The sequence below is a fragment of the Chryseobacterium sp. GW823-FHT05E08 genome, assembly GCF_058795655.1.
Genome location: NZ_JBXAHY010000001.1, coordinates 57,672 through 115,342 on the forward strand (window position 1 = coordinate 57,672; position 57,671 = coordinate 115,342).

Annotated in this window: 56 protein-coding genes and 1 tRNA gene (2 of these 57 cut by a window edge); 44 read left to right on the forward strand and 13 right to left on the reverse strand. The window is 33.8% G+C overall.

From position 1 onward, the window contains the following. Nucleotides 1-1,361: the 5' portion of an AAA family ATPase gene (locus AC1Q7L_RS00245; protein ID WP_073174652.1), read on the reverse strand. 463 nt of this gene lie to the left of the window's left edge; 1,361 of the gene's 1,824 nt are visible here — the first part of the coding sequence; the start codon lies at nt 1,359-1,361; its stop codon lies beyond the left edge, outside the window. A 217-nt stretch (nt 1,362-1,578) separates the two neighbouring features. On the opposite strand from AC1Q7L_RS00245, the gene AC1Q7L_RS00250 reads away from it, so the two are divergent. The 10 genes from AC1Q7L_RS00250 (at nt 1,579) to AC1Q7L_RS00295 (ending at nt 11,559) form a co-directional block, all read left to right on the forward strand. Next, nucleotides 1,579-1,884, forward strand: coding sequence for a DUF4134 domain-containing protein (locus AC1Q7L_RS00250; protein WP_073174651.1), 306 nt, complete (start codon nt 1,579-1,581; stop codon nt 1,882-1,884). Nucleotides 1,885-1,894: 10 nt separating this feature from the next. Continuing rightward, complete coding sequence (locus AC1Q7L_RS00255) at nt 1,895-2,227, forward strand: DUF4133 domain-containing protein (RefSeq protein ID WP_073174890.1); 333 nt, start codon at nt 1,895-1,897, stop codon at nt 2,225-2,227. Beyond that, a complete protein-coding gene (locus AC1Q7L_RS00260) occupies nt 2,224-4,731 on the forward strand; it encodes a TraG family conjugative transposon ATPase (protein WP_073174650.1) in 2,508 nt (835 codons plus the stop codon). Before AC1Q7L_RS00255 ends, AC1Q7L_RS00260 begins: the two co-directional genes overlap by 4 nt. A gap of 19 nt (nt 4,732-4,750) precedes the next feature. Next, complete coding sequence (locus AC1Q7L_RS00265; protein ID WP_073174649.1) at nt 4,751-5,383, forward strand: DUF4141 domain-containing protein; 633 nt, start codon at nt 4,751-4,753, stop codon at nt 5,381-5,383. A gap of 1 nt (nt 5,384) precedes the next feature. Beyond that, entirely contained in the window at nt 5,385-6,377 is a 993-nt protein-coding gene (gene traJ, locus AC1Q7L_RS00270; protein ID WP_073174648.1) for a conjugative transposon protein TraJ, read from the forward strand. 12 nt (nt 6,378-6,389) lie between these two features. Next, complete coding sequence (traK, locus tag AC1Q7L_RS00275; protein ID WP_073174647.1) at nt 6,390-7,013, forward strand: conjugative transposon protein TraK; 624 nt, start codon at nt 6,390-6,392, stop codon at nt 7,011-7,013. Nucleotides 7,014-7,023: 10 nt separating this feature from the next. Beyond that, the gene (locus AC1Q7L_RS00280; RefSeq protein WP_073174646.1) at nt 7,024-7,293 is read left to right on the forward strand and encodes a hypothetical protein; all 270 of its coding nucleotides are present in this window, start codon (nt 7,024-7,026) and stop codon (nt 7,291-7,293) included. 4 nt (nt 7,294-7,297) lie between these two features. After that, nucleotides 7,298-8,599, forward strand: coding sequence for a conjugative transposon protein TraM (gene traM / locus AC1Q7L_RS00285; protein ID WP_073174645.1), 1,302 nt, complete (start codon nt 7,298-7,300; stop codon nt 8,597-8,599). Between the two features lie 15 nt (nt 8,600-8,614). After that, a complete protein-coding gene (gene traN / locus AC1Q7L_RS00290; RefSeq protein WP_492305892.1) occupies nt 8,615-9,502 on the forward strand; it encodes a conjugative transposon protein TraN in 888 nt (295 codons plus the stop codon). A 299-nt stretch (nt 9,503-9,801) separates the two neighbouring features. Continuing rightward, nucleotides 9,802-11,559 carry an amidohydrolase family protein gene (locus tag AC1Q7L_RS00295; RefSeq protein WP_073174643.1) on the forward strand — a complete coding sequence of 586 codons (1,758 nt, stop codon included), beginning with the start codon at nt 9,802-9,804 and terminating at the stop codon, nt 11,557-11,559. Nucleotides 11,560-11,802: 243 nt separating this feature from the next. On the opposite strand, the gene AC1Q7L_RS00300 is transcribed toward AC1Q7L_RS00295, so the two are convergent. Further along, nucleotides 11,803-12,180 (reverse strand): JAB domain-containing protein, encoded by a 378-nt coding sequence (locus AC1Q7L_RS00300; RefSeq protein ID WP_223878209.1) that lies wholly within the window; start codon nt 12,178-12,180, stop codon nt 11,803-11,805. Between the two features lie 521 nt (nt 12,181-12,701). On the opposite strand from AC1Q7L_RS00300, the gene AC1Q7L_RS00305 reads away from it, so the two are divergent. Both AC1Q7L_RS00305 and AC1Q7L_RS00310 read left to right on the forward strand, forming a co-directional pair. After that, entirely contained in the window at nt 12,702-13,745 is a 1,044-nt protein-coding gene (locus tag AC1Q7L_RS00305; protein WP_073174642.1) for a PDDEXK nuclease domain-containing protein, read from the forward strand. 41 nt (nt 13,746-13,786) lie between these two features. Beyond that, on the forward strand, nt 13,787-14,404 hold the full coding sequence (locus tag AC1Q7L_RS00310) for a hypothetical protein (protein WP_073174641.1): 618 nt from the start codon (nt 13,787-13,789) through the stop codon (nt 14,402-14,404). Nucleotides 14,405-14,416: 12 nt separating this feature from the next. Here the strand turns inward: AC1Q7L_RS00310 and AC1Q7L_RS00315 are convergent, their stop codons facing one another. The 4 genes from AC1Q7L_RS00315 to AC1Q7L_RS00330 all read right to left on the reverse strand — a co-directional run bounded on the left by AC1Q7L_RS00315 (nt 14,417) and on the right by AC1Q7L_RS00330 (nt 17,008). Beyond that, nucleotides 14,417-14,863 carry a type II CBASS E2 protein gene (locus AC1Q7L_RS00315; RefSeq protein WP_073174640.1) on the reverse strand — a complete coding sequence of 149 codons (447 nt, stop codon included), beginning with the start codon at nt 14,861-14,863 and terminating at the stop codon, nt 14,417-14,419. After that, the gene (locus tag AC1Q7L_RS00320; protein ID WP_073174639.1) at nt 14,829-16,004 is read right to left on the reverse strand and encodes a nucleotidyltransferase domain-containing protein; all 1,176 of its coding nucleotides are present in this window, start codon (nt 16,002-16,004) and stop codon (nt 14,829-14,831) included. The genes AC1Q7L_RS00315 and AC1Q7L_RS00320 overlap by 35 nt, the downstream gene beginning before the upstream one ends. A 1-nt stretch (nt 16,005) precedes the next feature. Further along, nucleotides 16,006-16,761, reverse strand: a complete 756-nt coding sequence (locus AC1Q7L_RS00325; RefSeq protein WP_073174638.1) for an SMODS-associated NUDIX domain-containing protein — start codon at nt 16,759-16,761, stop codon at nt 16,006-16,008. Between the two features lie 70 nt (nt 16,762-16,831). Continuing rightward, complete coding sequence (locus tag AC1Q7L_RS00330) at nt 16,832-17,008, reverse strand: hypothetical protein (RefSeq protein ID WP_175550398.1); 177 nt, start codon at nt 17,006-17,008, stop codon at nt 16,832-16,834. A gap of 141 nt (nt 17,009-17,149) precedes the next feature. Between AC1Q7L_RS00330 and AC1Q7L_RS00335 the strand changes: the two genes are divergently transcribed. The 5 genes from AC1Q7L_RS00335 to AC1Q7L_RS00355 all read left to right on the forward strand — a co-directional run bounded on the left by AC1Q7L_RS00335 (nt 17,150) and on the right by AC1Q7L_RS00355 (nt 20,922). After that, a complete protein-coding gene (locus AC1Q7L_RS00335) occupies nt 17,150-17,797 on the forward strand; it encodes a sigma-70 family RNA polymerase sigma factor (RefSeq protein ID WP_073174637.1) in 648 nt (215 codons plus the stop codon). Next, the gene (locus tag AC1Q7L_RS00340; protein WP_073174636.1) at nt 17,787-18,092 is read left to right on the forward strand and encodes a hypothetical protein; all 306 of its coding nucleotides are present in this window, start codon (nt 17,787-17,789) and stop codon (nt 18,090-18,092) included. Before AC1Q7L_RS00335 ends, AC1Q7L_RS00340 begins: the two co-directional genes overlap by 11 nt. Next, nucleotides 18,082-18,753: an ImmA/IrrE family metallo-endopeptidase gene (locus AC1Q7L_RS00345; RefSeq protein WP_492305891.1), complete on the forward strand. Its 672-nt coding sequence runs from the start codon at nt 18,082-18,084 to the stop codon at nt 18,751-18,753. Before AC1Q7L_RS00340 ends, AC1Q7L_RS00345 begins: the two co-directional genes overlap by 11 nt. Nucleotides 18,754-19,042: 289 nt before the next feature. Then, a complete protein-coding gene (locus tag AC1Q7L_RS00350) occupies nt 19,043-19,258 on the forward strand; it encodes a hypothetical protein (protein ID WP_073174634.1) in 216 nt (71 codons plus the stop codon). Nucleotides 19,259-19,359: 101 nt separating this feature from the next. Continuing rightward, nucleotides 19,360-20,922 carry a recombinase family protein gene (locus tag AC1Q7L_RS00355; protein WP_073174633.1) on the forward strand — a complete coding sequence of 521 codons (1,563 nt, stop codon included), beginning with the start codon at nt 19,360-19,362 and terminating at the stop codon, nt 20,920-20,922. Here AC1Q7L_RS00355 and AC1Q7L_RS00360 read toward each other — a convergent pair. Then, nucleotides 20,888-20,961, reverse strand: a tRNA-Arg gene (locus AC1Q7L_RS00360). The two genes, AC1Q7L_RS00355 and AC1Q7L_RS00360, sit on opposite strands and share 35 nt — an antisense overlap. Nucleotides 20,962-21,020: 59 nt before the next feature. On the opposite strand from AC1Q7L_RS00360, the gene AC1Q7L_RS00365 reads away from it, so the two are divergent. The 3 genes from AC1Q7L_RS00365 to AC1Q7L_RS00375 are packed head-to-tail and all read left to right on the forward strand — an operon-like array spanning nt 21,021 to nt 24,798. Beyond that, nucleotides 21,021-22,067 (forward strand): ABC transporter substrate-binding protein, encoded by a 1,047-nt coding sequence (locus tag AC1Q7L_RS00365; RefSeq protein ID WP_492305890.1) that lies wholly within the window; start codon nt 21,021-21,023, stop codon nt 22,065-22,067. 42 nt (nt 22,068-22,109) lie between these two features. Then, nucleotides 22,110-22,754: a monofunctional biosynthetic peptidoglycan transglycosylase gene (gene mtgA / locus AC1Q7L_RS00370; RefSeq protein ID WP_492305889.1), complete on the forward strand. Its 645-nt coding sequence runs from the start codon at nt 22,110-22,112 to the stop codon at nt 22,752-22,754. 13 nt (nt 22,755-22,767) lie between these two features. Beyond that, complete coding sequence (locus AC1Q7L_RS00375) at nt 22,768-24,798, forward strand: recombinase (RefSeq protein ID WP_492305888.1); 2,031 nt, start codon at nt 22,768-22,770, stop codon at nt 24,796-24,798. On the opposite strand, the gene AC1Q7L_RS00380 is transcribed toward AC1Q7L_RS00375, so the two are convergent. The 4 genes from AC1Q7L_RS00380 to AC1Q7L_RS00395 all read right to left on the reverse strand — a co-directional run bounded on the left by AC1Q7L_RS00380 (nt 24,776) and on the right by AC1Q7L_RS00395 (nt 27,490). Next, the gene (locus tag AC1Q7L_RS00380) at nt 24,776-25,072 is read right to left on the reverse strand and encodes a hypothetical protein (protein ID WP_492305887.1); all 297 of its coding nucleotides are present in this window, start codon (nt 25,070-25,072) and stop codon (nt 24,776-24,778) included. The genes AC1Q7L_RS00375 and AC1Q7L_RS00380 overlap by 23 nt on opposite strands. Further along, the gene (locus tag AC1Q7L_RS00385; protein ID WP_492305886.1) at nt 25,059-25,460 is read right to left on the reverse strand and encodes a hypothetical protein; all 402 of its coding nucleotides are present in this window, start codon (nt 25,458-25,460) and stop codon (nt 25,059-25,061) included. The genes AC1Q7L_RS00380 and AC1Q7L_RS00385 overlap by 14 nt, the downstream gene beginning before the upstream one ends. Nucleotides 25,461-25,651: 191 nt before the next feature. Next, nucleotides 25,652-26,731 (reverse strand): DNA replication/repair protein RecF, encoded by a 1,080-nt coding sequence (gene recF, locus AC1Q7L_RS00390; protein ID WP_492305885.1) that lies wholly within the window; start codon nt 26,729-26,731, stop codon nt 25,652-25,654. Nucleotides 26,732-26,734: 3 nt separating this feature from the next. Continuing rightward, the gene (locus AC1Q7L_RS00395) at nt 26,735-27,490 is read right to left on the reverse strand and encodes a UbiA prenyltransferase family protein (RefSeq protein WP_492305884.1); all 756 of its coding nucleotides are present in this window, start codon (nt 27,488-27,490) and stop codon (nt 26,735-26,737) included. Between the two features lie 19 nt (nt 27,491-27,509). Here AC1Q7L_RS00395 and AC1Q7L_RS00400 point away from each other — a divergent pair, with 19 nt between their 5' ends. The 19 genes from AC1Q7L_RS00400 (at nt 27,510) to AC1Q7L_RS00490 (ending at nt 47,024) form a co-directional block, all read left to right on the forward strand. Beyond that, nucleotides 27,510-33,407 (forward strand): alpha-2-macroglobulin family protein, encoded by a 5,898-nt coding sequence (locus tag AC1Q7L_RS00400; protein ID WP_492305883.1) that lies wholly within the window; start codon nt 27,510-27,512, stop codon nt 33,405-33,407. A 44-nt stretch (nt 33,408-33,451) separates the two neighbouring features. Next, nucleotides 33,452-33,940, forward strand: a complete 489-nt coding sequence (eco, locus tag AC1Q7L_RS00405) for a serine protease inhibitor ecotin (protein WP_492305882.1) — start codon at nt 33,452-33,454, stop codon at nt 33,938-33,940. Nucleotides 33,941-34,190: 250 nt separating this feature from the next. Next, nucleotides 34,191-34,646 (forward strand): DUF1569 domain-containing protein, encoded by a 456-nt coding sequence (locus AC1Q7L_RS00410; protein ID WP_492305881.1) that lies wholly within the window; start codon nt 34,191-34,193, stop codon nt 34,644-34,646. Nucleotides 34,647-34,664: 18 nt separating this feature from the next. Further along, complete coding sequence (locus AC1Q7L_RS00415; RefSeq protein ID WP_492305880.1) at nt 34,665-35,135, forward strand: hypothetical protein; 471 nt, start codon at nt 34,665-34,667, stop codon at nt 35,133-35,135. Between the two features lie 2 nt (nt 35,136-35,137). After that, nucleotides 35,138-35,539 carry a hypothetical protein gene (locus tag AC1Q7L_RS00420; RefSeq protein WP_492305879.1) on the forward strand — a complete coding sequence of 134 codons (402 nt, stop codon included), beginning with the start codon at nt 35,138-35,140 and terminating at the stop codon, nt 35,537-35,539. 1 nt (nt 35,540) lies between these two features. Continuing rightward, nucleotides 35,541-35,912, forward strand: a complete 372-nt coding sequence (locus AC1Q7L_RS00425; protein WP_492305878.1) for a VOC family protein — start codon at nt 35,541-35,543, stop codon at nt 35,910-35,912. A gap of 18 nt (nt 35,913-35,930) precedes the next feature. Further along, nucleotides 35,931-36,068 carry a hypothetical protein gene (locus AC1Q7L_RS00430; protein ID WP_492305877.1) on the forward strand — a complete coding sequence of 46 codons (138 nt, stop codon included), beginning with the start codon at nt 35,931-35,933 and terminating at the stop codon, nt 36,066-36,068. A 21-nt stretch (nt 36,069-36,089) separates the two neighbouring features. Beyond that, complete coding sequence (locus AC1Q7L_RS00435) at nt 36,090-36,473, forward strand: SRPBCC family protein (RefSeq protein WP_492305876.1); 384 nt, start codon at nt 36,090-36,092, stop codon at nt 36,471-36,473. A gap of 187 nt (nt 36,474-36,660) precedes the next feature. Further along, entirely contained in the window at nt 36,661-37,110 is a 450-nt protein-coding gene (locus AC1Q7L_RS00440; protein ID WP_492305875.1) for a VOC family protein, read from the forward strand. 285 nt (nt 37,111-37,395) lie between these two features. Further along, nucleotides 37,396-37,791: a DUF1398 domain-containing protein gene (locus AC1Q7L_RS00445; RefSeq protein WP_492305874.1), complete on the forward strand. Its 396-nt coding sequence runs from the start codon at nt 37,396-37,398 to the stop codon at nt 37,789-37,791. 611 nt (nt 37,792-38,402) lie between these two features. Next, nucleotides 38,403-39,077, forward strand: a complete 675-nt coding sequence (locus AC1Q7L_RS00450; RefSeq protein WP_492305873.1) for a DUF2490 domain-containing protein — start codon at nt 38,403-38,405, stop codon at nt 39,075-39,077. 23 nt (nt 39,078-39,100) lie between these two features. Continuing rightward, entirely contained in the window at nt 39,101-40,105 is a 1,005-nt protein-coding gene (locus tag AC1Q7L_RS00455; RefSeq protein ID WP_492305872.1) for a bestrophin family protein, read from the forward strand. 160 nt (nt 40,106-40,265) lie between these two features. Continuing rightward, the gene (locus tag AC1Q7L_RS00460; protein WP_072410956.1) at nt 40,266-41,876 is read left to right on the forward strand and encodes a Na+/H+ antiporter; all 1,611 of its coding nucleotides are present in this window, start codon (nt 40,266-40,268) and stop codon (nt 41,874-41,876) included. Between the two features lie 18 nt (nt 41,877-41,894). Beyond that, nucleotides 41,895-42,320: an SRPBCC family protein gene (locus tag AC1Q7L_RS00465; RefSeq protein ID WP_492305871.1), complete on the forward strand. Its 426-nt coding sequence runs from the start codon at nt 41,895-41,897 to the stop codon at nt 42,318-42,320. 403 nt (nt 42,321-42,723) lie between these two features. Then, entirely contained in the window at nt 42,724-43,746 is a 1,023-nt protein-coding gene (locus tag AC1Q7L_RS00470; protein ID WP_492305870.1) for a glutaminyl-peptide cyclotransferase, read from the forward strand. A gap of 145 nt (nt 43,747-43,891) precedes the next feature. Continuing rightward, nucleotides 43,892-44,917, forward strand: coding sequence for a glutaminyl-peptide cyclotransferase (locus AC1Q7L_RS00475; RefSeq protein WP_492305869.1), 1,026 nt, complete (start codon nt 43,892-43,894; stop codon nt 44,915-44,917). Nucleotides 44,918-44,995: 78 nt separating this feature from the next. Continuing rightward, on the forward strand, nt 44,996-45,931 hold the full coding sequence (locus AC1Q7L_RS00480; RefSeq protein WP_492305868.1) for a hypothetical protein: 936 nt from the start codon (nt 44,996-44,998) through the stop codon (nt 45,929-45,931). Nucleotides 45,932-45,970: 39 nt separating this feature from the next. Beyond that, nucleotides 45,971-46,585: a deoxynucleoside kinase gene (locus AC1Q7L_RS00485; protein WP_492305867.1), complete on the forward strand. Its 615-nt coding sequence runs from the start codon at nt 45,971-45,973 to the stop codon at nt 46,583-46,585. An 88-nt stretch (nt 46,586-46,673) separates the two neighbouring features. After that, entirely contained in the window at nt 46,674-47,024 is a 351-nt protein-coding gene (locus AC1Q7L_RS00490; RefSeq protein WP_410691058.1) for an ArsC/Spx/MgsR family protein, read from the forward strand. Nucleotides 47,025-47,084: 60 nt separating this feature from the next. Here the strand turns inward: AC1Q7L_RS00490 and AC1Q7L_RS00495 are convergent, their stop codons facing one another. Further along, a complete protein-coding gene (locus tag AC1Q7L_RS00495) occupies nt 47,085-47,390 on the reverse strand; it encodes a DUF493 family protein (RefSeq protein ID WP_410691057.1) in 306 nt (101 codons plus the stop codon). A gap of 42 nt (nt 47,391-47,432) precedes the next feature. After that, nucleotides 47,433-48,104, reverse strand: coding sequence for a DUF4197 family protein (locus AC1Q7L_RS00500; protein WP_492305866.1), 672 nt, complete (start codon nt 48,102-48,104; stop codon nt 47,433-47,435). Between the two features lie 376 nt (nt 48,105-48,480). Between AC1Q7L_RS00500 and AC1Q7L_RS00505 the strand changes: the two genes are divergently transcribed. The 5 genes from AC1Q7L_RS00505 to bglX form a co-directional block, all read left to right on the forward strand. Further along, nucleotides 48,481-51,303: a SusC/RagA family TonB-linked outer membrane protein gene (locus AC1Q7L_RS00505; protein ID WP_492305865.1), complete on the forward strand. Its 2,823-nt coding sequence runs from the start codon at nt 48,481-48,483 to the stop codon at nt 51,301-51,303. 10 nt (nt 51,304-51,313) lie between these two features. Further along, entirely contained in the window at nt 51,314-52,735 is a 1,422-nt protein-coding gene (locus tag AC1Q7L_RS00510) for a RagB/SusD family nutrient uptake outer membrane protein (protein ID WP_492305864.1), read from the forward strand. 74 nt (nt 52,736-52,809) lie between these two features. Beyond that, on the forward strand, nt 52,810-54,198 hold the full coding sequence (locus AC1Q7L_RS00515; RefSeq protein WP_492305863.1) for a glucoamylase family protein: 1,389 nt from the start codon (nt 52,810-52,812) through the stop codon (nt 54,196-54,198). Nucleotides 54,199-54,385: 187 nt separating this feature from the next. Beyond that, nucleotides 54,386-55,093: a carboxylesterase family protein gene (locus tag AC1Q7L_RS00520; protein WP_492305862.1), complete on the forward strand. Its 708-nt coding sequence runs from the start codon at nt 54,386-54,388 to the stop codon at nt 55,091-55,093. A gap of 305 nt (nt 55,094-55,398) precedes the next feature. Further along, nucleotides 55,399-57,671, forward strand: the 5' portion of a protein-coding gene (bglX, locus tag AC1Q7L_RS00525) for a beta-glucosidase BglX (RefSeq protein ID WP_492305861.1). It continues 55 nt past the right edge of the window; only the first 2,273 of its 2,328 coding nucleotides appear in the window; its start codon is at nt 55,399-55,401; its stop codon lies off the right edge, out of view.

Here is a 57,671-nt window from a genome sequence, read left to right on the forward strand (position 1 = left end):
TTTTTAAAAAACTTTCGTTGCCATTCAGGATGGAATCCGGCATCGCCTTCATCAATCAGGATCATTAGATTCTTTTGTAAGGTCACAGATTTATCGTGTATCAGAGAATAGAACCGTGAAACAAAGGAAAGGTAGGATTGCTCCCCAGCACTCAAGGAACGCCAGCGAAATTGTAGAAATGAAGTCATCCCTCTGATTGTTGCATACGCTTGCTGAAAAGTTCTAAAGTCATCCTCGGCCTCAAAATCTATCAGCAAATGTGTTTCTGTTTCATCAGTCACATAAATCTTCTTATTATCAATCATTTTGGACACTAGTGCAGTAAACTGCGGTACTTTCCAGGACAGTTCTTTTAGCCTGGAAATCTCAATTTTTTTATCCTTATACATTGTCGATGCATCTTCCATCGTACTAAAAAAGCGTCTAATATATTCATCACGATTCTCGTTTTTTCTCAGCGGAATCTTGTGGAGATATGGATTGTTGACACTGTACTTTCTTTCAGTGATGAGAAAATTGATGAAGATCGCCTCTAGTAGATTGCTTAAAAAAAGATCTTTAATGTCGGAATGCAATGGAATACGCTTCTCAAGTTTTTGCAACAGTATGACAACATCCTTATAAGTCTTTTGATCAGTTTGAAATACTTGACGTTCCGATCTGTCAATATTCATTGAGAGATTTTTAGGTCTTCTAAAAGGCAGCTTCTCATTTGTGTGAGTCAGCAAAACGATAGCCTGAAGAACTTCCTGCAGATGTAGAAAATCCAGATCATTGGTGTGGCTCAACAAGGTTTGGTTTTCTTTCAAGGAACGAAAATCCTCTAAGATCCTCTTCCTTTCTTTTTGTAGCAGGGAGGTGGTTGAAATATTCTGAAGCCCATCCCAGTTTTTATTGTCTTCATTGAATTCAGGCAAGTAATGATAGTAGATGTAGGTGAAATCATCCAGACGTGATGAAGAACGTAGATTATTATAGGTCTCCTCAGTAAAATTAAGCCCCGCATTGTTTACAATTTTTAAAGGCATTGTCTCTGGATATGCTATAAAATAGCTTTGTCTTTTATGATCATCATACACAGAGTAAATAAATAAATCATTTTTTACAATTGCGCTTACGCCTTTAGGCAAATTACCTTTTATATATCTCAATACACTTGATTTGCCAGTTCCGTTTTTACCAATGATTGCACTAACATTGGTAATGTTTTTTTCTTCAATAAAATCATCAATGTAATTAGGATTTGTTTCGATGGTCAGGGTAAAGTCATCATCCATATCTATAAGCAAGTTAGATGATAGATTTATTCCAGCTTTTTTCAAATTATTGTATTCTTTGATCCATATATAATGTATCTGCATTCCTGTTTAATTGTTTTTATGGTTAGTTTTTAAATGATTAATTATTCTCCAATTTAATAAATTAAATAGTTCTACAAAAATCTTACTTCGGTAATGCAATCTAAAGCGAAACAGTTCCACTGAGAGCCACGTTCACTCGCTGCTTTACTTTCCTGATGACATTTGTTCCAGAATCCTGCAGGGTGCAGGATCATTATTACAAAAATCAATTCGGATTATGAAAAAAGCTAGAAAAAAAGTTTGGCTGACAATGTTTGCTTTATTATCAGGAGCTGTTGTTTTTGCCCAGGGCAACGGAACCGCAGGAATCAATGAGGCTACACAGATGGTCACTTCTTATTTTGAACCCGCTACACAATTAATTTACGCCATAGGTGCAGTCGTCGGACTCATTGGAGGTGTAAAGGTTTATAACAAGTTCAGCAGTGGGGATCCTGACACCAGTAAGACGGCTGCTAGCTGGTTCGGAGCATGTATCTTCTTAATTGTTGCCGCAACTATTCTTCGCTCATTCTTTCTTTAAAATGATGATTATGAATAGCTATCACATTAATAAAGGAATAGGAAGGACGGTAGAATTTAAAGGACTTAAAGCACAATACCTTTTTATTTTTTCGGGAGGCTTGTTGGGTTTGCTGATCTGTGTAATGATCATGTATATGGCTGGAGTTAATACGTATCTGTGTTTAATTCTCGGAGGAGTCAGCAGTGGACTTCTTATATGGCAGACCTTCGCACTGAATGGAAAATACGGTGAGCACGGTCTGATGAAATTAGGCGCACGCAAGAAGCATCCGAAATACATCATCAGTCGAAAGAGTATTTACAGGTATTTGAAAACTAACCGTAAAAGAGCATACGTATGAGAAATTCTTCCAAAGCAGCAACGTTGGAGAGTAAATTTCCATTGTTAGCCATTGAAAATGATTGCATTATTTCAAAAGATGCGGACATCACGGTTTGTTTTAAGGTCAGACTTCCGGAATTATTTACGGTTGCCTCGGCTGAGTATGAAGCAATCCATTCAGCATGGTTCAAGGCGATTAAAACGCTTCCCGACTATACCGTCGTTCATAAACAGGACTGGTTTATCAAAGAAAATTATAATCCTGATCTTTCAAGAAAAGATCAAAGCTTTCTTTCCAAATCTTTTGAAAGGCATTTCAATGAAAGACCTTTTTTAAATCATTATTGTTACCTGTTTATTACAAAGACCTCCAAGGAAAGAATACGGATGCAGAGTAATTTTTCATCTTTATGTAAAGGCAAACTGATTCCAAAAGAGATTAAGGATAAAGAGGTAATCAATCGTTTTCTGGAGGCTGTCGATCAGCTTGAGCGGATTATGAACGATCGTGGTTATATCCATTTGGAAAGAATGAGGGAGGATGAAATTTCAGGTACTGCTGAAAAGTCAGGACTTCTGGAACAGTATCTCACTTTATCTTGTGAAACCCATCCTTCACTGCAGGATATCAAGCTAGGTTCGGAAGAAATGCGGATCGGCAACAATCGTCTCAGCATGCATACCTTATCGGATACCGATGACTTGCCAGGTACTGTTTCATCTCACAGCAGATATGAAAAGTTAAGTACAGACCGTAGTGACTGTTTACTGTCTTTTGCGTCTCCTGTCGGGTTGTTATTAAGCTGCAATCACATTTATAATCAATATTTGTTTATTGACAACAGTGATGAAAACCTTTCTAAGTTTGAAAAATCTGCAAGGAATATGCATTCCCTGGCAAGGTACAGCAGAGCCAATCAGATCAATAAGGAATGGATTGAAAAGTATCTGAATGAAGCACATTCTTTTGGTTTACAATCGATACGTGCTCATTTTAATGTGATGTCCTGGTCAGATAATCCGGCTGAGTTGAAGCAAATAAAAAACGATACAGGAAGTGCTTTAGCTTTGATGGAATGTAAGCCTCGTCATAACACCACTGATACAGCCACTCTGTACTGGGCAGGAATTCCCGGAAATGCAGGCGATTTTCCGAGTGAGGAAAGTTTCTACACATTTATTGAGCCAGCACTTTGCTTCTTTACAGAAGAAACGAACTATCAGGATTCACCTTCTCCTTTTGGAATTAATATGGCAGATCGTCTCACAGGGAAGCCTATTCACTTGGATATTTCTGACCTTCCTATGAAACAAGGAATTATTACGAACAGGAACAAGTTTATCCTTGGACCTTCAGGAAGTGGCAAATCCTTTTTTACGAACCATATGGTCAGACAGTATTATGAGCAGGGGGCTCATGTTCTGCTTGTCGATACAGGAAATTCATATCAGGGATTGTGTGAACTCATCAAAGGTAAAACAAAAGGCGAGGATGGAGTATATTTCACCTACACAGAGGATAATCCAATAGCATTTAATCCATTTTATACTGACGATGGAATCTTTGATATCGAAAAACGTGAAAGTATTAAAACACTGATTCTCACTTTATGGAAAAGAGATGATGAACCGCCAACCCGATCGGAAGAAGTAGCATTGTCCAATGCAGTAAGCGGCTATATTGAAATGATTAAGACAAACAAACAGCATCCCTCATTTAATGGATTCTATGATTATGTCAAGGAGGATTATCAAAAAGTGCTGGAGCAGAAAAAGGTCAGGGAAAAAGACTTTGATATTACCAACTTTCTCAATGTATTGGAGCCATATTATAGGGGTGGGGAATATGATTACCTGCTCAATTCAGAAAAGCAGCTGGACCTGCTGTCCAAACGTTTCATTGTTTTTGAAATCGATGCCATTAAAGATCATAAGATTCTGTTTCCCATTGTGACCATCATCATTATGGAAGTTTTTATCAACAAGATGAGAAGACTTAAAGGAATTAGAAAATTGATCCTCATTGAAGAAGCCTGGAAGGCAATTGCCAAAGAGGGAATGGCGGAATACATCAAATACCTGTTCAAGACTGTCAGAAAATTCTTTGGGGAAGCTATTGTAGTGACCCAGGAAGTTGATGATATTATTCAGTCGCCTATTGTGAAGGAAAGTATCATTAATAATTCAGACTGTAAGATCCTGCTGGATCAGCGTAAATACATGAATAAGTTTGATGACATTCAGGCAATGCTTGGACTAACGGATAAAGAAAAATCTCAGGTATTATCTATCAATATGAACAATGATCCGAAGCGACTGTACAAAGAGGTTTGGATCGGATTGGGTGGAACGCACTCGGCAGTCTATGCCACTGAAGTCTCAACTGAGGAATATCTTGCGTACACTACCGAAGAGACAGAAAAGATGGAAGTGATGAATCTTGCATCAGAACTTGATGGCAATGTCGAACATGCTATCAAGAGGATTTCTTTAAAGAGAATCAAATCAACCACAGACAATTAATCAACACCTATTTACAACAATGAAAAATTTAATCATTAAAACATTAGTGGTGGCATTCTTCGCTACCTTCACCTTTGCAAAAGCACAATTTGTCGTTACCGATCCTGCTAATCTTGCATCAGGTATTTTAAACTCTGCCAATGAAATTGTTCAGACTTCATCAACTGTATCGAACGTTGTAAAAAACTTTAATGAAGTAAAGAAAGTTTACGAACAAGGCAAGGACTATTATGATAAGTTGAAAGCTATCAACAATTTGGTAAAAGATGCCAGAAAAGTGCAGCAAACTGTTTTGCTTGTAGGGGATGTTTCCGAGATGTATGTCAATAATTTCGGTAAAATGCTGAATGACCCGAATTTTAATGCGCAGGAATTATCTTCCATAGCCAATGGTTATTCTGCGTTACTCACTGAAAGCACTGAGCTGCTTAAAGAACTGAAGGAAATCATTACCTCTAATGGTCTTTCTTTAAATGATAAAGAAAGAATGGAGGTCATTGACCGAGTTTACAAAGAGGTCAAGGAATATCATAATCTTGTTAGATACTATACCAACAAAAATATTTCAGTGAGCTATCTGAGAGCTAAAAAGCAGAACAATACCAAAAGAGTATTGGATTTGTACGGAACCTCTAACCAAAAATACTGGTAATATGGAGCCTACGAATTTACATGAAGTTCTACGATCAGTATATGAGGAAATGATGCCATTGTGTGCAGATATGGCAGCCGTAGCAAAAGGGGTTGCGGGGTTAGGAGCCTTGTTTTATGTAGCCATCAAAGTTTGGCAGTCCTTAAGCCGTGCTGAGCCGATTGATCTGTTTCCGATGCTCAGACCATTTGCCTTAGGGATCTGCATCATGTTTTTTTCAACCTTGGTGTTGGGAAGTATCAATGGTGTTCTGAGCCCAATTGTTCAGGGAAGTCATTCGATGTTGGAAAATCAGGTTTTGGATTTGAATGAATTACAAGAGAAAAAAGATCTTCTGGAGAGAGAAGCTATGCTTAGAAATCCGGAGATGGCTTATCTGATTTCTAATGAAGAGTTTGATAAAAAGCTTGAAGAGCTGGGATGGTCACCTTCTGATCTGGTAACAATGTCCGGTATGTATATCGAAAGAGAAATGTTTGCTATCAAGAAAGACATACGGGACGGTTTCAGAGAATTTCTGGAGATTCTTTTTCAGGCAGCAGCATTGGTCATTGATACGATAAGGACATTTTTTCTGATTGTACTTTCAATATTAGGACCCATTGCTTTTGCAATTTCAGTCTGGGATGGCTTTCAGACCACTTTAACCCAATGGCTGACAAGGTACATTAGTGTGTATCTCTGGCTTCCTGTTGCTGATATTTTCAGTTCTATACTGGCTAAAATACAGTCACTCATTTTAGAGCGGGATATTGAAATGCTGGCAGATCCCACCTTCATTCCGGACACTTCCAATACGGTTTACATCATTTATATGGTGATCGGAATTATAGGATACTTTACCGTACCTACAGTTACAGGCTGGGTAATTCAGGCGGGAGGAGCAGGAAACTTTATGCGCAATGTCAATCAGACCGCCACAAAGTCGGGAAATATTGCGGGAGCAGCCGCAGGCTCTGCAACAGGTAATATTTCAGGAAGGTTATTAAAATAAAAATACAGTACTATGGAATTTAAATCATTAAAGAATATTGAGAGTAGCTTCAAGCAGATCCGTCTGTTTACGTTGGTTTTTACCCTCCTTTGTTTTGTAGTTGTAGGAGTCGTTGTATTTAAATCATATCAGTTTGCTGAAGAGCAGCGACAGAAGATTTATGTATTGGATAATGGTAAATCTCTGATGGTGGCACTTTCTCAAGATATGTCGATCAACAGGCCTGTTGAAGCCAGAGAGCATGTCAGAAGATTTCATGAGTTGTTTTTTACGGTAGCACCGGATAAAAATGCTATTGAAAGCAATGTGAAAAGAGCATTCAATCTCGCTGATCAATCTGCATTTAATTACTATAAAGACCTTCAGGAAAAAGGATATTATAACCGAATCATTTCAGGGAATATCCAGCAGAGAGTGGAGATAGACAGCCTAGCTGCAGACTTTGACAGTTATCCTTATACCGTAAAAACCTACGCCAGACAATTTATCATCAGATCAAGCAACCTTACCATAAGAAGTCTGATTACAAACTCCTCATTGGTTAATTCAGTAAGGTCTGACAGCAATCCTCAGGGATTTACCATTGAGAAATTCAACGTCCTTGAAAACAAAGATATTGAAACCGTAGAACGCTAAAAGTCCCCTTATGAAAAGAATAAGAGATAAAATAGAATATTACACCCTGCAAGCAGATAACCGTTGGAAAATTCTTCCTGTTAAGCGACAAAGATTATTAATCAAGCTTTTTTTCGGAGGATATGCTTTGCTCACTTTACTGGTAATTGTTAGTATCTGCATATCGACAAGTCAGAGGGATAATGAAATATCGATCAATCATATTGATGGAATTTCTGGGAGCCCTCAAACAAAGGATACAATACAAGCTAATAAGATTAACTCATTAATTAAGAAATAGAAGGATGAAAGATTCTGAAAAAATAAAAATCACAGAAGATGACCTACCTCAAAATGATAGAGTAATAGGAGATCATCCAAAAGCGAAATGGAAGCAGCTTAAAAAGCCAATGATCTATTGTTTAATGGCTTTATTATGTGCGATTTGTTTATATCTGATTTTTAAACCAAAAATCAATAATACGATTGTTGCAAAGGAAGGCCTTAATGTTGCAATTCCCCAGGCAAAAGACGGTCAGTTGCAATCGGACAAGCAAAAAGCTTATGAGCAGCAGCTTTTGGAACAAAAAACTGAAGAAAAGAGAAATGCCCTCACTACATTATCTGATTATTGGACAGATGAAAATGATGTTAATCAAAATTCCGGATCATCCTTATCTACCAGTAAATCAGGTGAGTTATCACGTTCAGACCAGAATGCGGTAAATAGTTATCGAAATGCACAACAGACCTTAGGTTCTTTCTATCGGCAGGATAATCAGGAAGTCAATGATCTAAGAAAGGAAATTTCCAGATTAAAAAAGGATGCAATACAAAATAATTCTGTTCCTGCAGGCCTCGGAATCAACGATCAGTTGGAACTGATGGAAAAATCCTACCAGATGGCAGCTAAATACCTTCCTTCCGCTTCGAAAGAAGGGACTATACCAAAGGAAAAAGAAGAAACAAAGCCATCGAATGAAAAGAAGGTTAAGCTTACCGCAGTGAAAGCTACTCATTCCAGAATAGTTTCATCCTTGTACAGAGAACCAGCTGACAGCGCTTTTATTCTACGGTTGAATCATAATAGATTTTTTGACGTACAAAGTGATAAAAAAAAACCAAGGCAATCTAAGAATGCGATAAAGGGTATTGTTTCTGAAACCAAAATAGTAGTGAATGAAAGTTCATTATCAATCATGCTCTCAGAAAGTATGCAGTTGGATCGTATAGAAATTCCATCAGGCACAGTGCTCATCGGAACAAGTAAATTTCAAGGGGGAAGACTTCATCTGAAAGTGAGTTCAATTGAATATGAAGGTAGCATTTATCCTGTGGAAATTAATGTATATGACAATGATGGGCAGCCAGGACTGAATGTTCCTTATTCACCTGAACAAAATGCAGTCAAAGATATGGTAGCGAATATGAGTCAGACTTCAGGAACGAATATTATGATGACCCAATCGGCCGGGCAGCAGATTGCATCGGATTTAAGCAGGGGAGTGGTACAGGGAGTGTTTGGTTATTTTCAGAAAAAAGTCAGACAGCAGAAGGTAACGGTAAAAGCTGGTCATCAGATTTTACTTGTACCAAAGAATAACTAATTAAATTAATAAAAAATGAACACACTAAAGAGCCATTATATTTTGGGAATTCTACTGCTGCTCATCCTAAGCAGCAGGTCATTTGCTCAGGATTCCACTACTTCTTATCTTCCTTTGGAGCAAGCACGATTGATACCGTTCAGAATGGAGGTTACCTATAATAAAACATCACATCTCTTATTTCCATCGCCCATTCGATATGTTGATCTTGGAAGCGATCTGTTGGTTGCTAATAAGGCAGAACCTATTGGAAATGTCCTCCGGGTTAAGTCGGCAGTAAGAGATTTCGAAGAAGAAACCAATTTTTCAGTCATTACTGAAGACGGAAAATTTTACAGTTTTGATGCATTCTACAGTCCTTATCCGGCAGTCCTCAGTTATGATTTATTAAAACTGCAGAGAGATACGGAACGACAATATTCAACAGATGTTTTATTTGAAGATCTTAAAGGAAGCCCATCTATGCTGACAGCACTTATTATGGAAAATCTTTACCAGAAAAGCAAAAGAACTATTAAGCATATTGTTTCCAAAAACTATGGAATTCAATTCTCAGTCAGGTCATTGCATGTCAATGATAACAAGTTTTATTTCACCTTGGAGGTTGAAAACTCCAGTAATGTGGCATATACTATTGAATGGGTCAACTTCAAGATTGTTGACAAGAAGAACTTAAAACGTATGGTTGTTCAGGAGAAGCTTTTAGATCCGATTCGCGTTCATTTTCCTAAAATAACGGCTTCCGATCACTCGAACATCTTAGGAATTTATCTATTGGATCAGTTTACGCTCCTAAAAGATCAGATTTTGGAAATCGAAATTTTGGAAAAGAACGGGGGAAGACATCAGAAAGTGCGGCTTAAAAATAAAGATCTGATTCATGCAAGGCTAATAACAGATTAAAAATAAAGACCAAACAAAATGAATAAAATGTTTTTAGCCGTAATTTTTATGCTTACCACTAGTATTTTACTATATGGATTTACAATTGTTTCGGAAATGAAAGAGACAGAATTTAAGTTTGATAATAAAAATTAATAAGTGTAGAGGTCAGAATTTTGGCCTCTTTTTCTTTTTTTAGCACATTAAAGTCACGAAAAATAGTTATTGCGAATATTATTGATATTCAATAGATTTGAATACGATCTGATTCAATACTAGAGTGAAGAGATCATCAATAAAAACTAAAACCAAATTATATTATGGGAAAAAAAACTTCCTTAATCAACTGCCATGCTCATATTTTTACAGGTGATCATGTTCCTCCTTATTTAGCCAAAACATTTCTGCCCTGGCCTTTGTATTATATTTTGTCTCTATCAATAATTGTTGGGGGTTTTAGACTCTATTTTGATACACTAGGGAAATGGAGGTTTAAGCCAAGATACAAGCGCGTTGAATCCTTGTTATACGATGTCAAGATTCAGGCCAGTAGAACGATAGCAGGAAAAATAGTAGCTTTTTTATTAGGGATACTTTTATTCGTAAATGTATTCTACATTATTTATGATTGGATTGGTTTAATCGGTTTTTCGCCTTCAATTTTAGGCGAGGAATTGCTTACAATAAGATCTATATTGGGTTCTTATCATTTAGTACAAAATTTCAAATCATTTTATGTCCAGATTACATTGGTTCTTACTTTTTTGATACTTTTTAAAAGTGGTAGAAATTTTATTTTTTTCATCCTAAAAAAAATATATGCTTTTTTAGGAATTCTTCCAGGAAAGCAGACCAAAGAACTTTTGGAGAGGTATTTAAATATAGGAAGGTATGCTTTTCATAGACAACAAAGTTCTACCTATATGGATCTTCGAGATCAATACCCTAAAAATACTGGATTTGTTATTCTTCCAATGGATATGGAGTACATGGAAGCTGGAAAGTTAAAAAAAGGAAGTGGTTATCTTGATCAGATGGCAGAACTTGTTGAACTAAAACAAAATAAAGAGTTTTCAGATTTTGTTTTTCCTTTTGTTTTTGCAGATCCAAGACGTTTAGAAGAACAGGATGATTATTTTAGATGTAGGATTACAAATAACCATGTTGAACTATTGGATTGTCATATAAAAGAATATATTATGGATCATCATTTTAGTGGATTTAAGATTTATCCCGCTTTAGGATATTATCCATTTGATGAAAGATTGCTACCCTTATGGAAATATGCTGCAGATAATAATTTACCTATCATGACTCATTGTATAAAGGGGACTATTTTTTACAGAGGAACTAAAAAGAAAGAATGGGATAGACATCCTTTTTTTCAGCAAAATATTGGAAGTGAACTTTATGAACCACTTTTGTTGAAACAAACTAAGAATATTGATTTTATAAACAATTTCACACATCCATTAAACTATTTATGTTTACTAGATGAAACACTGCTGAGAAAAGTGGTGAAGGACGCGAAAGATCCTAAAATTCGCGAGTTATTTGGTTATACTGATGAAAAGACTAAGCGTACGTGTAATTTAAGCAAACTAAAGATTTGTTTTGCACATTATGGTGGAGATGATGAATGGAAGAGGTTTCTCGAAATGGAACGCTATGATTTCAGTAAACAAATCATTACGCATCCGGATAGAGGGATTAAGTTTTTTCCAGAGAAAAATGAAAAGCCAACTCCTGGGAAAATGGAACAATTATGGAAATATGTTGATTGGTATTCACTTATTTCAAGTATGATGTTACAATATGAAAATGTTTATGCTGATATCAGTTATATTGTTCATAGTGATGAAATTCATCCTTTACTGAAACATTCATTAAAGAATGAAAATCTTAGGGACAAAATACTTTTTGGTACCGATTTTTATGTTGTAAGAAATCATAAAACTGAAAAATATATGCTGGCGGAATGTTATCATAATCTTGGTGATGCGGAGTTAGATACGATTGCATATGTTAATCCTAAACGATTTTTGTTTAACAATATTCATGGGAATATTAAAATTTAGTAAATGGCAGATCAATTTCAACTTTTGATTGAATAAATATGATGATGTAATTTAGATGTATTAACTATAAAGAATAAAGAATAGTCTACTAAAGGCAGCAATATTTTTTGATATACAAAAAAGTGTTTTAGAATATATTGCGCCACATCAATGCAAAAAGATGGTTACGATTATTGTCGTAACCATCTTTTTGCAAAAAAAAACCGATAATTTCAAATTACCGGTTTTTCAGTGAGTATAGAGCTATAATATACCTTTTTCAGCAAATGATAAATAGTCTTCTGAGCTTAAAATACAATGATCCAGCAATTGAATATTTAAGAAATTCGAAGCATTTTTTATATTTTGGGTTATTTTTAGATCTTCATTTGAGGGTTTTAAATTTCCTGACGGGTGATTATGTGCTAAGATTATAGCGGATGCATTGCATAGTAGGGCTGCTTGCATAATAATTCTTACATCAACTATGGTTGAAGAAATACCTGATTCGGATATTTTCTTTATCCCTAAAACCTTGTTTGCCTGATTTAAATACAATGCAAAAAATGCTTCTCTGTAATCTATTTCTTCAAGGTCAAAGTATTGACGGAATACATCAACGGCATCACGTGAACAGCTTATTAATTTCTCAGAGTTTCCTTTCTTGAATAACTTAGTTTTATTTCATTGACAATATTAAAATCCATGTGATTGCTCTTATACGGCAGAGACTTGAATTTCCCGTACTTGTTATATTTTTGACTTGTTTTCAGTCTCTTTTCCGATTTATTCCTTATAAGCCTTTCAGGCTTTGCTGAATATTTTTCAAAAGAAAAACCGGAAAAAAGAAAGCAGATATGAAGTGTTGTCAAAGAATAAAAACCAAAAGGAAACGGAATAATTGGAGGGTACCTTTAGGGAGGAGACCGTTTATGCCGTAGTCTTTTGTTGGCATAGGCTGCCGGCTTGCAACAATACCTTAGCTGCCTTTTTACCGGTTTATTATGGAAAATATTTTCTTACGTTTATTCCTTGTCCGATAAAAGCCACTGACTGCCAATTATTGCCAAGTGCAGTCAATTTCTTTTGATCTCATTAAAAAGTCATATTTCACACAAAATACGAGTGATGTCTAGTAAATAAATAATTTTAAATTTGTACATATGAGTCAATTATCATCCAACCTTTTCATTTCTATAAAGCATTTAATTGATAATGCTAAAACTAGCCTTGTCCGAAATATAAATACCACCATGTTATTGACCTATTTTGAAATAGGGAAAATAATTGTTGAGAATGAACAGGGTGGAAAGGATAGAGCGGAATATGCTAAGGAAACGTTGAAAAATTTGAGTAAGCAACTGACAAAAGAGTTTGGAAGAGGATATTCTGTTGATAATTTGCAATGGATGAGAAAGTTTTATCTGACGTTTCAAAATAGGATTACAGAAAATTACGAAACAGCGTTTCGTATTTCTTCTGAAGATTCAAATTATGAATCAGTGTCTCGTAATTCTATTTTTTCATTATCCTGGTCTCACTACATTCAATTAATGAAAATTGAAAATGAGGAAGAACGAAATTTTTATGAAATAGAAGCAAGTCAGAATAGCTGGAGCGTAAGAGAGTTAACACGTCAATATAGTTCAGCGATTTATGAGAGATTGGTATTAAGCAGGGATAAGGAGGGTGTGAAACAATTAGCACTGAAAGGTCAAATTGTGGAGAAACCTATAGATGTGTTAAAAAGCCATTATGTTCTGGAATTCTTAGATTTAAAAGAAGATAACCGCTATTCTGAAAGTGATCTGGAAACTGAAATCATCAATAAGCTGGAGCATTTTATGCTGGAATTAGGTAAAGGTTTTCTATTTGAAGGCCGTCAGCGTAGATTTACTTTCGAGGGTGACAGTTTCTTTGTAGATCTGGTTTTCTATAATCGCCTGTTAAAGTGCTTCGTTCTTCTAGATTTAAAAATAGGAAAGTTGACCCATCAGGATATTGGACAAATGCAGATGTACGTTAACTACTATGACCGAAAAATAAAGCTTGAAGATGAGAACCCAACCATTGGAATTATTCTTTGTAAAGAAGAAAATAAAACAGTCATAGAATTTACACTTCCAGAAAATAATAAAACCATTTTTGCTAAAGAATACAAATCAATTCTTCCAAGCAAAGAAGAACTAAAAAGACAGATTAATTAACGCGCTAAAAAATAGTAAGTATTTCATAAAGTAAACTTAAAATGCATTATAAACTAACAGAAGAGATTATTAATTTAAGTGAATCAAAACAATGGGATCTGGCGAAAAATGAATGGGGATTTGAATTTGCTTATTATGCCGAAGAACTACAAAGTTGCCTTTGTGGTCATTATCCTATTAGAAACATCTGTGTAATAAAAAATAGAATAAATTTAGCTGTTACTGAGGTGGGAAATTGTTGTATAAATAAATTTCTGGGCATAGATGCTGGAAATAAAATATTTTTCTCGATAAAGAAATTACGGGAAGACATTACATCAAGTATAAGTGCTGAAGTAATTGAATATTTTTATAGGAAAAGAGGAATGACAGAGTTTGATTATAAATTTTATAAATCAATTTTTCGTAAAAGAAGCTTGTCCCCTAGGCAATTGGAGATCAAAAAAAATATCAATAATAAATTTCTAAGTTTTACAAGTTATGAAACAAACTCTCATTTTAACAAAATTAATAAGATTTTAAAATGGGCAGAGAGTAATACTACTTTTAATACGGATTTTGTTCGTTCTCTTAAAAAATCCTGCGAACAGAGAGGTCGGCTTACGGAAAATCAATTGACCGCCTTGGACAATATTATAAAGAAATTTAATATTCAATAATATTTTATTTGACTAACAGTGTTTAATTTCTTTTCCGAGCCAAACTCCATATTTTTTCCATTGTTCATAAAACACAATCCATTCTGAGATCCACGGTATGATTTTGAAAAGTGGTGTCTTGGTTAGTAAAGGTTGGTCGATAATTGGATGGTAAAGACATAAAGATAGATCATTAGCATAAAGATGAATATCGTTATCATAAACTATTGATTTATCATCAATAAAAATTCGATCATAACGGAATGGATAAAAAGGGGAAAACGCTAATCGAATAGAATAAGATTTCTCCCCAAAATGTAATGTGCCTGTTCCCTTTAAAGTTCTCTCCTTTGTATCAATTGATAAATTGATCCAATCAAAATATTTTTCAACTAAAGCTTTTTGGACAACTAAAAATGAAAACCAATTCTTTTGGTTTTCTCTCTTAGTATTTACCTCCAAAATTGTGATGAGATTCATTTTTTATTCCTGTATTAGAATTAATATTTCCTTGAACATTTGTTAGTGCTGCACCGGTAGTAATTAAACTGCTCGCTTTGGTGAAAACGTTGTTACTTGATTTTGAGAAAGCAACTATCTGTTCGTTGAGAGCTTTTTTGTATATACCTTCACCAAATAGCTTTATATAGTCTTCTTTACTAGTTTCAAACGAAAATTTAAGATTTTGCCATTTTATATGAAAATCTGCAATAAAACTATAGAAAGCGCTGTAATGGCTGGACGTCCATGAATCTGTGAAGTCCTCCTCAGGGTTTACTGGGTTATAAATTTTAAATCTGATTCCTTGATTAACTGCAACCGAAAAATTATCCTTAATTCTTTTAACAACATTATCTATTGTTTCGAAAATAGAATTTTCACCCTGATATAGTTGCCCTAACAGTGTGGTGATTACAATACTTGATACTCGGTAGTCTTTATCTTGAAAGTAAATATCTCTATATCTTTTTATTAGCTGAGTTGCTCTTTGTAATGGAGTTTTAAAGTACACTTCTTGTGGCAACTTCTCAGTTTCAACTTGTGCTTTGACCAAAGAATCAAAATTCTTTCTAAGTAGTGGTTCACTTGCTGTATTTGCAGCACTCAGAAACCAAATTGAAAATCCCTTCGGGTTTCCACTAGACCAATTTTTAAGTGCTTTTTCTGGAATTTTAATGACTTCCTTCTCAAAAGAATTAGGCATACAAGCTGGTAAAATATCCATATGGAAATCACTTTTATAATTCAAGCGAACGCATCGCTTTTTCTTTTCCATAATAGCTTTGTAATAAGAATCTTTTTCCAAAGCTTTAACCAAAGCATTGTAAATATCTTCTGGGCTATGTTTGTAATAGGGATCATAGATATGTAGTACTGTATCAAGATCAAAATCTTTATCATTAATAGGCTTAACGGTAGTTCCGGTACGCGTTGATCCCTGGGCATAAATTTCTATAACTAAATCGTTAAAGAAATCACTATCTTTTTTTAATAAATCTGCGACAGTATTGTAAGCCGTTTCCATTCTTTCCAATCGGGTTTTATCCAACTGTAACTCTTGTGCAATTCTTGCTAAAAGTTCCTCTCTTTGAAGAATATAATCCTTAAAAATGTCTATCATTTTAAAAATCTTTATTAATTATTAATTTTGTATGTTGTCCTATTCTGGAAATTTGAGTTCCATTTTCAATCAGTCTAAGCTGCTCAATACTATCGCAGTCTACAATGGCAAATCCTTTTGATAAGTCATTTTTTTGTTTTGATAACTCAACTAAATATTTTTTCTGAGCATCGTTTGGAATCAATTCAAAGATGTCGTAGATTAGTATCTCGTAACAGCTAAAGAAATCACTCCAAATAAGATTTTTTGAAAATCTGCGAATTCTTTTGTGATTAAAATTTTGAAAAATAGCTGAATCAAGAATCCCGGTATCTAAAAGTTCTTCTTTAAATTCTCTTTTAGGATCTAATTCTCTTTCATTACCAGTATCAAACCAATTAAGCACCTCTATGCAGTGCTTCCCATTAACCATAAATCTTAAATCAGAAGAACTCTTTTCATCGACATCCAATCCATTTTTTAAATTATCTGGTTTATATCCCCATTTATTAAATAAAGTATCATCTGCATATCTTTTATATGCACCTCCAACTGGTTGTAATTGATTTTCAATTCTTCTATTCAGTACTAACAAATATTTGTTTGCGCCAGGAATTTGAATTTTATACAAACCACTTATGGAAAAACGAATGTCGACATTACGATACTTCCAAAACTTAGTTTTGAAATATAATGCTAACTGATTCCTATTTTCCCAAGCTACATTTGCACCTTTTATTAAAAATGGCTTTATCGTTGTAAATAATGTTGTTATCATATATTTGATTTTTAATTAAATAAACTCACAAGTATTAATTTCAATTAACACTTGTGAGTTTTCAAAAGAGTTATTTTTCTTTTCTTACTCCTTTGAAAGGTGTGTTGTCAGAGGTTTTTACATCCATAAATCTTCCAGTTTCTGTGTCACGTTTAACCCAGGCATCGGTTTTAGGATTATAAGTTTGAGAACGCCCTTTGACAGCACCGTTTCTGTGGCCATCGCCACTTGGTGGATTTGTTGCCATAACTTTATGTACAATCTTTCCATTAACTTGAGACACAATGGAATTGCCTTAGACTCTATGTCTTATAAGTATAAAGTAAAAAGCGTGACATTGATTAATATTTTGTAATTTGTCACGAATATTTATTTAATATAAAAGCCAATGACAATAGACGAAATTGAAGAAACGCTATTACTCATTTCTGAAAAGTCACTTGATGAAGGTGGTGCAGTAGCAGCATTTACAAATCTTTATAAAAATTATAGTAAATTTTTAAACACAGTAATTTCTGGAGTGCTGAAGATTAGTGGAATTTATGATGAACATGTATTAAATACTGTGATGAACAACACTTTTTATAAGCTTTATGAGGATCCTTTGGCTTTTTCCTTTCCGAAGGATACTGTAGATGATAAAACTTTCAAAGCTTGGCTCTCTGTAGTAGCAAAGAACGAATTAAAGGGATTACTGAAAGAATATTATCACAGCAATCCTTCTCTGGAAGAAATTGGTACAGAAACTGTAGCATTTAATGAAGAACTACCTTTAGAAGTTTTTGAAAGTGCAAATATGAAAGTACTAAACGATGCATTAAATACTTTATCAGAGAGAGATAGGCATATACTGTTAACACTTTATTTATACTATGAAGACGGTAAAAAAACACCTTCTGATACTTTAGATTTGTTGTGTGAAATGCATGGAACAACTAAAGTTAATATTCGTAAAATACGTGAAAGAAGCGAAAAAAAAATTATTGATTATATCACTCAACATACTCAATTAAAACCTTTAAAGAATGTCAAATAAAAATAGCATAAGAAAATTATTACAGGCTAAAGGGTTACTTTTTCCAGAAACAGAAAAGGAGGTTGAGGCATTCGAATCACTCAACCCTATTTACAACGAGACTCCAAGCGATTGGAATTCTCCTGAAGATATTATTAGAAGAGGTATTCAAAAACTTAAAAATATTAAATCTGAAAGTACTGAAGCGTTAGATAATGAGATTGAAGAACTAAGAATGGTTGCAAGAAAGGGTAATGCTCTCCCTCAACATATTATAGATAAAATGAAGGCAAATCATAAGAAAAATGATAAATAATACGCCTTTAAGTCATATAAAAGAGTTAGCCGAATTTATTGCTTTACAGTATGATGAGAAATTGACTCCTGTAGATAAGATTGCACAAGATGAAGGTTTAGAATTATTTTATGATGGATATGAAACAGGTACTTTCGATGGTATGACTGTGTATCAAAATCGTAAATTCTACGTTCATCTCAATATTGATAGTGGAAATAGGAAAGATTCTACACGAGGACGTTTCACATTGGCTCACGAACTTGGGCACTATTTTATTGATGCTCATAGAGTAGGATTACAAAAAGGCATTCTTGTCCCACACTCGTCTAATACTAATAAAAAACAATTTGACACTATAGAAAGAGAGGCTGACTATTTTGCATCTTGTTTACTTATGCCTGAATCAAGATTTAAGGACGAAATTTTCAGAAAAAAATTTAATTATGAATTAATTCAAAATCTTGCAACCCGATATAATGTAAGTATTACTGCCTGTGCTTTGAGATTTGCTCAAATAGGAAATCATCCTATTATGATTGTTTACGTTGAAAACGGAGTGGTTAAATGGAAATTAGAAAGCGATGACTTTCCCTACAAATGGTTACTGAATGAAAAAAAAATTCCTAAAAATACAGTCGTAGGAGTATTTTTCCAAATCCAATCTGCGAGATGTTTATAAAACAGAAAAAGTATGGGCGATGGATTGGTTTAATAATGTGAGAGATTATGATACAAACCGATCATTTTATGAGCATTGTATTCCCCATAGAAATAAGGCTTTAAGTATTATCTGGGAAGATTGATTTTAGCTGTCCCTAATTTAGCCTTTGTAGTGTGTACTTAGATCTAATTATAATAATCTTAAAGAAGATCAAAGACATTCTCTGACTTTAGAAGACAGTATTAAATCTTAGACTAACTTTTATCTAATTTATTTCTGTCAAGATAAAATTCTTGATGAGATTGTTATGAAGAAAGATAGATCCAAGAATGAGCCCGTATCTCAGCCCGATATTAAAAAATATATTCCAACAATCAAGCTAAAGAAAATTCCTCCCGATAAAGCTTTGGAAATCCTTAGAACAGCTGGCTATAATATTAATGAAGAACAATCAGAAGAAATTATGGAATTTCTATACATTGTTGTAAAACTTACGCTCAAAGAATTTTTTACATCTGATTGATTATTCGTATTTTAGTAAAATATTAGAATGATGAATTTCTACTGTAAAGATTTTTAATTGTTTACTCCCTAAAATTAAATTTTAACGAAATCATCAGAACAATGATAATAGCAGATCTATATATAAGAGTTTCCACTGATGAGCAGGCGGAAAAAGGATATTCTCAGAGAGATCAGGACGAAAGATTACGCAGATATTGTGCAAATAATGATATTTCTATTAATAGAGTAATCTATGAAGACCATTCAGCTAAAAGTTTTGAACGTCCTGAGTGGAAAAAGTATCTTCTCGAAATCAAAAAAAAGAGCCATAAAAGCAGTTTGGTTCTATTCACAAAGTGGGATCGATTTAGTCGTAATACCAGTGATGCCTATCAAATGATCAGTTTGCTCCAAAAAAATCACGTTATTCCCCAAGCCATTGAGCAGCCTTTGGATATGTCAGTTCCTGAAAATAAATTAATGTTGGCTATTTATTTATCTACTCCCGAAGTGGAAAATGACAGAAGAGCATTAAATACTTTCCATGGAATGCGAAGAGCAAAAAAAGAGGGACGACTGATGGGGATAGCTCCTTATGGATATATCAACAGAAGTCATGAAGATGGTAAAAAATATATTGCAATTAAGGATCCGGAGGCTTCCAATATTATCTGGGCATTTAATGAGATTTCCAAAGGTCATATTCCTGCTGACCATGTAAGGCTGCAAATGAATAAAAGAGAGGGAGTATCAATGTCAAGAAGTGCTTTCTCCAAAGCTATGAGAAATCCGGTTTACTGCGGGAAGATCTATATTGAAGACTATAAACAAGAGGAAGCTTATTACACTGAAGGAAAACACGAGGCATTGATTAGCGAACGATTATTTAATCAGGTTCAACACATTATGGACAAAAAAAGGAAATTAGAGGGTCCTGGTGGAAGAGTTCTTGGAAACGAGCGTTTTCCCCTTAGAGGCCTTCTAGTCTGTCCAAGGTGTGGAAAGAATCTTACGGCAAGCGGTGCAAAAGGAAAGTCTAGAACCTATTATTACTATCATTGCCATTATAAATGTGGATTCAGGTTTGACTCTGACAAGTTAAATGAACTCTTTGAGTTTGAAATTTCTAAACTGGAATACAATCCGATCATCAAAGAACTTATGAAGGAGATACTTTTAGATAATTATAAACAATTCACTTGTGATATAGAAGCTAAAAGAAAGTCAATTTCAAAAGAGATCAATTTACTCAATGAAAAGGTTGCTAATGCAAGAGATAAATATCTTGTCGATAAATTAGATGAAGAGGATTATAAAGAGATCAAAAGGATCACAAAATCACAAATTGAACAATTGGAACAGGAGCTTCAGCAAATGGTTTCGGATAGCAAGGAGCTTGACATTAGAACAACAATAGACACTGCACTTGACGGGATGGAAAACCTTGTAAACCTTTATCAGCAGGGTGATCTTCAAACGAAAAGAACGATTGGGTGTTTGATATTTCCCCAAAAAGTTGAATTTGACGGAAAAAGTTTTCAAACACCTAAAATGAATATTGTTGCTCAGTGTATCTACCAGTATAACAATGGATTGGGAAATAAAAAAAACCGACATCGAAGAGTAAAATCTTCAAATGTCGGTCTTGTGACCTCGACAGGATTCAAACCTGTAACCTTCTGAGCCGTAATCAGATGCGCTATTCAGTTGCGCCACGAGGCCATTGTTTCCTTATTGTTTTAAGGTTTGCAAATATAGCACTTTTTTCTTTTCTTTGAAAGATGAAAGCAAAAATTTTACTGTTAATCACGTTTTTCACGCTAATCGCCTGTAAAAGAGAGCAAAAAAAATCACCTTCAGAATCGGTTTCCATCTCGAATTTGGTTCAGTATGATGAGAAGAATGATGCTTTACACTTAAAATCGGGAAATTTTACTTATGATTTAAAGAAAAATCAGATTCCTTTCAAGAAAATTATCTTACTGAATGCAAGTATGGCGGGATATATTTCCGAGTTGGGAGCAGAAAATTTGATTATCGGAGTTTCAAGTCCGGAATATATTTATTCAGATAAAATTCAAAACTTACTTAAAGAAGGAAAAATTCAGAATGTAGGAAGCGAACAGAAATATGATGTAGAAAAAATCATTTCATTAAAACCTGATGCAATTTTCACCAATCATATTGCAAGTTTCGATAATACCTATCAATTATTAAAAAATAACGGAATTCAGGTAATTTTCCTTGATGAATACATGGAGCAAAAACCATTGGAAAAGACGGCATATCTAAAACTTTTCGGAAAGCTTTTTGGAAAAGATAAAGAAGCCGAAACAAAATTCACTGAAATTGAGAAAAATTATAACGAATTAAAGCAACTGGCTTTAAAAGCTCAATCAAAACCTGTTGTTTTAGCGAATGAAATGTATGGCGATGTCTGGTATCTTCCAGGTGGGAAAACTTCTGTAGCCAATTTTATTTCAGATGCCAACGCAGAATATATTTTAAAAAATAATACAGATGAAAAGGCGTTAACAATGAGCTTTGAAGAAGTTTTTGCAAAATCCAATACGGTTCAATATTGGGTAAATGCCGGAAATCATACTTCAAAAAAAGAAATGCTTAGCCTGAATCCTTTTTATGGAAAATTAAGTGTTTTCAACAAAGGAAAAATCTACGGAATTATGGGCAAAGAAAGACAAAAAGCCAATGACTTTTTTGAAAGCGGAATTGTAAGAGCCGATCTTGTTCTTAAAGATTATATTAAAATTTTCCACCCGGAGCTTCTTCCGGATTATCAGTTGACTTATATGAAAGAATTGCAATAACTCAGAGTATTTGTTTATTTTTGCAGTTCCTTTTTAATAGATATGTGGAAAAAAATTAAACAGTTTATTTTTATTGTTCTCATTCTCAACGTGGTATTCATTGTTTGGGGGCGATTCTTCAATCCGCCGATCACTATTACACAGATCGGAGGACTTTTCGAGTTCGGAAAATTGCACAGAGATTACATTTCCTACGACGAAATGGGGAATAATGTGAAAAAAGCAGTCATTGCTTCTGAAGATCAAAAGTTCTTTATGCATGACGGTTTCGACTACACGGCCATCGAAAAAGCGATGAAAAACAATGAAAAAGGAAAAAAAATAAGAGGTGGAAGCACAATTTCTCAGCAAACAGCGAAAAATGTTTTTCTTTGGCAGGGTAGAAGCTGGTTGAGAAAAGGGTTGGAAGCTGTTTATACCTTTATTATTGAGAAGGTTTGGACTAAGGATATTATTTTGGAAAGATACCTTAATTCGATTGAAATGGGGCAAGGGGTTTTCGGTGTAGAAGCTGCTGCACAGTATTATTTTGGAAAGCCGTCCAAAGATCTTTCGGCTTCAGATGCGGCTTGGATTGCTGCTGTTTTACCGAATCCTAAAAAGTATGATCCAAAAAATCCGTCATCATATTTGAGAAAGAAACACAATTGGATCATGAGACAAATGAGGAATGTGAGTTTGAAATAGTATCTTTGTACTAATGAAGTTCTTCAATTCCAGTACAAATTTTGAATCTGTTCTTAAAAAATATTTTTCTTTTAAGAATGAAACGCTCTCTTTAGAACCTTTTGCAGAGTTTTTAGAGAGTATAAAAAAAACAGATTTTACGGATGTTCTTAATTTTTTTAGAAACAATCCTAATTTTGCTGAAAATTTTAAACATTACATTCACAATATTTTCGCCGGAAGACCATTCAATCTGTCTTTAACGGAAGCTAATATTTTGTCTGAAAATGCTTTCTTTCCCGAACTTAAAAAAAGGATTCTTAATAAAATATTACCACCTGTAGAAAACGAAAAAACCGTTTGGTTTATGGTGGATAATATCAGTTTAAGACCTAAAGCTGATCTAAAATATCTTCATAATCTTCCCGAAAACGAGATCAACGAATTATTGAAAATTTTTGGCGCTGCAGATTTTATCACAAAATCAAAAGTGAAAAAAGAAATGATCTTCGCAATGAATATCCTTTCGTGGCGCGCTACAGGAATGGCGATGGAAGTGGAAGTGGTAAGAATGGCTCCGCAATACAGAAATTTCGACAATCCGTTTTTGGCTTTACAAAATGAATTGGAAGATCTTGCTGCAGAATTAGAGAAAAATCCTGACCTTCAATTACACTCAAAAGACAGCAGATATAAGCAGATTAAAATTTACACCGAACAATGTTTGGAATTTGTAAATATTGCCTTTAAAAATTCTTCTAAATATGGGATTTCAGGAAAAATTAATCAATCTCTTCTGAAAATCCGTCAGCAGATGCAAAGGGTTTATGATATTGTAAATTTATTGGTGATTGATACTGAAGAAGATATTTTAATTAAATCTAAACAGTTAATTTTTAATATATTAAGTTATAAATCTCACAAGAATAATATTTCGGAACTCATTAATGACAGTACCAGATTAATTTCCCACCTTATTACAAATCACACTGCAGAAACAGGCGCGCATTACATTACATCTACCCGAAAAGAGTATATGAAAATGTTCTACAAAGCAAGTGGTGGTGGAATTATTGTTGGAGCGTTATGTGTCTTGAAAATGCTTTACGGATACATTCCGGGAAGTGATTTTTCACATGCATTTTTATATTCGATGAATTATGCGATGGGATTTGTGATGATTTATCTGATGGGCTTTACGTTGGCAACGAAACAGCCGGCGATGACAGCGGCGACGATGACCAAGGTTCTTTCCGAAGAAGGAAATACTAAAAATGACCGGACAGAATTTGCTCATTTAGTTTCAAAACTATTTAGAAGTCAGTTTATTGCGTTTGTTGGGAACGTGCTATTATCTTTCCCGATTGCGTTGGCAATTATTTATGGATTGGATGTATTTTTCTCACAAAATCTTGCGGTTGACCGATCTGATAAATTATTGAAAGACTTAGATCCATTTCACTCTAAAGCTATTTTACATGCGAGTATTGCAGGATTTTATCTTTTTATTTCGGGAATAATTTCAGGGAATATTGGGAACAACTCAGTCTTTTTCCAAATACCGGAAAGAATTGCGAAAAACCTTTCTATCAGAATACTTTTTGGAGCAAAATTTGCCAAAGGATTATCAAAATATTACGCTAAAAACTGGCCGGGAATCGTCTCTAATTTCTGGTTTGGAGTTTTCCTTGGAGCAACGGCTCCTGTGGGATTGTTCTTCGGATTAGACTTAGATATTCGCCACATTACTTTTGCAGCAGGAAACTTTGCAATCGGACTTTACGGAAAAGATTTTTCTGTAGATTCTTATACTTTCTGGATCTCATTTTTTACCGTTTTCCTGATTGGATTCTTTAACTTTTTGGTAAGTTTTAGTTTATCAATGTTCTTGGCATTCAGATCAAGAAAACTGAATTTTGGACAGGTAAGTGAAATTTATAAAGAAATATTTAGGTATTTTTTCAAAAATCCATTAAAATTTTTCCTTCCGATAAGCTCGGGACTGGATAAAAGAGCTGATGATATGATGAGCAATTCAATGTCTACAAAATCTGAAGATCATTAAATTTTTCCTCACCAAATTTGTCTTGAAACTTTTTAAGATAAAAACTTCTGCGCATTTTAAAATCGTTCTTCAATAAAGGAGAATTAATCTTTATAATGATGCATTTGTCTTCAATATTTACATTTTGGATTTCATTAAAAAGGCTTTCATCAAGATATTCTTCAAGAAAATCTTTAATTTCAAAGGCTACAAGTTTATGCTCAAACCCATGAATTCTCGCGAAAGATTTTACAAGTTCTGAGGATTGGAATTCACGTTTTTTATTTTTTTTCATAAATATTAATTTTATGTTGTGTTTGCAATCCCTTATTTTTGAAAAATTCTTCAATTTTAAAATAAAAATTATCACACATATCATTTATTTCTAATGATTTTTCAGAAGTGAATTCTATTCTGTGACATTCAAAACAAATTTCGAGAATTTCAAAAACTTTATCATTTTCATTATAAAAAAGAACTGCATTTCGTGGAAAAAAGCACTTACTTAGGCTTTGTGAGCCATTCGGAAATTTACCACAAGTATTGTAAAGTAATTTTGACAACTCAAAAAATTCTGTAAAATTGAGAGTTTTAGTTTGACTAATTCCTACCAGATCTTCTTTTTCTAAAATATCCTTTAATTGAATTGGCTTTTTTTGATTCTTAATTATTTCTTTAATCACTGCAGAATCTTTGATGGGTGGTAACGGAACAGGAAATTCACTTAAGAAATCCACATTGTAAGAAATGATTTTTATTTTCGTCGCCTGATTAAAAGGGTAGTTATTCATGAGTTCATTCGTTGAAAATCTCTTTTGACCAAAAATGAAAAATGAAAAAGAAAAAAATATCAAAAGTGAAAACTTGCTCATATTTAAATCTCAAAAATTATGCTTTCCTCATTAATCTTTTTCACAACGCTTTCTGTACGTTCTCTGTGTGTATCTGTAATGAAAATTTGACCAAAATTTTCCTGATTTACGAGTTCAATAAGCTGAGAAACTCTTTGGTCATCAAGCTTATCAAAAATATCATCTAATAATAGGATTGGGGTTTTTCCTGTCAGTTCCTTTACAAGACTCATTTGAGCTAATTTTAAAGCAATAAGAAAGGATTTTTGTTGACCTTGTGAACCTATTTTTTTAATTAAAACAGTATCCATATCAAAAAGAAGATCGTCTTTGTGGATCCCTTTTGAAGTGTAGGTTAACATTCTGTCTCTCTCAATATTATCTCTTAATAGGTTTTGAAAAGAATCATCAAATAAATGAGATTCATAAATCACGGAAACAGTTTCTTTTCCGCCTGAAATGATGTTATAAAAGTTCTGAACAATAGGATTAAGCTGTGATACAAACGCTCTTCTTTTTTCAAATATTTTAGTTCCGGATCTTGAAATCGGCTCGTCATAGATTTCTAAAGAATCTTTGTCAAAAACTCGGTTTTTAGCGAAATATTTTAACAAAGCATTTCTCTGCTGAATCGTTTTTTGATATTGAATCAACTCAAAAAGATATTCAGAATTCGTCTGAGAAATCATAGAATCCAGAAATTTCCGTCTGCTTTCTCCGGAATCTGAGATCAAATTAGAATCATAAGGAGAGATCATCACACTTGGCAAATAACCGATATGATCAGCCATTCTATCATAGCTTTTATCATTTTTTTTAATAATCTTTTTTGATTCTTTAGGTTGAGAAATTTTGATAATATCTTCACTGTCATCATTCTGAATTTCAGCGTCAATTGTAAAAAAATCCTCGTCTTTTTTGATGTTATTAATGTCGGTATTTCCCAAAAAACTTTTCCCTACTGAAAGGTAATGAAGAGCATCCAGAATATTTGTTTTTCCAACCCCGTTATTTCCTACGAAACAATTGATCTGTGGAGAAAATTCAAATTTTTTCTCAGAATGGTTCTTGAAATTATACAGGGAAAGCTTATTAATAATCATTCGTCAAAAATACTCCAATATTACTAGAAATAAAAAAGGAAGTGCAGAACATGTTTCAACACCGAACGAAAAATAGGCGTCATTTCTCTTATTTTCAGCGAAATAAATAAAAATATAAGTTACAATACTTGTCAGAAAAAAGGCAATTGAATAGTGATGATTTAAATAAAAACTTGCTAAAATACTGCTCACAAAAACAAGTAAATAAGCAATATATTTTGTGCTTTGAACTCCGATTATCATTGGGAAAGTCTTGATAGTATCGCTTTTCATATCCCGAATGTCGAAAGGTAAAACTAAGGCAGTAATAAAGAAAAAACTTATCAGGAAAATAGGAAGATTAAATTCATGTAAAGTCAGCCAACAGTTGACAAGAGCCCAAACAAGTCCAACATAAAATACCTTCAAAAAAGGGATTTTCCGAATATAAACATCAAGAAAAAAACTATTGTAAAGAAGTCCCAAAACAACAATAATGAACCATTTTATCAATCGGATTTCATTATGATTATGGATGATAAGAAATGCACAAATTACACCTGCAACTGCATTTAAGATTAATATTTTAAAGAAATGTTTGGTGCGCTGATATTTTGTATAAAGATATCCGCTGAAATAAGTAATGAATATCAGGATAACAGTAGGCAAACGGAACGTGTTTTGCTCTAGCATGAAAAATACTGCAAAAAGTGTTCCCATTAATGAGACATAAAGTTGACTGTCTATAACAGTTTTTTTGAGTATTTTTAAGAAATTCATTTATACAAAAATAACATATATGAAAAAATTCTCCAAGATTTTTGTGCTTTTACTTTTAATACTGAGCTCATCAGGAGCTTTCGGGCAAAAGTATTATGATGATCAGTGGAAAAAAATAGAGGAAAATAGTAAAAAAGGTGCTTATAAATCTAATCTTCCCGTTATTTTAGACATACAAAACCATGCTATGAAAGAAAATAATACACTTCAGCTTATTCGATCGTTAAAGGCAGAATTTACGATCGTTAATCAGACGAGTGATGATAATAAAAATGATGCGGCTTCTAAGTTTTTCGTTAAACTTCAGAATTCCGATAAAAATTTGAAAGGTGAAGGGAAATTGGTTTATGATGTTCTGCTAAATGGTTTTTTCATGGATTATTATAATCAGCATTCTTGGGAGATCAATGGAAGAACGAATCTAAATTCTCAAGATGTTTCTCAGATCGAAACGTGGAGCAAACTTGATTTTAAAAATTATTTAATTAAAAACTTTCAGGAGCTGGATAAAGAAAAGCCGGAAATGAGAAAAGTTTCATTATCAGGATATAAAGACGCTTTTTCAAACACAAAAGATATTTCTTATTTCCCCACTTTACTGGATTGGTATTCGTTGAGAAAAGTTAATTTCTTATCTGATAACGGACTTTTCACTAAAAATGAACTTACAGAGAACAGAACTCAGATAAATACTATTTTTGATGAATTAATTGCTCAGAATACAGGAAATTCTAAACTGTATTTCATGCATCAGAAATTATCGGAGAATTGTAATTTCAATCAATGTAAAGATAAATTAGAGCAGCTTCAAAATCTTGTAAAATCTAATGTAGAAGGCGATTATAAAGTTTTGGTCATGGAAGAGATCATGACTGAACTTAATGGCAAAAAGAAATCAAAAGAAGCTTTGGAAATCGCAGCTCAGGCAAAAAGTCAATATCCGAAATCTCCTTTTATAGAAAATATTAAAAATAAGGAAAATCAAATCACCAATCCTTCCTTGAGCATTAAATATGAACCTCAGACGCAGGGTAATCTACCGATTCATATTGTTGCGGAGTATAAAAATGTTTCAAAATTCTCAATCAATATCTACGAAGTAAAAGGAGAATACACATCATTAATGCAATATGTGCAAAATTCTTACGGAGATCTATATAGCAAGGTTAAAAAGAATTTGGTAAGAAAAGACGTATTTCAATTGTCCGATCCTAAAGATTTCCAGACTCATAAAACATCATTAGAGGTTAAGCCTCTTCCTTCCGGAGTTTATGTTGCAGAATATTCTGTTGCCGGATCGGATGCAAAAGATAATGAATCCAGACAGAATTTTTACTTTTTAGTTTCTGATAACAGAATTATTTATCAATCTAAAACAGATAGAAATCAACTTTCAAATGAATTAAAATTAGTCAACAGCGAAAACGGAAAACCTGTTATTAATGAAAATATTACGTTTTATGAATTTGTTTCTAATAAAACATTAACAAAAATCGAAGGAAAGACAAACGATATAGGTGTTTTCAAATTTCCAACAACGACGAGCAAGGATTATTACAGAACTTTCCTTATTCAACAGCCAAAATCCAATAGTTTCCAGATTATGCAGGTGTATGGAAATGATCGAAATCCAGCAGAATATAACCCGAACAAACAAACCCGTACACAAGCTCAGATTTTTACAGACAGAGCGATTTACAGACCCGGACAAACCGTTTATTTCAAAGTAATTAATACTAAAATTGATAAAGAAACTGAATCTGTTGCTTCTGGTTTAAAACAGAAAATAACTTTACAGGATGCCAACGGCGAGGATGTTACTTCTCAAAACTTTACCACCAATGATTTCGGTTCGTATCATGGAAGTTTTATTCTTCCAAAAGGAAAACTGAATGGTGTATTTTTCATAAGAACAGACGGCGGAACGAATGGTAATAAAGATATTCGCGTTGAAGAATACAAAAGACCAAAATTTGAGGTGACTTTTGATCCAGTTAAAGAAGAGTATAAATATGGTCAAACCATTGAATTAAAAGGAAAAGCGATGATGTTCTCTGGTGTTGCTTTGAGTAATACAAAGGTAAATTATGAGATTAAAAAGCACAACATCAGATGGAGATATTTTGGATGGTATCCACAAGGTGATGATAATGAAAATTCAATTCTTGGAGAAGCCAAAACGAATGAAAAAGGAGAATTTGTTATTCGTTTAGATCTTAAAAAAGATGAAAAATTAGAAGGTATTCAGATTGATAATTATGAAATTAATGCTTCGGTTACTGACATTAATGGCGAAACGCAGTCTGCAGACACGCAGTTAAAAGTGGCTTCGGTTTCTCACTATATTAAGGCAGAAGACATCAAAAATACTTTTGCGGATGAAAATGTAAAAGTAAAAGTTGAAACGAAGAATTATAACGAACAGGATTTAAAAAAATCATATCAGGTTAAATTATCAAAACTGGAAGCTCCGAACAGGATTTTCAGAGATAATTTTAAATCAGAAATTCAGGATCTTCCGAAATTTTCAAAAGAAGAGTTTATCAACAAATTTCCACACGATTTATTTGATAAAAATGATGAACTGAAAAACTGGAAAACCTCTTCTGTCATTCTGAATGGAGCGAAGCGAAGTGAAGAATCTCTTGATCTGGGAAAACTTGATGCCGGAGATTATCAGTTAGAATTATATAATATTGAAGGAAAAGACACGATAAAATCTTCTCAGAATTTCAGTGTTTGGGATAAAAATTCTTTAAAATCAAATCAGAAAACATTCTTAACCGTTTTAGAACCTAAGAGTGAATTTTCAAGAGGAGAGAAGGCTAAAATCTATGTTTATTCTGCAATTCCGGATGCTTTAGTAAACATTTTTGTGCAGGACGGTTCAGGAAAAACAGTTGCAGAAACTCAGAAATTCAAAAACGGAATTCTTGAATATACTGCTGATATTCCAAAAGATAAAAATGTAGCAACATTGAATATTCAGTTTCAGGTTGTGGCATTTAATGATGTTCAGACGCAATCTGTTAATTTAAAAATAAAAGATACAGAACAGCCATTGAGAATTGAAACGGTTACTTTCAGAGATAAATTAGAGCCTAACTCTAAGGAAAAATGGTCTGTGAAAGTTCTAGGAAATGATAAAGAAAAAATCAACGCCGAGGTATTGGCAAATATGTATGATATGTCTCTTGATCAGTTTGCAGCAAACGGCTTCAATTGGGCAAAATTATATACCACTTTTTCAATCGTAACTTCTTATGATATCAGACAATATCTGGTACAGAAATATTATCAGAAAAGATTACAGTATTTCAATGGTAATTATGTTGAGGTTCCCCAATTTAATTGGTTTGATAATAATGTTGTAGGTTATTTGCAAGGAAGAGCGTCTGGAGTTGTAGTCGAAGGATATGCTAGTGCTGTTCCGGCTCCAATGGCTGCGGGATCGAGAAAGATGAAATCTGCAAGAATTAGTGATGCTGCAATAGATATTACAAATTCAGGAAGATCATTAAGCGAACAAGAGAAAGCGGAATACACCGATGTTGATACGGATGGAGTATTGGACAAAGATGATTCGGGTTCTTTAGATAAAATCCCAGTTCGTCAAAATCTAAACGAAACAGCTTTCTTTTATCCCGATCTAAAAACCGATGCAGAAGGAAACGTAAGCTTCGAATTCACTTCTCCGGAAGCATTAACAAAATGGAAACTGATGTTCTTGGCTCACACAAAAGACGCAAGAGCAGCAACTTTAAATAAAGAAGTCGTTACGCAGAAAGAATTTTCTGTAACACCAAATTATCCAAGATTTTTAAGAGAAGGGGATGAATTGAATCTTCAATCAAAACTATCAAACTTAACAAGCAAAAAATTAAGTGGTTCTGCAAATCTTCAAATATTAGATGCATTCACCAACGAAGATATTTCGTCTAAATTTGGGCTAAATGCAAGCACTCAGAATTTTGATTTAAATGAAAACGGAAATTCAGCATTAACCTGGAAAGTAAAAGTTCCGAACAATGTTTCATCAATCATTTTAAAAGTGGTTGCAAAAGCCGGACAATATTCTGATGGTGAACAAAAAGCGGTTGCAATTCTTCCAAACAGAATGTTGGTGACGGATGCAGTTCCTGTTTTTGTAAAAGAAGGCGAAACGAAAACGTTTGTTTTAGATAATCTTAAAGACTCAAACTCAACAACGATTTCAAATGTTTCAAATACATTGGAGCTAACAACAAATCCGATCTGGGAAATTATGTTTGCGCTTCCAAGCCTGAAAAATGATCAGAATAATTCTGCGGATGTGATTTTCAATAAATGGTTTGCAGATGTGTTGGCTTCTGAGATTTTCAAGGCTAATCCAAAAATGAAAACGGTTTTTGAAGAATATCAAAGCAAAGGATTATTAAATTCAAATCTTGAGAAAAATCAGGAGTTGAAACAATTATTATTGGAAGAAACTCCGTGGGTATTGGAAAGCAAAAACGAAGAAGAGCAAATGCAGAAATTAGCATTGTTATTTGATGCCAATACAATGAAAAATTCGATCAATCAGGATTGGGATGATTTCAAAAAACTGCAAAATCCGGATGGAGGATTCTCTTGGTATTCAGGTTATCCGAGTTCGTATGGAACTTCTTTATACATTCTTAAAAACTTAGGAAAGATCAATTCTTGGTTAAAAGATAATGTGAAAGATTATCAAAGTTCAGAGCAGAAAGAATTGGTGGCAAAACTGGTTCAGTATGTAGACAATGAGATCGCTAAATATTGGGATGTGAAAAAAGAAAATGTTTGGAATAACTGGACGTTAGATTATCTTGATACCCGAAACTATTGGGAAAAACAATATCCATTAAAAGGAAAAGGCGCAACATTAAAAGCTTTAGTAAAACAAAAAGCAAAAACGGCAAAAATCACAGATTTTACGTTCTTCGGGTTGCACCGTTCGGCTTTATTGATGAGCAATTATGGATTAAAAGATACTTCGGATAAATTAATGAATTATCTAAAAGAAACTTCTGTTGATACAAAAACACAAGGCGTTTATTGGAAACAAAACCTTAACGATTGGGGTTGGTTTGGCTCGAAAGTTGTGAATCAGGCAGGAGCGTTGGAAGCTTTCAATACCTTAAAACCAAACGATCAGAAGTTCATCGAAGACATGAAGATTTGGTTAATCACCCAAAAAGAAGTCAATTCTTGGGGAAGTTCAAGAGGAACATCGGAAGTGATTTTCACGATATTAAATTCAGGAAAATCATGGACAACCGCAGAAAGCGACAAAGCAAAAATCGTTTGGGGCGGAAAAGAATTACAACCGCAAACTCAGGCAACGGGTTATGTAAAATCAACTGTAAAAACTGATGTTGTTGATAAAAACTTAGGAACAGTAACGGTAACAAAACCAGGTCCCGGAATTGTTCAGGGTGGATTATTTTGGCAATATTATGAAGATTTAGATAAAATTAAATCATCAGAAAATTACATCTCGATCACAAAAGAGCTTTACAAAAAAGTGAAAACTGTGAACGGAGAAGAATTACAGAAAATCTCACTAGAAACTCCATTAAAAGTAGGAGATAAAGTAACCGTAAGAATGATCCTGAACACAGATCGCCCAATGGAGTTCATCCATATTAAAGATATGCGTGCGGCAGGATTTGAGCCTGTAGATGTGCTTTCGGGTTATCAATGGAAGAATAATTTGGGCTATTATCAATCCACAAAAGATGCTTCAACTAACTTTTATATTCAGTACATGCCGAAAGGAAAATTTGTATTCGAATACGATTATATAGCCAACGCATCAGGAAAGTTCTCCAATGGGATTACAACGATGCAAAACTATTATGCACCGCAGATGAATGCGCATACAAAAGGAACAAATGTTCAGATTTTGGAATGATTTTTGGCTATAGGGAACTAGTAAAATATTAAAAATAAAACAAAATGAAATTTTCAAAAACAGTAATGACAGGGCTCGTAATGTTGATCGGGGTAAATGCTTTCGCACAAAAGAAAGCAGACAAATTTGAAAAATTACAGATTGAAATGTTCCCAAAAGCAAAAGAGGGTTACAAGCAAGTTTACATCCAGCTTCCAGTCGCTAAAAACAAAAACGATTTAAAAGTAGAGTTTTTCGTAGGCGCAGAAAAAATGCTGGACTGTAACAAACAATTCTTGATGGGAAATGTAAAATCCCAAGATCTGCAAGGGTGGGGCTACAACTATTATGATGTAGAATCCAACGGCGAAGTTGGAAGCACATTAATGGCTTGTCCAGATAAAAAGATGACTAAAAAATTCGTCTATATCCAGCCCGAGATCGTAAGATACAATAGCAAATTACCATTGGTATTCTATGTCCCGAAAGACCTCGAAGTTCGTTACAGAATCTTGCGCCCGGACGCTGCAATGAAGAAAGCCGTTCAAAAATAATCTTAAACAATTTAAATATCAACTCCTCACATTTTGTGGGGAGTTTTGTTTTTATACTTACTTGAAAATTTGCGTAATCAGCAAAATTTGCAAAAAAAATACGTTATTTTATCATTCATAATCAATAATTTAGAACTTAAGATTTTAAACTCCTAACTTTCTATTTGATAGTTGTTTACATCCTTTTTTTTAATAGGTGTAAAATGATGAAAAAAAACTGATATATTTGTTTTTTAACAATTAGAAAAAGATGGAAAACGTATTTGACGCAAAAGACGCTCAGAATTACATTGATAGAATAAATAAATTGATTGAAGATACTCACGGTTTGTGGGGGAAAATGACTGTTGATCAGATGTTGGCTCACTGTTGTATAACTTACGAAATGGTATACGAACCAGAAAAGCATAAAAAACCGGGAGCAATTGCAAAATTTATTTTAAAAAGATTTGTAAAGCCTAAAGTGGTGGGTGAAAAAGCGTATCCGAGAGATTCGCCTACTTCTCCACAGTTTTTGGTTTCAGGAAGAAAGAATTTTGGTGAAGAAAAGAAAAGATTGATTGGATATATCCAAAAAACACAGCAATTGGGAGCTTCAGCTTTTGATGGTAAAGAATCTTTTTCTTTTGGAAAATTAAATTCTAACGAATGGAACAATATGTTTGCAAAACATTTGAATCACCATTTGTCGCAATTTGGAGTTTAACACAAATTAAATACACACATGAAAAAACTTTTATTACTCCTCATTTTGGTTTCCAATTTTGCATTATCCCAAATGCCGAATATTTCCAATGTTTGGCTAAACGATAGCAAACCTTACACAGGAACAATTGGAAGCGATAAACAGGAAATTAAACTGAAAATCAATACTTCAGAACAAAACAAGAAAAATGATCAGCAATATCTTGTTTCAGGATATTCTCTTGTTGATAAAAACTACACGAAGTTTGAAGGTAATTTAACGATCACCAAATACAAAGACGGCAAGAAAAAAAGCACGATCTATGGTGAATATGAGCTTGTTGAAGAAAAAAAAGGAAAGCATTCCGGAGTTTTCAAAGGTAAGTTCATTTATACTTTCAATTGGAATAAAGCTACTGAAAAGATCGAAGCTCAATACATCGATTTCATCGGTGATTGGAAGAGCTATGATGGGACATTAGATTTTAAAACACGTTTAAAAAATCAATAATCATGTTCAGAAGAATTTTAGCCGTTCTTGGAGGGCTTTTCTTTGGCGTTGTAACCATCACCATTGTTGAAAAATTGGGTCATTATTTATTTCCACGACCTGCGGGAATGAACAACAATGACATGGAAGCCTTAAAACAATACGTACAAACAGCACCGATTATGGCATTGCTTTTTGTTATTCTTGGCTATGCTTTGGCATCTTTGATTGCCGGCTTTTCTGCGACAAAAATTGCTGGTGACGGCAGAAAAACATATGCTGTTATTTGTGGAGTTATTTTCTTACTTCAAAGTATTTACATGATGTATATTCTACCCACTCCGATTTGGTTTTGGGTTCTTGGAATTGCAGTTTGGGGACTGGTTTTAGTAGGATATAAATTGGCTTTAAATAAAAAAATATAATATGAAATTAGGAGCATTTTCGATAAGTTTAAGTGTAAAAGATCTTCCAAAGTCTAAAGATTTTTATGAAAAACTGGGCTTTAGCACTATGGCGGGAAGTACTGAGCAAAATTATCTCATTATGAAAAATGAGGAACATCTGATTGGTCTTTTTCAGGCGATGTTTGATGGGAATATGCTTACTTTCAATCCGGGTTGGGATCAGAATGCTCAGAATTTGGAAGCTTTTAATGATGTTCGTGAAATTCAGAAGCATTTAAAGGAAAATGGAGTTCAGCTTGATAAAGAAGCAGATGAAACAACCTCCGGCCCTGAACATATTTTCCTGAAAGATCCTGACGGAAATATGATTTTAATTGATCAGCACAGGTAAACATAAAAAACAAATGATATGAAAATTTTAAAAGGAATTGCAATAGTTTTAGCTTCAATCCTGATTTTTTGGCTGATTCTCGCAGCGTTTATTTCGGGCGACTGTAATTACGAAAAATCAATTTCCATCAATGCTCCCGTTGAAAAAGTATGGTAGAATACCAATACTTTAAAATCAATGGATCAATGGAGTCCGTGGAATCATCTTGACCCAAATATGAAAAAAGATTGGACAGGAACAACAGGACAACCAGGAGAAAAAGTATGTTGGGATAGCAAAAAAGACGAAGCCGGAAAAGGCTGTCAGGAAGTGAAAAAAGTAGATGCAGTCAAAAAAAGAATTGATACAGATATTAAATTCTTAACTCCTTACGAAAGTGAAGCTCATGCTTATGTAACCATAGTTCCGGAAGGCAATGGAAGCAAAGCAACGTGGGGATTTACTTCAAAAATTCCGTATCCTTTTACAGTAATGAAAATGTTTATGAATATGGAAGATGCAATTGGAAAAGATTACCAGAAAGGACTTTCTCAACTAAAAGAAATGTCTGAAAAACCTTAAGTTTTAGCTTAAAGCAAAAGGCAATAAGCAGTAAGCAAAACGAACTTTTAAATCAAAATAAAATATTTAAACACGAATAGCACTAATATTCACAAATAAAATTAGTGTCATTTGAAAAAAATTTGTGTTATTCGTGTTTAAAGATAAAAATAAAACTAAACTATAATTTTAAAAAAAAGCACACATTATGGCATCAGTAAACGTTTATTTAACATTCAACGGGGATTGTAAAGAAGCATTTGATTTTTACAAATCTGTTTTCGGAGGAGAATATCCTTACATCGGAACTTTCGGAGAAATGCCTCCAATGGAAGGGCAGGAAGCGAAAGAAGAAGATAAAGACAAAGTTATGCACGTTTCTCTTCCGATTTCTAAGGAAACAACTTTAATGGGAAGCGACGCGGGTTGCGATTGGGTTTCTCAATTTAAAGCGGGAAATAATTTTTCAATTTCTATTAATGCAGATTCCAAAGAGGAAGCAGATAAATTATTCGCGGGACTTTCTGCGGACGGATTGGTAACAATGGCGATGGCAGATACTTTCTGGGGAGCTTATTTCGGAATGTTTACCGATAAATTCGGCATCAACTGGATGGTAAACTATGACGATCCTGCTAAAATGCAACAACACCCTTAATATTCATATCTTGTATATGAAACATAGGTAAAAATAACCGGCAGATCGTTCTGTCGGTTTTTATTTTATGATACATTTGCATTCCAAAAAATTCTAAATTTGAGGTAAGGGATTAGGTTGTAGGAATTAGGATTTAGGTTTTAAAGCTTTTAGGACAATATAACTTAATGCTTTAAAATTTTTGCTAAGTGAAACGCCTTTGCGAACTTAAAATATTCTCAATACTAATAAAAAAATATTGCGCACTTTGCGTTAAAATAAAAACAAAAACAAAAAAATAAAAAGATGAAATTCACAATCGAAGAAATCAAAGCAGAACACCAAAAAGTAAAAAGCGGAGCTGATTTTCCAAAATACATTCAGGCTATTAAAAACAGAGGAGTTTCTCATTATACCGTTTATGTTTCGGATGGAAATACAGAATATTTTGATCAGGAAAGTCAATCAGATACTACCGGAAGTAAATATGATACTTTAACTATTTCTGAAAATGTAAACCTTGAAATTTTTAAATTAAGATTAAAACTTCACCAACAGGGAGGAACAGATTATTTAACTTTCTGTAAAGACTGCGCAGAAAACGGAGTCGAAGGTTGGAAAATGGATCTCAACACAATGACCTGCACTTATTTTGATAAAGCTGAAAATAATATCCTTGTTGAACATATTCCAACAGTATAATTTTGAACTTATTTAAACCACAAAAGCAACAAAAGATTAACACATTAGTATTTTAAGTTAACCAATAGACTGCAAATAAGACCACATTAGCTTTAAAAATCTTTGATTTTATTCTTTTGAGAGCTTTATGTTTTCAAAACAGCTAAATTTTAAATCATTCATGGCTTTTGTATCTTTTGTGGTTAAATTTTTAGTTAGTTTAAAAAGGCTTTTTATTTAAAAACTTAAACTAAAAAGATAAATTTTCATAAAATATTTTTTTTGCTTATTATTGATAATCGAAATCACTTTTTAAATTGTGATAGATATTAGTAATAAAATGTAATGTAAGAATTGAATTTAGTTGGCTAGCCATTCATTCTGTTTGACCTAGGAAGCTGAAGCGTTAAAAAAATAAATACTGTGAACGTTAAGAAAATTCTACTGTCTGAGCGCGGGATAAAATTTGATAATAAATAGCTTTAAATTCGCGCGAGTTTTAGAATTTTTAGAGAATAGAATTTATTTTTAGCTGAAGATTCCAGTCTTGAATTTTTGGTTCTTTTGTTTTAAGACAAAAGAACATCCAATCAAAAATAATTTTCTTAAAATAAAATGTAAAAGAATAAATTATGAAGATTTTAAAGTCACTGGCTTTGATTATTTTCACTTTGGGAACAGCAAAATCCTTTGCTCAGAAAAGTGATCTTGGAGCTTGGTATATGTATTTTGGAAACAATAAAATCAGTAAAAAATTAAACTTTCATAACGAGATCCAGTATCGTAATTTTGATGGAGTCGGAGATTTGGAACAGCTTTTAATTCGTACCGGAATCGGATATGATTTAACGGAAAATAATAACAATGTTTTGTTAGGTTATGGTTTTATTTTAAGTCAACCCTATGTAAATGGTGAAAAAAAGGAAAATATTGAACATCGAATTTTCCAACAATATATCACAAAACAGAAATTCGGAAGATTTTATCTTCAGCACCGTTACCGTTTGGAAGAACGCTTTCTACAGGACGATTTTAGAATGAGGTTCCGTTATCTGTTAGGGTTAAACATCCCGATTAATAACAAAGAAATGCTTCCAAAAACTTTTTATGCATCTGCATATAACGAGATTTTCTTAAATTTAAACAGCCCGACTTTCGATAGAAATAGAGTTTATGGAGCGTTGGGATATGTTATTAATAAAAATCTGAGAATTGAAGCAGGTTATATGAATCAGATTCAGGAAAACAAAAACCGCGGACAAGTTCAGATTGGTTTTTACAACAATATTCCATTTAATAAAAATTAAAAACGAAAACACAAAAAACACGTATGCACTCAGGGAAAAAATTTGGAGCAGTTGAATTTATAGTTTGGACAAGAAGAAGTATTTATTGTTTAGCCATTTTAGCAGCAATACCAACAGTATTATATTTCTTCGGATGGAAATTCCTGTATGTTCCGTGGCAGCCGATCGCGATCATGGGAACTGCGGTTGCCTTTATTGTTGGTTTTAAAAACAATGCGAGTTACAGCCGACTTTGGGAAGCCAGACAAATTTATGGCGCGATCATCAACGACAGCCGAAGTTTTGGATATATTTTGAGAGATGCTCTTTCCGGGAAAGATCCGAAGAAAGTGAAAGAAATGTTCTTGCGTCATTACGCATGGCTCACTGCGCTTCGTTTTCAGCTTCGTGAATCGAGAGCTTGGGAAAATATGAGTACCGCACAATTTGACGAATATTCAAAAAAATATGACATTCCGGAAAGGCTTTCTAAGCTTGATGATGAGTTGAAAAAGTACCTTTCAGAATCAGAGCTTCAATATATTTTAAGCAAGAAAAACAGAGCGACACAGTTGATGGCAAGTCAGAGCAAAGAGTTGTCAGAAATTTATTCAAAAGGAGAAATTAATGATTTCCAATGGACGCAGATCAATCAGCAATTGGTAAAATTTACAGATAATCAAGGAAAAGCGGAGAGAATTAAAAACTTTCCTTATCCAAGAAATTTTTCTTCGATTACGACTTATTTGTTACTGTTATTCATCGTTTTTGTGCCTTTCGGATTATTAAAAGAATTTGATAAACTAGGTGACGGAACTATAGTTGAAGGCTTTACGGTTTGGTTTAATATTCCGTTTTCACTGTTGGTAACTTGGTGTTTTCATACATTGGATAGTGTAGGAGAGGCCTCTGTCAATCCATTTGAAGGAAGCCCGAACGATGTCCCGATCACACAGATCAGCCGTACGATTGAGATCGATATGAGAGATATGCTGGATGAATCTGATCTTCCGCTTGCAATTGTTCCGAAAAATAATATTGTACTTTAAAAAATAATTGGGTTAATAACAGCAGTGAAAAGTGGTTTTAATTTAAACAGAATTAAATTTTATCGAAGATAAAATCCTTGCGCCTTAAATATTACTTAAAATAAAATCCTTCGCGTCTTTGCGATTAACCAACAAAATATAACACTAAAAACAAAAATAAATGATTCACACTTATGTCATCATATCCATCGCAGTCCTGTTATCTGTGATGATATTGGTAATGATCGGGCAAAAACTAAGAGTGGCTTATCCCATCTTTTTAGTGATTGCGGGTTTATTAATAAGCCTGATTCCGGGAATGCCACACATTGAAATAGAGCCCGATTTGGTTTTCCTAATCTTCTTACCCCCGATTTTATTTGAAGCTGCATGGTTTACCTCATGGCAGGATTTTCATAAATGGAGAAAGCAGATTTTTTCGATGGCTTTTGGATTGGTTTTTCTTACCTCAATTGTTGTAGCTTATCTTTCTTCATCGATAATTCCGGGGCTTACGGTTGCGATGGGATTCTTGTTGGGAGGAGTAAATTCTCCACCAGATGCCGTGGCTGCAACTTCGGTTTTAAAACATGTGAAAATTCCTAAAAAGATCACAAGTATTTTGGAAGGAGAAAGTTTGATTAATGATGCATCGAGTTTAATTGTATTTAAATTTGCCTTAGCTGCCGTAATTTCAGGGCAGTTTGTTTTCAGAGAGGCGGTTCAGGATTTCTTCACAATGGCGGTTGGAGGAATTGCGATAGGGGTGGCTGCCGGATTTTTATTTGGAGCATTTTTAAGACTTATCCCATCAAATTCGAATATTGATACGGTGATTACGTTGATTGTTCCTTACATTATGTATGTTGGCGCGGAACATTTCCATTTTTCAGGAGTGTTGGCGGTGGTTGCCGGAGGTTTATTGATGTCTTATAATTCGCATTGCTATCTCAGTCATACTTCGAGAATCCAATCCGGAAATGTTTGGAGTGTCTTGATTTTCTTGATGAATACGATTATTTTCATTCTTATCGGTCTTGAATTACCAATTGTCGTGGCCGCAATGAAAGATTACACCATTTCAGAAGGAATTTTCTACAGTGTGGTGATTGGTGGAGCAATTGTTTTAACAAGAGTTATTTACAGTTATGCTTTAATGTATTTTCCAAGACTTTGTTCTAAAGAGCTGAGGTTAAAAGTCCCCAAACCCGACTGGAAGGAGCCTTTCATCATCAGTTTTGCAGCAATGAGGGGAGTAGTTTCCTTGGCTGCAGCGCTTTCAATCCCTGCATTTTTACCAAATGGCGAAGCTTTTCCGCATCGGAATATCATTTTGTTCGTAACTTTCGTTATAATATTAATTACATTGGTCGGACAAGGATTGTTATTGTCGCCGATTTTAAAATTATTAAAAGTAAGTGATGCCGGAAGTGAGCTGCCAGAAGAAAAACAGGAAGTTATTTTAATGAAAAAATTAAAGGAAACGGCTTTACATAAATTAGATAATGATTTTTCAGGATTGGCAGAAACAAACAGTTTGGTACGTCATCAAAAACATAGGCTTGAAAATGAAATGATGATGATGACCGATAAAGCCAATTGCATGGCGTCCACCGGAGATTATGTTACTGCGATGAATGAAAATAAAGATGTTTTAAGACAAATTATTCAGGCGCAGAGAAATGAACTTCACCGTATGAAACGTGAAAAAATATTTGATGATCATGTGATGAGAACCATCGAAATGCAACTGGATTTTGATGAAGCAAAAATCACAGGATTTGCCCATTAAATGAAAAATTAAAAGAATATGAGTACACCAATCACCGTTCAGTTTAAAATAAATGCTCCGATCGAAAAGGTTTGGAAGGCATTAACCGATAAAAACGAAATGAAAAACTGGTATTTTGATATTCCGGATTTTGAATTGGAAGTTGGAAAACAGTTTAATTTCTACGAACCAGGAGATGAGAAAAAATATCATCATCAGGGAGATATTTTAGAAATTATTCCACATCAGAAAGTGAAACATTCCTGGACGTATCCTGAATTTTCAAATGGAAGAAGCGTTGTGACTTGGGAAATTCAACCCGATGATAAAGAAACAATCGTTACATTGATTCATGAAAATATTGAAGCTTTTAATGATTTAGGCGAAAATTTTTCAAGAGAAAGTTTCACAGAAGGTTGGAACGGAATCATTGGACAAAGTTTAAGACAATATTTGGAGAAATAGATTTAAAAATTTAATAAAGGAGATTTTAATTAATAAGTTAGATATATAGTTTTACTTTTTTAAATGAAATGCCTTTGTTTATCTTCTTTAAAAATTGTTCTAACTCAAAAAAAACTTTGTTTAGCTTTGTGATTATTAAACACAAAGAAAGACAAAGAATTGATTTTACTTTCTCTTAAGCTAAGAAAGACAAAGGCGTTTCACTTATTTCCGAAAGACTAAGATTTAAAATGCACAGCGATTTTAAGTCTATTTTTCATCATTCTGGAAGAATCATACTACTTCGGTTTTTCAGAAATCAAAGATTCGACGTAGTCAATGACAAATTCCTTTCTAGGAATGTTACAAGTATTAGCAAAGCGGAATAAAATTTGCTATTTTTGGGGAAATATTTAGAAATTCAATGAAAAAAAATATAATTGCAGGTTTTGCAGCAATTTTGTTCTTGACATCTTGTAACAAAGATGAAAAAATTCTGAACAGCTTAAACGATTATAATAACTCTATGGAAACTAAAGGCTATCATTTTGGTGATAAACTTGAACTTCCAAAAGATGTTGCAGAAAATGCAGAAAATGTTACGATCAGTTTCGGAGATAAAGAAACTTCAAACTTAACAATTGATCCTAAATTCTTTACATTAGGAGATAATGCAGTAACTTTTAATATCAAAACAAAAGGCGGTGAAACGCTGAATCAGGACGCAACCATCAATGTTTTTGCGAAAAATCCTGAGAAAAAAATCTCATATCAAATCATAGCAGAATATCCTCATGATGCTAAAAATTTCGTACAAGGTTTTCAGGTGGAAGGAAATACAATTTATGAAAGTGACGGACAAAACGGTTCTTCACAGATTTTAAAATATACGTTGGGAACTACAACTCCTCTTGCTTCTACCAAACAGGCTCCGGAAGATTTTTCTGAAGGAAGTACAATTGTTGGGGATAAAATTTATCAATTAACATGGCAGAGCAAAAAAGGGTATGTTTATGATAAAAATTCATTAAAATTATTATCAAGCTTTGCATATCCGAATGTGTTGGGAGAAGGTTGGGGATTAACGTATGACGGTAAAAATCTTATCGCATCAGACGGAAGTAAATTATTGTATTTTCTTGATCCAAATAATCCTACAAAATTGGTAAAATACATTGCTGTTGCAGGAAGTTCTCAGGCTTACGATCAGTTGAATGAGCTTGAATTTCACAACGGATTTATTTATGCAAACGTTTGGCAGAAACCAATTATTCTGAAAATTAATCCTGAAAATGGGGAAGTAGTGGGAACATTTGATTTTACAGATATTGCAAAACAAAATACGAAAGGAAGTGATGATGTGCTAAACGGAATTGCTTTCAAAGGTGAAAACATGTTGGTAACAGGGAAAAACTGGTCCAAAATTTATGAAGTTGCTGTGAAGTAACTTTTAGAAAATAAAATTTGATATTAACACATCAATAGGAACGGGCTTTAGCCCGTTTTTTTATATAACATCGGTCAAATCGGCTTTAGCCAAAACCTAATTTAAGCAATAAATTCCCTATTTTTGAAACATATTTAGATCATCAATGAAAAGAAATATAATAATTGGTTTTGCAGCGGTTTTGTCATTAATTTCTTGTAATAAAGACAAGGAAATATTGGGAAGTTTAAGTGATTATAACAACTCAATGGAAACTAAGGGCTATCATTTTGGGGATAAACTACAACTTCCAAAAGATGTTACAGAAAACGCCGAAAGCATCAGCATTAGCTTCGGAGAAAAAGAAACATCTGATTTAACTATTGATCCTAAATTTTTTGTATTCGGAGATAATGAAGTCACTTTTAACATCAAAACAAAAGGGGGCGAAACATTAAATCAGGATGCTACAATTAATGTATTTTCTAAAACTCCTGAGCAAAATATTTCCTATGAAATTGTAAAAGAATACCCTCATGATCCTAATAATTTTGTTGAAGGATTTCTTATCGAAGGCAACACTATTTATGAAAGTGACGGCTTGGCCAATGCTTCTCAGTTGATAAAATATACGCTGGGAACTACCACTCCGATTATTACAGAGAAACAGCCTGCCGATATTTTTTCAGAAGGTTGTGCGATTGCTGGTGATAAAATTTATCAGTTGACCTATCAGAATAAAAAAGGTTTTGTTTACGATAAAAATACTTTAAAGAAAATCTCGGAATTTCCTTTGCCTAATGAGTTTGGAGAAGGTTGGGGATTGACTTATGACGGGAAAAATCTTATTGCTGATGACGGTTCAAATAATCTGTATTTTTTGGATGTTAATGATCCTTCAAAAGTCGTGAAAACCGTTCCTGTTGGTGGATATAAAGATATTTACAACCAAATCAATGAACTGGAATATCACAATGGATTTATTTACGCAAATGTTTGGCATCAGCCGATTATTTTAAAAATAAATCCTGCAACCGGAGAAACGGTTGGTAAATTTGATTTTACGAAAATCACCGAAGAAAATGCACAAAACGATAGTGAACGTGTTTTAAACGGTATCGCTTTTAAAGGTGATAATATGCTGATTACAGGTAAAAAATGGTCTAAAATTTATGAAATTGCGATTAAATAAGCAACAATTTCAATTTGAATAAAATAAAGTATGTAAATTGGTAGTGTCCACAAAATCTTATCTTAGAAAAAAGAACTTTTGAAATTATTAAACTTATTATTGATCTTTCTATTCTGTTCATTATCTGCACAGAAATCTATTCCTTTTGATACCTTAAAGTTGAAAGAGGCAAAAGATATGCTTGCCGACGATTATGGGAATCTATATATATACAAAAACAAGGATTTCAGTTTTACAAAGTATGATTCTTTGGGCAAACAGCTTGGAAAATTGATGTTTACAGTTCCTTTTAAAGTTCAGAATGTTCAGAATCCGTTGAGTATTGCTTTCTTTTCTGAAAATGCTCAGGAAATGAAGTTTGTAGATCAAAATCTTAATGAAATTCAGAAAGTAGATTTTAAACAGAAATTCGGATTTATAAGAATGGCTTACGCAGAAGATCTTCAGCAATTATGGTTGTTGGATGACAGCATGAAGCGATTGATTCAATATAATTTCAGAAATGAAACGACCATAAATTCTTATCCTTTTGATGCGAGTTTTGATGACTTGATGGATTTGATGGTTTTTGAAAATAAGATCTACATTTTAACTAAAAAACAAATCAGAATCTACACTTTTAAATTTGAAAAACTCTTTGAAGCTCCGATTGAAAACGGAAAGCGCTTCAGAAGAGAAAACGAATTTATTTTAGTAATTACTAATAATTCGATTTTAAAATACATTCCGGAAAAAGAAATGGTGAAAATTTTTGAAGATCCCGATGCACAAATTGTGGATAAAAATACCCTTTCTTATTTTGAAATCAAAGCCAACAACCTTTATCTTTACAACCTCGAAAAAAGTAAAGAAACTAAGTTGCAAATAGAACCTGAACCAGAGAAAAAATCAACGGATCAGCCTGTAGGAAAAAGTGAAGAAGAATCTAAAAATGGATCTTCGGAACAACCTGCAGGAGAGAATTTAGAGAAACTGATCAATGAGATTTCCGAAGTTCAGAAGTTTGGTATTTAGTGATAAAAGCAATTAAACAGTAAAACATTAAGGGAAAATATGCATATTGCAGTTACAGGGAATATTGGAGCAGGAAAAACTACATTAACGACCTTGCTTTCAAGGCATTACGGATGGGATGCGCAATTTGAAGATGTAGACCACAATCCTTATCTGGAGGATTTTTACGCAGATATGAGCAAATGGAGTTTTGCGTTACAAATTTATTTTTTGGGAAGCAGATTTCGTCAGGTAAAGGAGATTAGAGAAAGTGGAAAAAACATTATCCAGGATCGTACAATTTATGAAGATGCTCACATTTTTGCAGAAAACTTAAATGATATGAATCTTCTTTCGACCAGAGATTTTAATAATTATATTTCTGTTTTCGATTTGATGAAAAATTTCGTTTCTGCGCCGGATTTATTGATCTATTTGAAATCTGATGTTCCTAATTTGGTTAAAAAAATCTACAAAAGAGGAAGAGAATATGAAGCATCGATCAGCATCGAATATCTTTCAAAACTGAATCAGAAATACGAAAAATGGATCTCGAGTTATACGGAAGGTAAGCTTTTAATTATCGAAGTTGATAATCTTGATTTTGTTGAAAAACCGGAAGATTTCGGATTTATCCTTGAAAAGATAGAAGCAGAGCTGAACGGATTGTTTTAACATTTATTTATCATTAATTAAGAGTCCCGTAGCTAGATTTGTCACTACATTTGATAGACTCAAGTTTAATTTTTTAAATACAAATAAAATGTTAGTTAAGGTTTTACATAATGGAAGTTGTTCAAAATCAAATGCTGTTTTAGAGTATTTGGATGAGAATGGAGTGCCGTTTGAGATCATCAATATGACTGAAGATCCACTAAGCATTTTGGAAATTAAAACGGTCTTGAAAAAGCTTAATCAAAGTGTTTTTCATATCATCCGTAAGACTGAAAAGTTATATATGGATAATTTTGCCAATAAGAATTATTCTGAAGAAGAATGGATCAAGATTTTATCTGAAAATCCGTCTCTGATACAAAGACCAATCTTAATAAAAGGATCTGTTGCGATGTTGGGAAGACCGATTGATAACGTAAAGTTTTTTATCGAAAAGTAATTTTACATTAACATTAAAAATATAAACAAAAAGTCAGCATTATGCTGACTTTTTTACTTTTTAAAGAAGAATTACTCCTTCTACTTTTGCGACTTCTTTATAAATTTTAACCACCTGATCGGCATCTAAAACAAATGCGTTGATATTACAGGCCGTGTATTTTCCATTTTTACTTTCGCGGTTTCCCAGTGTGAATTTGATTCCGTCAAAAACTCTGTAAATTTCAGTAAGTTTAGACTGATCGGTCGGGATTATGAATTTAAATAAATAATCTTCTGGAAAATCATGATGATCTTCCAGCTTTTCCTTTAGAGAATTATAAAACTCCTCAGGGTTTGCGTGTTGATTTCCTTGTAATATATCCATCTGCAAATTTTAATTTTATATATAAATATAGCGAAAATAATTCTATTTTCCAAGCGGTCCTAAAAGAGCCTTAGAGTTCTGGTGCTCGTAATCTTCAATGATATTAAATAATCCGTTGACCATTTGTTCAGAAGCCAATTGACTTAAACCTCCCGAGCTTACCGTATTTTTATTTCCTCCTAGCAGACTTCCTAATAAATTATTTCCTGATAAAGCTGTATTGATTGTTTTAACGATACCATATTGATTCAATTGTTCATCAACTTTAGGCATAATCGCTGCCACCAATTGTTGCTGAGTTTTTTCTTTCAATATTTGAGTCGCTGTAGTTCCCTGGATAATTCTTGTAACATCTTGAGCGCTTAAGCTATTCACAGCGCCTTCTAAAATAGGTCTTGAAACATTTACCGTATATGAAGCCGCCTGAGCAATATAATCTTTTTCTTTGGCAACCAACGACGGAGCAATTTTTTCTAAAGTAGAATTAATATCTCTCAACTCTTTTGGTAATGCTTTGTCTACCAAATTGTTTTGTAAAAAGGCATCTTTATTACCATAAATTCCCATTCCTTTATTAATACCGTTTAATAAAAGCTTTTTAATGACAGAAAGCCCTAAATCGGTGGTCGCTAAAGTAGTGCAAGACTGCATCGTTGTATTGATAACTGCGCCGGTACAAATAATTAAAGCAGCTGCTATAATATATTTTTTCATTTATTTTTTATTAATCTATAATATTCTCAAATTCTGAGCCAAATTTAGCTAGTATTCTCTGTTTAACAAAATTTTAAATTTAACTACACAAATTGGGGCGTTTTTTATGATAAGCTATTGGTAAATCGATTGCATTTTTTTTCTTAATATGAGATTATATTTAATGAAATAGTATTGAATCCTAATATTACTTATTCTTAATATTGATTTGTTGTTAATTTTCAGAATTTTTAAGAAATATTAACTATGTAACATATATTTTTATAATTTTGGCTAATGTCTTTTTTTGAGAAATACGAAACGGCTCAAACAAAGATGGTAAAAAGACCGTAAATCTTTTTATAAATAATTGATTGTACAAATAAATTGAAACTATATGAAACAAAGTGATTTAAAGTATTCATGTCTCATTGCTGTTCTATACTTTGGTATGAATGTCAATGCGCAGACTACTCCCAAAAAAGATACTCTGAAAGAGCAGAAGATAGAGGAGGTAGTGATGATTGGATATGGATCTCAGAAAAAAGAAAATGTTACCGGAAGTATTGGTCTTGTTTCTGCAAAAGATTTAGCAGATAAACCGAATGCAAACCCACTAAACTCTGTGCAGGGAAAATTGGCTGGAGTAAATGTTGTGACATCAGGTACGCCAGGTGGATCTCCTAGAGTGGATATTAGAGGGGTTGGATCTTTGTCTGGTAATACAGTTTTCATTGTTGATGGAATGTTAACGGAAGATATTTCTTTCCTTAATCCTCAGGATATCGAATCGATGAGTGTTTTGAAAGATCCTTCAAGTTTGGCAATTTTTGGAGCTAAAGCTGCAAATGGAGCTGTAATTATCAAAACTAAGAGTGGAAAAGGAAAACCTGTTTTTAATGTTAATTCTTATTTAGGCATTAAAAAGGTTACCAATATTCCTAAAATGGTAAATGCAGATCAATACGTTGAATTGTACAATGAAAAATTAATGAATGACAATGGTTCTTCTGCAGGATCTATCAGTAGAGCAGATTTCCCAGCTGATACTGATTGGTTCAAAGAAATTTTCCGTACCAGCATTATCAATTCAAATGATTTCTCTGCTTCAGGAAGTCTTGGGAAATTGAATTATTATGGTAGCGTTGGGTATCTACAGGACGAAGGTAATTTGGCTGCAGGGCAAGGAATTAATTCTGGAAGTGGTTTTAATAGATTCAATACAAAATTGAATTTAAGTTATAAAATTACAGATAACATTACAATTGGAGATAATTTCTCTTACTCAAAAACAAGAACTGACGTTGCAAATAATCCTTTGTTGAATGCACGTAATTCTCCACCATTATTTGGACCTATGAATTCTGCAACAGGAAGTTATCAGTTTTTCAACGGCTATTCTATTGCAAATCCGAGAGCACAATTAGATCTTTACAGATCACAGATAAGACAGGACAGAATGCTTAATAACGTTTTTATTGATATTAAGTTTTTAAAAGATTTTACTTTTAGAAGTAGTTATACAACTGATAACTATAGTCCAAGCCAGTACGAATATACACCTGCAATTACATATACACCAAATGCAACTCTTTCGAAACTTATTACAAGAAATGTTCGTAATAGGAACTATGTTTGGGACAACACTATTAATTGGAAAAAAGATTTCGGAAATCATAATTTAGAATTACTAGCCGGTTTTTCAAGAATTAGAGATTCTAGATCTGAAGATGTTTTCATTGCTAAAAACGTAGCTTATGATGGAACTAATGCTTCTTTAAACATTTTCAACGGTACTGATATATTTAATTATCAAGATACTGCAGCGGAAGTTCCTGATGGTAGACCTGCTGCTACACAAGATCAACAAAGAATTGAATCTTTCTTTGGAAGAATCAATTATGGTTATGCCGGTAAATATCTTTTAAATGCCTCTGTACGTAGAGATGCAAGTTCACAAATATCAACAGACAGATATAAAACTTTTCCTGCTGTAAGTGTTGGTTGGGTGGTTTCAAAAGAAGGTTTTATGAGTGAACAGAATGTTTTTGATTTGTTGAAATTGAGAGCAAGCTGGGGTAAATTAGGTAACCCGAGAGTTAAAAGAGATTATTCTCAGATTGTAACTAATATTGGTGGAGGTGCATATTATGGTAATACCGGATATCCAGCAGGAACAGTTGACAGAGTGATTGATCCGTCAATTGGTTGGGAAACAACAACGGGCTCTGATTTTGGTGTTGAGATGGCATTTTTAAATAATAAATTAAAAGTTGAGGGAGCTTATTATAACAAAGAATCAAAAGATGTAGTTTACGGAGTTAATCAAGCCACAATTTCCGGAGCTAGTAATCCGTATGATTATATCACTAATGCTTACTCTTTTAAAAATAAAGGTTTTGAAGTATCTGTAAATTATAATGCAAATCTTAGTGAAAGTGTTAAACTTGGAGTTTATGGAAACTTCACATCTCTGAAAAATGAGATAACAAACGTTTATCAAGATTCATTCTTAGAAACAGGAGCTAGTTTATTTGGTAATTCAATTGTAAGATTACAAGCCGGGCAAGCCGTTGGTTCTTACTATGGATACGAAGTTGCAGGCGTATTCCAAACTGATGCTGAAGCGGCTGCATCCGGGCAGAACGGAGCAAAGGCAGGATGGTTCAAGTTTGCAGATCTTGATGGAAATGGAGTAATTGATACCAGAGATAAAACTTTCTTAGGTAGCCCTATCCCCAAAGGAACTTATGGATTTGGAATAAACTTGACCGTTCATTCAATTGATTTTGGAATAGATTTCCAAGGAGTTTTTGGTAATAAAATTTATAATTATAACCGTGAGCAACGTTATGGTAATGAAAGTTGGGATCTTGATATGTATAATAACAGATGGACGGGTGCGGGTACTTCCAACACCAATTCTATGATTACTTCTAACCAATCTATTATTTTACCAAGCAGCTTTTATGTAGAAGATGGCAGCTATTTTAGAATCAGAAATATTCAGGTAGGATATAATCTACCTTCATCATTAGCTCAATCTTTATCAGTTAAAAAACTGAGAATATATCTAAGTGCACAAAACCCATTAACAATTTTCAAATATAACGGATTCTCTCCTGAAATTATGAATTCTGATAGAGTACAAATGGGTATTGATAATAACATTTATCCAATTTCTGCTATTTATACAATGGGTATGAATTTAACATTTTAATTAAAAAGTCATGAAAAAAATATTTTTAACAATCTCAATACTTTCATTATTTGCTAGCTGTAATAATGATTTTGTTGATATTAAACCCGAAGGGATAGTAGTGGCAGAGGACTTCTATAAAACAGAAGCTGATGCTATGAAAGCGACGAATGCTATATACAGCTTCCTAAGAAGTTGGGAAAACTCTGGTTTTCCTGCACAATTTGTATTTGGAGTAACTGGAGATGACGTTGAAAAAGGATCAAATCCTGGTGATGCATCTTTTATCAATGCGTATAATAATTTTTCTTTTACAACAAGTGATGACGGAGTTAATGGATACTGGACTGGTCAATGGCAAGCCGTTCAAAGAACAAACCAGGTTATTACCAATGTTCCGAACATTGATATGGATACAGCTCTTAAAACAAGATTGGTTGCAGAAGCTAAAATGTTGAGAGCATATTTCTATTTTAATTTGGTAAGAATATATGGTGGCGTTCCTATTTTTGATGGGATACAAGCTGATTATATTAATAAACCAAGAAATACTGCTGCAGAGGTATATGCATTTATTGTAAAGGATTTAACTGAAGCATCTGCAATTTTACCGCAAACATATCCAGCAGGTCAGGAAGGAAGAGTCACAAAAGGTGGTGCTTTGGGATTACTCTCAAAAGTTTATCTTTATATGAAAGACTACCAAAAAGCTTATGACGTTTCAACTCAAGTAAAAGGGATGGGATATTCTTTAGATCCTAGTTTTAATCACTTATTTAGACCAGCAGGTGAATTTGGAACTGAATCAGTTTTCGAAGTTAATTGTGGTTGTTCTCCGGAATTTGGTGGGAGTCAGTATGCAGAAGTTCAGGGTGTGAGAAATCAGTACGGATGGGGTTTCTTTACGCCAACTCTAGCATTAGAGAATGCATTTGAACCGGGTGATATCAGAAAACAATTTACCATTCTTAGAGAAGGTCAAACTACACCGGAAGGTGATCTTATCAAAAAAGGAGATCCGCAAGCAGGCAATACTTGGAATTATAAAACTTACGTTCCTTCATCACTTAACAATAATGCGTGCGGATATGGATCAATCCAAAACATAAGAATCTTGAGATTTGCAGACATTCTTTTAATCAATGCCGAGGCAGCAAACGAATTAGGAAATACTGCGGTTGCGATTACAGATATCAACTTAGTAAGAAACAGAGCTCAGCTGGCGAATACAACTGCAACTGGTCAGTCCACTCTTAGAGCTGCAATTTGGCAAGAGAGAAGGGTTGAATTGGCAATGGAAAATGATAGATTTCCAGATTTAGTAAGAACAGGTCAAGCTGCTACTTTCCTTGGTCCATTAGGATTTCAAACTGGTAAAAATGAGTTATTTCCAATACCTTTAAGAGCAATTACAGATAGTAAAGGTATTTTAACGCAAAACCCCGGCTATTAAAATTAAATAATAAACTTTAGAGGAGAATGAAAGTTCTCCTCTTCTTTTAGGGATGATTTTAAAATAAATGAATTATGAAAAGGATAACACTATCAATTGCTGTAGTATCATTATTTGCAGTTTCATGCAAAAACTCCCAAAATGTAAAACAAGAATCTACTCAAAAATCGGTCGTAAAAAGCAATATCACAGACGAGCAACTCATGGACAAAGTTCAGATGGATGCTTTAAAATATTTCTGGGATTATGCAGAGCCGAATTCTATGTTGGGAAGAGAGCGCTATCACGAAGACAATATCTATCCGGATAATGATAAACATGTAGTCACTACAGGTGGATCAGGATTTGGATTAGCAACTATTTTGGTCGGAGTTGAAAGAGGTTTTGTTCCAAGAAAAGAAGCGGTAAAACGATTGACTAATATGATGGATTTCTTAGCAAAAGCAGACCGTCATAAAGGCGCTTGGTCGCATTGGATCAATGGAGAAACGGGTAAAACTGTTCCTTTCGGAAAGAAAGATAACGGTGGAGACTTGGTAGAAACAGCGTTTTTAACTTCAGGAATTCTAATGGTTCGTGAATATTTCAAAAATGGAAATGCAGAAGAAAAAGCATTAGCCCAAAAATGTGACGAACTTTGGAAAGGAATTCAATGGAACTGGTACACAAAAGGAGGCGAAAAAGTCCTTTATTGGCACTGGTCACCGGAATATCAATGGGAAATGAATTTTCCTCTTGAAGGCTATAACGAATGCTTGATCACATATATTTTAGCGGCATCATCACCCACTTATTCAATCGATGCTGAAACATATTACAAAGGCTGGACAAGAAACGGAAACTACCTTTCAGACAAAGAAAAATACGGACTTCCAATGTACGTAAAACACAATGGAGCAGAAGAATACGGCGGTCCTTTATTCTGGACACAATATTCTTACATTGGCTTAGATCCAACCAATTTGTCAGATAAATTAATTAAAAATTATTTTGATTTAAATAAAAATCAGGTACTTATCGATTACAAATACTGTGTTGAAAACCCAAAAGGCTGGAAAGGTTACAGCGCAAATTATTGGGGATTAACGGCAGGTTATTCAAGAAATAAAGACGGAAGTGTTGGTTACGATGCTCATTTTCCACAAAATGACCACGGGGTAATTACTCCGACCGCGGCGTTGAGCAGTTTTCCATATTCACCAAAAGAATCAATGGACTTTTTGAGATTTATTTATACTCAAAAACCTGAATTCATCGGTTCTGCAGGGCCATACGACGCAACTTCGATCAACTATGATAATTGGACGACTCCAAGATATTTAGCGATCGATCAGGGAACAATTGCTCCAATGATTGAAAACTACAGAACAGGATTTTTATGGAAATTATTCATGAATGCTCCTGAAATCCAACAAGGATTGAAGAAATTAAGCTTCAAATCTGAAAAATATAACATTAAATAATTATTTTTAGGAGCTTAATCCCGCTTTCCACTATATCTTTTTTATTACGGCCTCCGCTTCGCTCCGGCCGCAACAAAAAAGGATGCCGTTTCAATCGGGGCTATTTTTTGAAGACAAAGAGTCCCGAAGGGACGATTTAAAACAGAATAGGATGCAATCCTATTTAAATAAAAACCCTAATATTCAAATGAAAATTAAATTAAAACACCTCCCAATTTTACTTCTCCCTTTTTCATTAAGCTTAAACGCTCAGGAAATCAAAGGAGAATTAAACAAAGAAATCAAAAGACAGGAAAAAATATCCTACATTCTTGATTTTCCACAAAAGGCAAAAGGAAATGTTCCTTTGATTGTATTTCTTCATGGTTCGGGAGAAAGAGGAACAAATCTGGAGATCGTAAAAGCGCACAGCCCGTTCACGTATAAAAACCTGATCAAGGAACCTGTTGCGATTTTGGCGCCTCAATGCCCTGAAAATATGTGGTGGGATACGGAGACGATTTATAATTTAATTAAAGATATTCAGGCAAAATATAAGATTGATGCTTCTCGAATTTACCTTACCGGACTTTCAATGGGAGGTTGGGGAACGTTAAAATTGGCGATGGAGCATCCTGAAATGTTTGCTGCCGTAGTTTCAGTTTGCGCTCCGACGGATAGAATAATGGAAGCGAATATCGATCAATTCAAAGATTTAAACATAAAAATTTTTCATGGCGGAATGGACGACGTAGTTTTACCCGAAAATGCATTAAATTTTTACCAAAAACTACATCCCGTAAATCCAACCGCAGAATTAACAATTTTCCCTAATGACAACCATAATTCATGGGATTCAACCTATTCAAATCCCGCATTATATGAATGGATGTTGTCAAAAAGAAAAGAGAAATAATTATTCAAATTTAATAATATTAATAAATTTTAAAAGTCGCTATCAATTGCTGAGTGAAATCGCAGATTAGACGTAGTCAAACGCCATTGCGAACAAAAAATATCCACAACAATTGTAAAAAAACTTAGAGAACTTTGCGTTTAAAACAAAATTATTATTAAAAAAGTAAAGCTTAAAATCTTTACTGAGTCAAACGTCCTTGCGCCTTAAAAACATAAAGTTTATAAAAAAATTGCGCCTTTGCGTTTGACCAACCAAAAATTAAAACAAAAAATAGAACTATAATTTATAACGAAGATAGATTTATGAAAAAGTTAATTGTAATCGCCACTTTAGCACTGGCACCTGTGTTTTCGGCGCAGGAAATGGTAAACAAGCCCGTTCAGTCTTACCAGACGGCTCAATATCAGGCTAAAAAGAAAGCTTTTGTAGATAATCTTTTGTCGAAAATGACATTAGACGAGAAAATCGGCCAGCTAAATTTACCAAGTTCAGGAGATTTTACTACAGGTTTGGCTAAAAGTTCAGACATCGGAAAAAAAGTTGAACAAGGCTTAGTTGGTGGACTGTTCAATATAAAAGGAGCTGACAAAATTAAGGCAGTTCAAAAAGTAGCGGTAGAAAACAGCCGTTTGAAAATTCCTTTGATTTTCGGTATGGACGTTATCCACGGTTACGAAACAACATTCCCGATTCCATTAGGTTTAGCGGCTTCTTGGGATATGAATTTGGTTCAGCAGTCAGCAAAAGTTGCGGCAAAAGAAGCAGCTTCTGACGGAATCAACTGGACGTTCTCTCCAATGGTTGACATTTCCCGTGAACCAAGATGGGGTAGAGTTTCCGAAGGTTCTGGTGAAGATCCATATTTAGGAAGTGAGATTGCTAAAAATATGGTTTATGGTTACCAAGGAAAAGATTTGGCAAACGGAACGAATATTTTGGCTTGTGTAAAACATTTTGCGCTTTACGGAGCTGGTGAAGCTGGTAGAGATTACAACACGGTTGACATGAGCCACGTGAGAATGTTCAACGAATATTTCCCACCTTACAAAGCGGCTGTTGATGCGGGAGTAGCTTCTGTAATGGCTTCTTTCAATGAAGTGGACGGAGTTCCTGCAACAGGAAACAGATGGCTTCAAACGGAGGTTTTAAGAAACAAATGGAACTTCAAAGGTTTCGTTGTAACAGATTACACGGGAATCAACGAAATGGTTGACCACGGAATGGGAGATCTTCAACAGGTTTCTGCATTAGCTTTAAAAGCCGGAGTTGATATGGATATGGTTGGTGAAGGATTTTTAACAACACTTAAAAAATCTTTAGCTGAAGGAAAAGTTACTCAAGCTGAAATCGATTTGGCAACAAAAAGAATTCTTGAATCAAAATACGATCTAGGCTTGTTTGATAATCCTTACAAACACGGAGACGCAAAATTAGCAGCAAAAGAGGTTTACAGCATGGAAAACCGTAACATCGCGAGAAATGCTGCAGCTCAGTCAATGGTTTTAATGAAAAATGATAACCAAGTTCTTCCTTTGAAAAAATCAGGAACGGTGGCGGTGATCGGACCATTGGTGAACAATTCTTTAAACATGGCCGGAACTTGGAGTGTTGCTGCTCAACATGACAAAGCGGTTAATTTAATGCAGGGTCTTCAGGCTAATTTCGGGAAAGAAGTGAAATTCGTTTCTGCAAAAGGAGCGAACATAGATTATGATGCGAAATTAGAAGATATCTACGCTGCTCACGGTAAAAAAACCGACAGAGACAGCCGTTCAAAAGAAGCTTTATTAAAAGAAGCGGTTGATGTTGCAAGCAAAGCAGACGTTATTGTTTTAGCGATCGGAGAATCTGCTGAAATGAGTGGAGAATCTTCTTCAAGAACTGAAATTACGATTCCTCAGTCTCAGGTAGATTTATTAAATGAATTAAAAAAGACTGGAAAACCAATCGCAATGGTACTTTTCACAGGTCGCCCATTAGCTTTGACGAATGTAAAAGATACTCCTGATGCAATTCTTAACGTTTGGTTTGCAGGTTCAGAAGCTGGAAACGCAATTTCTGACGTTCTTTTCGGAAAAGTTAATCCTTCAGGAAAATTGCCAATGACTTTCCCAAGAAGTCTTGGACAGGTTCCAATTTATTACAATGCTAAAAATACAGGTCGCCCATTAGACCAAAAATTAGTTGATAAATGTGAATACCAAAGATTCCGTTCAAACTATATGGATGAGTGTAATACACCGTTGTATCCGTTTGGTTACGGGTTGAGTTATACAAAATTCAATTATTCTGATGTAACGGTTTCTAATGCCAATCCAAAAGGAAATCAGACGGTTCAGGCTTCTGTAACCGTTACGAATTCTGGAAATTATGATGGAGCTGAGGTTGTTCAGTTATACATCAGAGATATGGTTGGAAGCATCACAAGACCTGTAAAAGAGTTGAAAGGTTTCCAAAAAGTGATGCTGAAAAAAGGAGAATCTAAGAAAATAACTTTCGATATTACTCCTGAAAGCTTGAAATTCTACAATGGAGATTTAAAATTCGATTGGGAATCCGGAGATTTCGACATCAT

Bases quoted from the DNA above. Each gene is read 5' to 3' on its own strand.
- AC1Q7L_RS00375 (WP_492305888.1), top strand. From the start codon at position 22,768: ATGAAGTTCTTCAATTCCAGTACAAATTTTGAATCTGTTCTTAAAAAA.
- AC1Q7L_RS00365 (WP_492305890.1), top strand. From the start codon at position 21,021: ATGAAAGCAAAAATTTTACTGTTAATCACGTTTTTCACGCTAATCGCC.
- AC1Q7L_RS00335 (WP_073174637.1), top strand. From the start codon at position 17,150: ATGACAATAGACGAAATTGAAGAAACGCTATTACTCATTTCTGAAAAG.
- eco (WP_492305882.1), top strand. From the start codon at position 33,452: ATGAAATTTTCAAAAACAGTAATGACAGGGCTCGTAATGTTGATCGGG.
- AC1Q7L_RS00485 (WP_492305867.1), top strand. From the start codon at position 45,971: ATGCATATTGCAGTTACAGGGAATATTGGAGCAGGAAAAACTACATTA.
- AC1Q7L_RS00330 (WP_175550398.1), bottom strand. From the start codon at position 17,008: ATGGCAACAAATCCACCAAGTGGCGATGGCCACAGAAACGGTGCTGTC.
- AC1Q7L_RS00315 (WP_073174640.1), bottom strand. From the start codon at position 14,863: ATGAATCTCATCACAATTTTGGAGGTAAATACTAAGAGAGAAAACCAA.
- AC1Q7L_RS00295 (WP_073174643.1), top strand. From the start codon at position 9,802: ATGGGAAAAAAAACTTCCTTAATCAACTGCCATGCTCATATTTTTACA.
- AC1Q7L_RS00395 (WP_492305884.1), bottom strand. From the start codon at position 27,490: ATGAATTTCTTAAAAATACTCAAAAAAACTGTTATAGACAGTCAACTT.
- AC1Q7L_RS00455 (WP_492305872.1), top strand. From the start codon at position 39,101: ATGCACTCAGGGAAAAAATTTGGAGCAGTTGAATTTATAGTTTGGACA.
- AC1Q7L_RS00355 (WP_073174633.1), top strand. From the start codon at position 19,360: ATGATAATAGCAGATCTATATATAAGAGTTTCCACTGATGAGCAGGCG.
- AC1Q7L_RS00500 (WP_492305866.1), bottom strand. From the start codon at position 48,104: ATGAAAAAATATATTATAGCAGCTGCTTTAATTATTTGTACCGGCGCA.
- AC1Q7L_RS00445 (WP_492305874.1), top strand. From the start codon at position 37,396: ATGAAATTCACAATCGAAGAAATCAAAGCAGAACACCAAAAAGTAAAA.
- AC1Q7L_RS00320 (WP_073174639.1), bottom strand. From the start codon at position 16,004: ATGATAGACATTTTTAAGGATTATATTCTTCAAAGAGAGGAACTTTTA.
- AC1Q7L_RS00490 (WP_410691058.1), top strand. From the start codon at position 46,674: ATGTTAGTTAAGGTTTTACATAATGGAAGTTGTTCAAAATCAAATGCT.
- AC1Q7L_RS00495 (WP_410691057.1), bottom strand. From the start codon at position 47,390: ATGGATATATTACAAGGAAATCAACACGCAAACCCTGAGGAGTTTTAT.
- traJ (WP_073174648.1), top strand. From the start codon at position 5,385: ATGGAGCCTACGAATTTACATGAAGTTCTACGATCAGTATATGAGGAA.
- AC1Q7L_RS00510 (WP_492305864.1), top strand. From the start codon at position 51,314: ATGAAAAAAATATTTTTAACAATCTCAATACTTTCATTATTTGCTAGC.
- AC1Q7L_RS00310 (WP_073174641.1), top strand. From the start codon at position 13,787: ATGCATTATAAACTAACAGAAGAGATTATTAATTTAAGTGAATCAAAA.
- AC1Q7L_RS00340 (WP_073174636.1), top strand. From the start codon at position 17,787: ATGTCAAATAAAAATAGCATAAGAAAATTATTACAGGCTAAAGGGTTA.
- AC1Q7L_RS00350 (WP_073174634.1), top strand. From the start codon at position 19,043: ATGAAGAAAGATAGATCCAAGAATGAGCCCGTATCTCAGCCCGATATT.
- AC1Q7L_RS00250 (WP_073174651.1), top strand. From the start codon at position 1,579: ATGAAAAAAGCTAGAAAAAAAGTTTGGCTGACAATGTTTGCTTTATTA.
- AC1Q7L_RS00280 (WP_073174646.1), top strand. From the start codon at position 7,024: ATGAAAAGAATAAGAGATAAAATAGAATATTACACCCTGCAAGCAGAT.
- AC1Q7L_RS00475 (WP_492305869.1), top strand. From the start codon at position 43,892: ATGAAAAGAAATATAATAATTGGTTTTGCAGCGGTTTTGTCATTAATT.
- AC1Q7L_RS00420 (WP_492305879.1), top strand. From the start codon at position 35,138: ATGTTCAGAAGAATTTTAGCCGTTCTTGGAGGGCTTTTCTTTGGCGTT.
- AC1Q7L_RS00450 (WP_492305873.1), top strand. From the start codon at position 38,403: ATGAAGATTTTAAAGTCACTGGCTTTGATTATTTTCACTTTGGGAACA.
- AC1Q7L_RS00380 (WP_492305887.1), bottom strand. From the start codon at position 25,072: ATGAAAAAAAATAAAAAACGTGAATTCCAATCCTCAGAACTTGTAAAA.
- AC1Q7L_RS00255 (WP_073174890.1), top strand. From the start codon at position 1,895: ATGAATAGCTATCACATTAATAAAGGAATAGGAAGGACGGTAGAATTT.
- AC1Q7L_RS00435 (WP_492305876.1), top strand. From the start codon at position 36,090: ATGGATCAATGGAGTCCGTGGAATCATCTTGACCCAAATATGAAAAAA.
- AC1Q7L_RS00415 (WP_492305880.1), top strand. From the start codon at position 34,665: ATGAAAAAACTTTTATTACTCCTCATTTTGGTTTCCAATTTTGCATTA.
- mtgA (WP_492305889.1), top strand. From the start codon at position 22,110: ATGTGGAAAAAAATTAAACAGTTTATTTTTATTGTTCTCATTCTCAAC.
- AC1Q7L_RS00470 (WP_492305870.1), top strand. From the start codon at position 42,724: ATGAAAAAAAATATAATTGCAGGTTTTGCAGCAATTTTGTTCTTGACA.
- AC1Q7L_RS00260 (WP_073174650.1), top strand. From the start codon at position 2,224: ATGAGAAATTCTTCCAAAGCAGCAACGTTGGAGAGTAAATTTCCATTG.
- AC1Q7L_RS00440 (WP_492305875.1), top strand. From the start codon at position 36,661: ATGGCATCAGTAAACGTTTATTTAACATTCAACGGGGATTGTAAAGAA.
- AC1Q7L_RS00265 (WP_073174649.1), top strand. From the start codon at position 4,751: ATGAAAAATTTAATCATTAAAACATTAGTGGTGGCATTCTTCGCTACC.
- AC1Q7L_RS00515 (WP_492305863.1), top strand. From the start codon at position 52,810: ATGAAAAGGATAACACTATCAATTGCTGTAGTATCATTATTTGCAGTT.
- AC1Q7L_RS00410 (WP_492305881.1), top strand. From the start codon at position 34,191: ATGGAAAACGTATTTGACGCAAAAGACGCTCAGAATTACATTGATAGA.
- AC1Q7L_RS00465 (WP_492305871.1), top strand. From the start codon at position 41,895: ATGAGTACACCAATCACCGTTCAGTTTAAAATAAATGCTCCGATCGAA.
- AC1Q7L_RS00305 (WP_073174642.1), top strand. From the start codon at position 12,702: ATGAGTCAATTATCATCCAACCTTTTCATTTCTATAAAGCATTTAATT.
- AC1Q7L_RS00430 (WP_492305877.1), top strand. From the start codon at position 35,931: ATGAAAATTTTAAAAGGAATTGCAATAGTTTTAGCTTCAATCCTGATT.
- recF (WP_492305885.1), bottom strand. From the start codon at position 26,731: ATGATTATTAATAAGCTTTCCCTGTATAATTTCAAGAACCATTCTGAG.
- AC1Q7L_RS00345 (WP_492305891.1), top strand. From the start codon at position 18,082: ATGATAAATAATACGCCTTTAAGTCATATAAAAGAGTTAGCCGAATTT.
- AC1Q7L_RS00400 (WP_492305883.1), top strand. From the start codon at position 27,510: ATGAAAAAATTCTCCAAGATTTTTGTGCTTTTACTTTTAATACTGAGC.
- AC1Q7L_RS00425 (WP_492305878.1), top strand. From the start codon at position 35,541: ATGAAATTAGGAGCATTTTCGATAAGTTTAAGTGTAAAAGATCTTCCA.
- traM (WP_073174645.1), top strand. From the start codon at position 7,298: ATGAAAGATTCTGAAAAAATAAAAATCACAGAAGATGACCTACCTCAA.
- AC1Q7L_RS00505 (WP_492305865.1), top strand. From the start codon at position 48,481: ATGAAACAAAGTGATTTAAAGTATTCATGTCTCATTGCTGTTCTATAC.
- AC1Q7L_RS00520 (WP_492305862.1), top strand. From the start codon at position 54,386: ATGAAAATTAAATTAAAACACCTCCCAATTTTACTTCTCCCTTTTTCA.
- traK (WP_073174647.1), top strand. From the start codon at position 6,390: ATGGAATTTAAATCATTAAAGAATATTGAGAGTAGCTTCAAGCAGATC.
- AC1Q7L_RS00460 (WP_072410956.1), top strand. From the start codon at position 40,266: ATGATTCACACTTATGTCATCATATCCATCGCAGTCCTGTTATCTGTG.
- traN (WP_492305892.1), top strand. From the start codon at position 8,615: ATGAACACACTAAAGAGCCATTATATTTTGGGAATTCTACTGCTGCTC.
- AC1Q7L_RS00325 (WP_073174638.1), bottom strand. From the start codon at position 16,761: ATGATAACAACATTATTTACAACGATAAAGCCATTTTTAATAAAAGGT.